Genomic DNA, 43,660 nt, shown 5'->3' with positions numbered 1-43,660 from the left:
GACAGGCTCACCGGTGTTCCGGCGGTCACAAACGTATTACCGGCAGCCAGGGTCAACGCTGGTTTTGGCAATACGGTAAACACGGCTGAGGACAAAGAAATTGTCTGACAGTTCGGATCCGACGGAATCGGCTTCAGGCAGGCATACATCACATACGTAGCGGATGTTGTTCCGGTGTTGGCCGGTACAGCTGTTGAGCTCATGGTAATACAGGCAGTCCCGTTTATGACCGGAGCTTCGGCTACGTGCAGCCCGCCACTCGCTGTATAAGGATTTGAAACCGCCTGCGGGAACAGCACCAGTTCAATCGTCTGATTCGCGTTGGCCGTCACACAAACCGGCGGAACAGCCTGCCCCTGGCAAACCGTCACCGGTGCAATGCTACCGATGCTGACACACGAGCATGATGCCGGTGCTGCATACGTACGGCTTATGGTCCCACAGGTAGTTCCTGACGAGATAACGGTAACGGTATGATTCCCGCTACCTGAGCTCAACCCCGTCAGCGAGAACGTTGCCGTTGACTGACCGGCGGTGATGCTGACTACTGTTGATTTCGCACCATCTGTAATGGTCAGGCTCGTAGCCGGGCTATTGCTCAGGCTAACAGTACCGCTTACCGTATATTGATTGGTAGCAACCGTACAGGCTCCGGGTGTTACAGATAATGCCAGCTGACAGGTTTTCTCTTCGGTCAGACACATGGCATCGACTTTCGCCCACTGGTTGGCATCTGTATTACCACCTGTTCCGGTACCGACCGCACACACGCGGATCAGATTTGTACCGGCAGGCGCTGCATCTGACACCAGCGTATAGGGACCGCCAAAGCTACCCGTGCTTAACAGGTTTGTTATGGTAAATGCCTTAGGCGAACCAACCAACGATGACCCGTTCAGGAATTGCAGGGTGACGGTCTGACCGTTGGCCTGATGAACGCCGGCATAGAATCGTAACGTATAAATTGACCCGACATTCGCCGATACACTCTGACACATGGATGTACTGGCGCCAGTGGTGTAAGCAAAGGCATATCCGTCCGGCGCGTTAAAATTAGTAGTCGGATTCATTTCGGCTAAACCACCCGTCCAGGACGGCGGCGGTGTAACGGTTGTAGTTGCCACCGGCGGAGACGGCAGGCCTTGCTCAAAGCTGGCGTTTACGAGCAGGTTATCCGGACAAACCAGGAGGCAACCGCCCGGCGATGTATACGTTTTACCCGTCGTTCCGCAAAGCGTAGCCGATGACGTTACCGTGATGGTATGGAAGCCGGTACCACTCTTAATGCCGGTCAGTGAGAACGGGACTGCCGTTGTACTGGCCGTTGCCGTTACTGTAATACTGACCGCATTGGTAGCCTGACTGTCGTCTGCAATAACCAGTGTCTGGGCCAGGCCGTTGGTAATCGTTAATGTCCCCGATACAGCATAGGTATTTGTTGCCGACTGGCACGTACCCGGCGTTACAGCGAGCGACAAGGAGCATGGCGGGACAGTAGCAAACGCCGCGTCGTAGGTAAAATTATTTTCACCGGCATCGCCCAGCACAAAGCTAATAATACCGGCATTGTCGGCGTCTGTATCAATGGCATCGCCGTTAGCAGAGGTTGCGGAGTTGGGTTTTGTACTTAATACCAGCGCACTGGCACTGGCCGGGAAACAGATGGAGTATGTCTCCCCTTTGGTCAAGGCCAGTCCATACCGGAAACCGGTGGCCGCCGTTCCCGCAGCGTTTGTAAAATAATACTCGCCGCTGCTGTTTGTAGTGACAGATACCCCGCCGGAAGCCAGTCCGGGTCCTTTCAGCGTCACGGTCACTCCTGCCAGTGCCGGTTCGCCCGGATCCTGAATACCATCGTTATCCTGGTCATGCCAAACGCGGTTACCGATCATGACCGGCGCCTCATTACATAATAACTCCAGATCCCCTAAACCGGCCGACTTGCCAAACGAGGCAGGGCGGTTATTAGGGTCACCGGCATCCTGCCCCAATACCTGATAGACCTGATCGGCATCACCCGCCTGGTTATCAAAATAACGGGCCCCTGCGGCGCGGAACGCCGAGTAAGGGTCAAATGCTGTAGCAGCCACCTGCCCGGACCCTGCCCAGACAGCTAACCCGCCCAGAACAATTTCCTGGTGTCCGGTAGCGCCCCCGTTAATATCCGTTGTTTTGTCATACATATCCTGCCAGTAAAACTCACCGTTTCCGGGGCCCTGGCCAGGACTCTGATTTTTACCTCCTGAGTTATAGGTGATGGCGGTTGCCCGGTCTGAGGCCGTATGGGTAATCGTAGCGTTACTCTCAATGGCATACTTCCCGTTGGCATTACGGCCCGCCCGCAGGATATCGCCCGCCGAAACGCCTTCGTAGACAGCCGTTGTTCCCGGCACCGGTGCATAGTTTGCGTTCCCTGACTGATGCCCGAAACGGTCCATCATACCGATGATCATTTCACCGTTTGTGTCAAACTCAATATCAGCCAGAATGGGCTGCGGATAAACCGTTTGTTCATACGAAATATTGATAAAACCACTGCCGATGTCGCTCCACGCATCAACCCATGGACGCCATGCCGCATAACCTACATCGCCGGCAGCCGTTCCTGATTTGGTAGCAAACCCACGCGGATAATTTAACGGGAATGTCAGCACCTCCGTAAAATTGCTTTGCGCCCCGGCCGGATCATGAACATATACGTACCCCTGCAAGACAGATGCGTTGGCAGGAGAGGTAATCGTTGAGGATGGTGTCGTATTCTCACCGGTACATACCCCTCCGACATATACTTTACCCCGATAGTATTTAACCGCCCATGGCCGGAAAACACCGCTGACGCAGGCCGGTGCCGTAAGGGTATGCATGGTATACGTCGTGGGAGGACTGCCATTGGGCCCGAGCGGCAGTTCGTATAGATTCCGATCAGATAAATTGACCAGCCAGATCGTTTTGTCGTCATCCGAAATATCCATATCCCCGATTGACATTTTTCCGACCAGATCAAACGCAGCGACATCATAGTTAGGCTCCGTTTTGTCGGGATACAGATAGTTGGCCGACGGTGTTGAGGACGCCGGAGCCGTTGTTGTCCGCGGATCCGTTCCTACATTGATGCCCAATGCGGTCAGGTTCACAAACGGGGTAACAGTTGTGGACGTGATACTTGCACTTGTCGGCGAACCAACCTGGATTTTATAAATCTGTCCGGGTCCTCCATCGCCAAAGCCGGAGTGGCGCTTCATAAACGCGGCTGCATATAACGACTGTGTACTGCGCTGATAGGCAAGTCCCCAGGTAGCACCAACCGAACCCTGCGCCAGATAGTTGTTCCGCAATTCAGGATTTCCGTTATACTTCCAGCCGACAAGCCAGTTATCGTTCCGGGCGAGGTTTGTTCCTGTCGTGATTTTCGGGTTACCGTTGGTGTAGCACGACGTAACCAGGAAGGGATTCCCCTGGCAATAATTGCCCGGATAATTCAGCGCAAGATTTGCATTTGTTGCGGGCGCGGTAACAAACTGAACACTGGTACCGGTACCGCTTCCCTTGAAGCCGTCAAAGTCGCCCGCCTGAAAACCGGTAAACTCCAGACGATACGAACCGGCAGCCAGTGTCAGCGTATACGTTCCCATAGTAGCGGTATTGCTGCTGGTTATGGCCGTTGCCGCTACGGCTCCTGATGTGTTATAGGCCGTAACAAGAACACCCGGTACGCCTGTCTCATTATACCCGGCCGTTGACGTAGTTGCCGTAGTTCCGGGCGCTTTTATACCGTCACCATTAAAATCACGATAAACCGTTCCTGTAATGGTTTGCGCCCGGGTTAATCCGGATACCCCGAGTATTACCAACAACGCTATAAAAATGCGTACAGGTAAACCACAGCACCACCTAAGTGAGCGTAAATAATTTTTTCTCATAATTGTCCGCAAAGGAATAAGCAAGTATGCCTCCCTGAAGGACAAGAATTGGGCCAATCCAGTAACATTATTGCATATGTTACCGCTTATCAAACATAAGTCTATATATTATTTCCACTATCACCCGATCCGTATGATGTTAAACATACTTTCAGGCCATTTGGCCTCATAACGAAGCTGGCCGGGCACGTTGTCAAATATTATGCCACAATATCTGAAAACATGCCTGGCTTAACTGAATGGTGGCCGGAAACACTTTAATTATGTATTAAGAGATGCGATTAGGATTTTCGCTCACAAACGCGCCCCACCCTCCCTTCCTGGTTTGTTTTGTGGAACGCGTCGGCAAGGCATTTGCGTGGAAATGGTGACACAGGGCAATGGCCAGCGCATCTGTGGCATCAAAAAACTCAGGCTCAAGCCTGGTTTGTAACAGCGTCGCGACCATCTGGGCGACCTGCTCTTTACTGGCATTGCCGTTGCCGGTGACCGACTGTTTAATCCGGCGCGGTGCGTATTCAACAATCGGGATATTGCGCGACAATGCCGCCGCCATCACCACCCCCTGGGCCCGGCCCAGCTTCAGCATGGCCTGCACATTCTTCCCGAAAAACGGGTCTTCAATCGCCATCTCATCCGGCGCATATTCGTCGATCAGGCGGATGATGGTTTCGTGTAATTTCTGAAGCTTCAGCTGATAGGTCGTATATTTGCTGAGTTTAATGACGCCGTATTGCAACATGGTCATCTCATTGCCCCGGATCAAAACCACGCCATAACCGGCTACCTGGGTTCCGGGGTCAACGCCAAGAATTATTTTTTCTGTAGATGACGCAGCTACGTTCGTCTTATTGGCCGATTCACTCATGTTGGCTGGTTTCTTTTATGCAAAGTAACGATTTCCGGGCCGATTCTGTACCGTTCCGGCCAAATATCGGCGGCTGTGCTCCGGCGTATTCTGCCTGCTGATACTGCTTACTGCCTATGAAAACTGCTTTATGACGTTCATATTCCTTTTTATCGCCTGCCTGTATGCTCTTTTTACCAGTGTACTATGGATCATCTGGTTACGTATACCTGCGGGTCTATACGTCGGGCTACCGGATCCGCCCCTCCCCCGCCTGTCGGTCATCATTCCGGTCCGGAATGAAGCCGGACAGATCGCTGAGCTGCTCGCCGACCTCGACCGGCAGACATACCGGCATTTTGAGGTCATTGTGGCCGATGATGCCTCCACGGATTCAACGGCTGCCATTGTGCAGGCATTTGTGCCTGACGCCTCTTTTCCGCTCACCCTGCTACCCTTACAGGAGATCGGGGCTGCTTCCCCTAAAAAACGGGCCATTACCCAAAGCATCCGGCTGGCAACAGGCGACCTCATCGTTACTACCGACGGCGACTGCCGGGTGGGCCCCGGCTGGCTGGGCAGTTTTGCCGCCTTCTACCGGCAAACCGGTGCTAAACTAATCAGTGGGCCGGTATCGTTTCTTCCGCCCGCCGGATCGTTTACAGGCCGGTTATTTACGGCCCTGCAAACCGTCGAATTTGCCAGCCTGATCGGTTCCGGAGCAACAACGCTCCATGCCGGTGCTCCTACCATGTGTAACGGCGCAAACCTTTGTTATGAAAAAGCCGTTTTTTACGAAGTAAACGGGTTTGCCGGTGTCGATCATCTGGCATCGGGCGACGATGAGTTCCTGATGCATAAAATTGCCGGCCGGTATCCTACGGGGGTTCGTTTTCTGAAAAGCCCGGATGCTATAGTTTTAACAGCCGCGCATCAGTCACTTACTGCTTTTTACAACCAGCGGCGACGCTGGGCCAGTAAATGGCAGGCTTATCAGAGCCGCTGGCCGTCGGTTCTGGCGGTATTTGTCTTTTTGTGTAACCTGGCTCCGCTTATGGCGCTGGCATGCTGGCTGACCGGATCAATCACCGGTTCCGGGTTCGTTTTGATCCTGTTGCTAAAGGTTTTTCCGGAGTTTTTGTTCTTACGGCAAATTCTTCTTTTTTTACAAAAAAAATCATTGGTGCCAGCCATCTTTTTAACGGCACTGGTCTATCCTTTTTACGTTGTTTTTTTCGGATTGGCCGCTCAGGGAAAAGGGTATCAATGGAAAGGAAGAAAACTTAACTGATACCTGACGGGAGAAACGGTACTCAAAAGAACCGTATCCTTATCACCGTCAGGCATCACAGACCACGAATTGCCTTGTCATTCTTTTTGCACAAATCCAATTGTCTGCTCCGGACAATCTATCCGGACTTCTGGTGGAAATCCGATGATTCAGAACCGGTTATTTACCTGACTTTTGATGATGGCCCCATTCCCGAGGTCACGGAATTTGTACTGGAGCAACTTGACAAATATGCCGCGCAGGCTACCTTTTTCTGCATTGGCGATAATGTACGTAAGCACCGCGAAATTTTCTATAAGGTAATTGAAGCAGGTCATTATATTGGGAACCACACGTTTAACCATCTTAACGGATGGAAGAATGAAGATGTGACCTATCTTGAAAATATACAACGCTGCCAACAGGAAATCGGCTTTGATACCCCGTTTTTCCGGCCACCTTATGGACGAATCAAAAAAAGCCAGGCCGCTCAGTTGCTTGATCACTATGCCGTCGTGATGTGGGATGTCCTGACCGGCGATTTTGATCAGTCGATGACCCCGGAAACCTGTTTACGGAAAACCATTCAATATACCGAACCGGGCTCCATTGTTGTCTTTCATGACAGCTGGAAAGCCTGGCCGAATATGCGGTACACGCTGCCGCGTATGTTGTCTCATTTTGCCGAGCGAGGGTATTTGTTCCAGGCCCTTCCCCAACCGGTGTATGCCTGATCACTGCCAGATAAGTTTTTAAACATCTGCCATAGCCTTGCTGGTTATAGAGGTAAGTATCAGCCTCCTGACCGGCAACGTTATGAAAAGTAAGTTATACCGAAGCGCATATAGCCAGTCGGCGCTATGCTTCACCGTTCATTATACCCAAACACAGTAAGCCATGATAGTCATACGGTCATTGCGCCGGTCGATTATCTCGGTGCAGTATTTTATCATTTATGCATGGGCCGTTCTGCGCCATTTGCTGACGCACCTGATTCTGCTCTTGCTGGCCTACGCACTGCTGTCGGGCGGGCCTCAGGTACAGGACGTTTTCCGATCCATTAATGCCAGTGAGCCCAATCTGCTGACCAATATTCCGTTTCTGACCATGACCTGCTTTACCGTTGCCTGGGGTGTCAGTCTGTGGTATTGCGGCCGGCTGCTGTTGTCGCTGGCCGATGTGCGTGGCCCCAAGTTACTGGATACATTTCACCGCTTTCCGCGGCATGAATCCCGCCGTGAACGCGAACGCCTGAGCGACTTCATTGCCCAGATTCCGCCGATTCTCGGTTTGTTACCCCCCTTACTGGTTAGTCTGGCCTTTGCCGACACTGATAACAGGCATATTTTCTACGTCGCCTGGTTTTATGGACTGACCATCGGACTAGGTCTCTGGTTTACCTACCACCGGCAACTCCTGCGCAAAGTACTGCCGGGTATCCGTTTCGATCCGTTTCTGTTTAAGCCCGATCGCCGCCACTGGCGCGATATCTGGCGGCTTTCTGACAGCTACTCAAGGGTATGCTATGCCCTGCTGATTATCAATTTTGCCATCTGGCTGCTACTCATCTTTTTTCCGGACCGGTGGCCCGTAATCTGGCAGGCCGGTCCGGTCGGCATTCTGCTGATTGCGTTTACCTGGCTCACACCACTTGTCAGCTACCTGACCTACCTCAACCGGCCGACGCGGCCCGTACTGCTTTTGTTAACGCTCTGGATTGTCATTTGCAGCTACTTCAACGACCATACCCTGCTCCGGTTTACGGAAGCAAATCCGATAAAGCAGTCGGTCAGGCAGTCGGCCATGGTGCTTCCGGTTTCGCACGTTAAAGGGCAGCCACTTGCGGGGATAACCGACGCACATTCCGGCGCAGAGGCCGGTCTGATGCGGCCAGGCATTCACAAGCACCTGCGCCAATGGGTGAGTCACCGCGCGGCATGGCCAACCGACACGATGCCGGTCTTTATTATCGCTACCGAAGGCGGTGGTATCCGGAGCCTGAACTGGACTACCGGCGTTATTCAACAGCTCGACTCGCTTATTCCCGGCTTTTACAAGCAGATTTTTGCGTTCAGCGGCGTCTCGGGCGGTGGCGTAGGCGCAACGTTCCTGACTACTTTCCGCCGGGATGTGCCGAGGGTAACCCCGGTACGGTACCGGCAGTTCCGGCAGGCAACCAACGACGATTTTCTGTCGCCGGTCATGGGCGCTTTACTTTTCCATGAAACCCTGCAAAAGGTCCTTCCTTTTCCGGTACGGCAGTTTAACCGGAGCAACTGGCTGGAAGACGCCTGGAGTGCCTCCTACTACCAGCATCTGCAGCTTCATTCGCTCGATAAACCGTTTCTCTCCCTCTGGTCTGCGGCTGACTCACTTGACCACCCCAGTCTTTTTCTAAACGCCGTCATTACCGAAAGTGGTCAGAAAGGCATTTTGAGCAACCTACAGCTCGACTCTCAGTATTTCCGTGATGTTGTTGATATTTATGGCATTACGCGGCGTGATATTCCGATAAAAACGGCCGCCTCACTGACCGCCCGTTTTCCCTGGCTCTCGTCCGGCGGCCTGATCACCTATCCGGATGGCCGGCCTTTCGGTCATGTGGTCGATGGAGGTTACTGGGATAACACGGGCCTTGAAACCGCTTTATCCATCCTGACCGCCATTACTCCCGATATTCAGCAGTTCAACCAAAACCCCGGGCGCCCGTTTACGATTCAGCCCGTGGTTTTATACCTCAAAAACACCCTCATCGACGAGGAGTGCGATGTTTCTGACTCGTATTTCGACTGGCTTATTCCCATTGTGGCGTCGATGAATGCCAACCAGCGTAAATCAGGCACCGTATCCAATCTGACCGAAAACCTGCTGCATAATTACCAGCCGGAAGTGCCTTATCACATTATTCAGCTCGACCGTAAAACCGGTGTTCCCTTACCACTGGGCTGGTACCTGTCCGACGACGCCCGGTATGACCTCTGGCGAAAAGTGAACGCATTTGCTCATACCCACACGACGTTTACAAAAACAGTCGGTCATTTTTTCAATAATTGATCTAAGATGAAATATTAAGAAAAGAATGTTTACATTAGAAGCGTTTTACCTGAACTTTTCTAACTGTGCGTTCTACCAACCTTCTTTTTCCGGTTTTCTGGGCCATTACCGGTATTGAAATCAGTGGAGATCTGCTTGATATTGCGTGGATGCATTTCGGCTTTAAGCCGCTTATCATGATTTCGCTCATGGTCTTCGTCTGGCAACATCGTCCGCTCCTGACCATGTTTGCCAGTCTGCGCTGGCTGCTTGCGGGTATGTTCTTTGCCCTCGGCGGCGATATTTTTCTGATGATTCCCAAACGAGACCTTTTCGTGCCGGGTTTGGCATCCTTTTTGGTGATGCAGTTATGTTATATCATCGCTTTTTTCCGGTCTGTCCGCGAAAACGGCCATACAATCACCGGGCTAAAGTGGCTGAGTCATGCGCTGCCATTTGTGATCTACAGCGGAGCCTTTGTTGTTTACCTGCGCTCCGTTTTTGACGCCAACAGCGCTTTACAGCCTTTGTGGATGCCGGTGGTTTTATACGTAATCTGTATCAGCAGCATGGGGGTTTCAGCATCAGCCCGGTTAGGGGCCGTGCTGACCGGCAGTTTCTGGCGTGTGAGTCTGGGGGCGGTATTGTTCATTCTATCAGACACGGTGATTGCCCTGAACAAATTTGTTTTCCGTGTTCCTCTGGCTCCCTTACTGGTCATGTTTACCTACGCGGCCGCCCAATACCTGATCATTATCGGAATGTTGCGGGAACATCAACTGACAGACGAACGGATTCAAAAGCGAAATGACAGTCTCTTGACCCATTGATTTTTACGCTTCTTTCAGATGAAAACGCTTCTTTCTCTGCTCCTCATTTGCCTTGGTACTGTGGCTTTCGGCCAGAAAATGATTAAAAAGGTTTCCGACCCGACGACGGTCACCATTAAAGCCGTTGACGAAAAAACGCAGAAAGAGCTGGAGGCTCAATACGCTGTTCAGGCCGTTTTAGGCAAGAAAACGTTTCAGGGTGTCAGCAAGCCCGGCAATTCGTTCTCGCTGATTCTGACCAAAACCGATACGCTGGTTGTAACCACGCGCGTCAAAGGATATTACGAAACAGAAGAAACCTTACTCATTGCCTGCGATACCTGCGGTCTGTACGAACACATTGCCCTGATGGAAAAGCAGGATTCGGTATTCAGCGATCTTCAGGTCAATAAAGCAATCCGGCTGGACAATGTCTATTTTGACCAAAGCAGCTATATTCTGCGTCCCGAATCCTATACACAGCTCAATAAACTGCTGAAAACGTTACAGGGCAACCCTAAACTGGTTATTGAAATTGCCGGCCATACCGATAACGTCGGCGACCGGCAACTGAACAAGCTTCTTTCACAAAACCGCGCGAAGGTGATTGCCAATTATCTGGCCAATAGCGGTATCCGGGACGAGCGCCTGCAATACAAGGGATATGGCGATACAAAGCCCGTTGCCCCTAACGACTCCGAAGAAAACAAGCGCCTGAACCGACGGGTTGAATTTGTGGTACTGAAACTGTAACAAACAGGTCGGCACCTACGCCCCCTCACGCCCGACGCTGATACCGGTCATGCCGGAACGGCAACATGGCAGCTACCTTTACGTCTGTCCGTCAGCCACGTAAACTGACGATCCAACTTCAACGAAAAAGGTAAAGGCCATGAAAAAGATCCTGTTTCTGACCGATTTCTCAGACACCTCTAAAAAAGCGATCTATTTTGCCCAAATGCTGTTCGATCAGACGGCTGCTGAGTTTCAGATTGTCAATACGTATCCTGCTCTGGCAGACCTGACGTATGGTACAGCGGCCATGCTCCAGGCCGAAGACGATGCGGCTAAAGCACAGCTGGACGAGTTGCTGGCCGAAATCACCAAACAACCCATTCCGGATTTTCACGCCTATCATACTACGGCCAGCCTTGGCGAACCTGTCAGTACCGCCGAACGCCTGCTGAGCCAGGAACCTGCCGATTTTCTGGTAGTCGGTGCCAGCGGTAAACACGCCAGCCAGCTACTGGGCAGCACCGCCACCGGCGTAATCCGTGATTGCCGGACGAATGTGCTCATTGTGCCCGCCTTTACACAACTCAGGCCAGTTAAAGAGATTGTTCTGGCAGTTACGGTTACCTCAATCAATGATATGGAAACGCTGCTGCCCCTGAAGGAAATCCTGAAAGCCAAAGGTGCCCGGCTTACCCTATTGACGGTTACGAATAAAGCCAACAAGCTGACCAGCGAAGAGATTGATCAACAGCGCAACCGGATCGCCAACTTCCTGCAGGCAGAATCGGTTGACCCCTATATCATTCACGACGACCACATCGAGCATGGTATTAACCAGTATCTGGACACACATCATGTGGACCTGCTGGTGACTATTCCGCACCAAAAATCGTTGCTTGATGTTATTCTGAATACAAGTGTAACCCGTAAACTTGCATTTAAACCGCACGTTCCCATCCTGACGCTGTACGAGCCCGATCCGCAACCAACCTACACCGATTATGAGGAGGTTTCGGTAATCGGATTATTACCGTACTAAAGCCGGCCGGCGGGCGTTAACGTAGCGGAACCATCTTGTGTCAACAACAAATAACATGGAACGCTATTTTGTACGCCCCGACTCGATTGTGAGGCAGATTTGGGGTGATGCTGATGTCGTATTACTGATTTTTGCCGGCTCCGCTGCTGAATTTGCCCTCAATCGGGCCGTCGACTGGTTGTTTTATACCGGCCGGCTGCCTGCCGACCCGATCGGCCGTTTGTTTTCTACGGTCCAGTATGCGCAGGCTATTGTTTTTGCGGATACGACTCACGCACACCACACCGTATCACGCATGAGCGCTATCCATGCAGGAGTAGAAAAAAACCGTGGTTATTCCATTCCTGACTGGGCCTACCGGGATGTCCTGTATATGCTGATTGACTATTCAGAACGGGCTTTCCGGCTACTGCACCGCCCGCTGACACCAGCAGAACAGCAGGATCTTTTTTATACGTTTTATCAGGTTGGCAAAGGGATGAACATTCCGGATTTACCAACCCGTTATGCCGACTGGACAATCGACCGCCAGAAGCACCTGCAACAGGACCTGGAGCACTCTGCGTATACTGATCAGTTATTTCTCCGGTATCGGGAGGAACTGGGCGACTGGCGCTATAACCTGCTCCGGCAGGCACAGGCCCTGCTGGTTCCGCAACGGGTTCACCATCTACTGCACTTACCCCAAAAGCCTTTGTTAAGTTATACCATTGGCCTATACGGTATCCTGAACGGATTGGGCCTCCGGAAGTGGGTACAAAGAGCGTTATTGCCAACGGAGTATCTGGCTCAAATTCAGGCACTCGATAAATTCAGCTGATGCCAACGGCCGTTTTTTCGCTACTTTTGTCGTGTACCTACCACGCTTCCGCTATGGCAAAAAATCTGATCCGCTTCGACTGGGCCATGAAACGGCTGCTGCGCCAGAAATCCAACTTCGGCATTTTAGAAGGCTTTCTTTCAGAGTTACTGCGCGAAGACATAAAAATTGAGCAGATTCTGGAGAGCGAAAGCAATCAGGATATGGCCCGCCTGAAATTTAACCGCGTCGATATGCTGGCCATCAATTCGAAAGGGCAGCTTATCATTATTGAGCTACAGGCAGACAGCGAAAAAGACTATTTTTTCAGGATGTTGTTTGCCACTTCCAAAGCGGTTGTTGAACACTTTAATCTGGGCGAAGAGTATCATCAGATAAAGAAAGTGTATTCAATCAACATTATCTACTTTAACCTCGGACAAGGGGAGGATTATGTATATCACGGGAAAACCGAATTCAAAGGGCTACATACCGGCGATACACTCGGCTTATCGTCACGACAGCAAAAAAGTTTTTCGATCCAGAACGTTTACGATATCTATCCTGAATATTACATTCTGAAAGTCAACCATTTCAACGACCTGGCTAAAGACACGCTGGATGAATGGATTTACTATCTGAAAAACAATAAAGTAAAGCCCGGTTCCCGCGCGAAAGGGTTGTCGCTGGTTCAGGCAAAGCTTGAATTTGATAACCTGAGCCATCAGGATCGGATTGACTATATTAAGGCAATCGAAAATCAGGTTATCGAGCGTGATGTCTGGAAAACAAACATCGAAGATGCTGAAGAAAAAGGACTGGCACGCGGCCTGGAAAAAGGCCTGCAACAGGGAATTGAACAAGGCCTGCAACAAGGAATTGAACAAGGAATTGAAAAGGGAATACAACAGGGGATTGAACAGGGAATTGAACAAGGACTACAACAGGGAATTGAAAAGGGAATTGAACAGGGACTACAACAGGGAATTGAAAAGGGCAAAGCACTGGCCATCCGCCAAAGCATTATCCGGGCGCTGCAGCGTGGCAAACTAACACCCGCCGAGATCGCCGAAGATTTTAACGTGACTGAAGACCTGGTTCTACAGATTCAACGGGAAGAAGGCCTTTAACGGAAAAAGCCCGGCACACAATGGCCGGGCTTTTTCACGAATTAACCTTTATAAAAAAGCCACTTCGACATTTCCTTGAAGGTTGGCTTCTTACCGTACATCAGGATACCGACGCGGTAGATACGGGATGCCAGCCAGATGGTTCCGATAAAGCCCAGCACCAGCAACACCATCGACAAGGCAAGTTCCCAGACCGGCACCCCCAGCGGCACCCGGACCATCATCACAATCGGTGAGGTAAAGGGAATCATCGACGCCCAGAAAGCCAGACCACCATCCGGATCGCGCAGTACAAACTGGGCAATACCAAATGAAAAAATGATTGGCAGCATAATCGGGAAGACAAACTGCTGTGTATCGGCTTCGTTATCTACTGCTGCTCCTATGGCTCCAAACAAGGCGCTATAAAGCAAATAGCCCCCCAGGTAATAGAAGAGAAAACAACCGATAATCAACGGCAGATTCAGCGTACCAACAGCCTTCATCACTTTTGTTACCGGATTATCGGCCTGCACAACCGTTGCCTTCTTTCCGCCCTTAGCAGACGTTCCATCCGGGGTTACCTGTGTGGAAACGCTGGCGGCTACTTCGGCCCGCTTCTCCATAATACCGGGCGCAATCGTGAATAAACCGACAGTTAATAAAATCCAGAGCAAAAACTGCGTTAAGCCAACCATGGCAACACCCAGAATTTTGCCAAGCATAAGCTGGAAAGGCTTAATCGATGAGATAATTACCTCAACAATACGGTTTGTCTTTTCTTCGGTAATGCTGCGCATGACCTGCGTACCGTAAATCATCATAGTGATGTACAATACAAAGGCACAAATCCCCCCGACAGCGGTCGCCGCTCCGGTACTGCTTTCCTTTTCACCCTCCTCATTCAGGCTGATGGTATCAGAGTCTACGCTCACTTTCGCTTCCTCCAGTACTTTGCGCGTAATGCCTGCCTGCGTCAGTTTGATGTTCTCAATTTCGCGCTCAACGGCCTTTTCAATTTCGCTCTTAATTTCGTAGCTCACCCCTTTTTCGGCATACAACTGAATGCCTTTAGGGTTTTTCATGATATCAGCCGGTATATAGGCCAACACGTCATATTTACTGTCGAGAAAGTTCTTTTTGGCATCCGCAAACGCAACCTCAGGATAGGAGAATTTATAGGTCTCAGTCGACGGAATTTTGCCCTTAAACATCCCGCTGGCATCAATCACTTCAATCTTTTTTTCGTCTACCGAACTGACCGCCAGGAAGATCATCATCGCGTAAAAACCAAAGGACAGTAATGGCCCGAGAATGGTCATGATGATGAATGACTTTTTCCGGACCCGGACCAGGTATTCACGTTTAAGTACTAAGAAAATTGTATTCATGTCGTAGCAGGATTAAGTGGTTGGAACTTCGCCGACGGCTTTGATGAAAATATCATTCATACTCGGGATATTTTCCCCGAACGACCGGACCATCACCCGGTCAAGCAAAAGGCGGATCAGGTCATTTACTTGCGCCTCTGCCGGAATCCGGATATTTGTCCGTGTAAACCCATCTTCGGTTGTTTTACTGTCCAGCAAGGTAAACTGCTCCGGCAACCCGTCAATGGTTCCCTGGTAGTCGACGTGATAGGTATGGGTTTTGAACTGCTCTTTGATCGTTAGTTTTGGTCCGTCAAGTATTTTTTTGGAGCGGTTAATGAGGGCAATGTGGTCACACAGCTCTTCAACCGATTCCATGCGGTGGGTCGAGAAAATAATGGTACTGCCTTTTTGTTTCAGCTCCAGGATTTCGTCCTTGATCAGGTTGGCATTGATCGGGTCGAAACCACTGAAGGGCTCATCCAGAATAATCAGATCGGGTTCGTGCAGCACGGTCGCAACAAACTGAATTTTTTGCTGCATGCCTTTTGAGAGGTCCTCCACATTTTTGTTCCACCACGTCTTGATGTCAAACTTAATAAACCAGACTTTCAGTTTTTCCATCGCCTGTTTCTCGCTCAGGCCTTTCAGCTGGGCCAGATAAAGCAGTTGCTCACCCACTTTCATCTTTTTGTAGAGCCCGCGCTCTTCCGGCAGATAACCGATCCGGCGGATATGGTCCGGCTTCAGGCGTTCGCCCAGGAATAAGACATCGCCTTCGTCAGGACCGGTAATCTGGTTGATAATCCGGATAAGCGATGTTTTGCCGGCGCCGTTCGGGCCGAGTAATCCAAAAATACATCCACGGGGTACGTTCAGGCTGACATCATCGAGTGCCCGGTGTTGGGCATACTGCTTGACAATGTGATGCGTCTCCAAAATGTTCATGCAGAACCGTAACGTTTAGGTTTGTAAAATATGCATTATACCAGCAAGCTACAGAATGCAGGCCACAAACCGCAACCTTTTAAGGATAAAGCGCCGCGGGCTTCCACAAATGGCAAAAAAAATAGCCACAACCGCCTTGGCTGTGGCTACCGGATAGCTCATTCCGGTTAATTATAGTAATCCCGAACCTGAAAAAGCAGCATCAGAAACAAAAGCCCCAGGATAATGCCTAACAGGCTGATGGAAAATACACTGCTCGCCAGACTCAGTAATTGACCATAGTAGCTGAATACCCAGCCCTGCCGCCTGCGGTTAAATAAACCGGGAAGCGCCATAGCGGCCAGTATGGCCCCTGCCAGACTGACAATCATCGCAACCGTATAAAGAAGCCCTACGCCTGCGGCGGCAGCTACCGGTAGAAACGCCGCGCCGATGCCGAAAAATACCAGTAAGCCGGGAATCGCCAGTAATAAAAGAATGAGCGAAACGACCGGCCAGTACTTCACGAATCCTTCGCGAAAATTAACCGGAAACTGAAAAGGGGCTTTCGTTGTGAAATAAGGAGCCAGTTCGGACTCCAGAATTGCTGGCTGTGCCATGGAGGTAAGGGGTAGGGTTCGTTAAATAACTGATTAAAAGACTTTAACATACAGATTACCCCTTACATTCGCAAGCCAACGAGCTTGTTTTTATACAGCGACGTCTTCCTGAACGGCTTCAGGATGCCATTCGCCCTCCCACTTAGAGATAACGGCAGTAGCTACGGCGTTACCGGCCACGCTCGTTGCCGAACGGCCCATATCAAGTACCTGGTCGATACCCAGCAGTAAGGCCAGTCCTTCGATCGGGAGGTTAAACAAAGCCATAGTACCGGCAATAATAACCAGCGAAGCCCGCGGTACACCGGCAATTCCCTTAGAGGTGATCATCAGCGTCAGCATCATCGTAATCTGTTGCTGCGCGTCGAGTGGCACGCCATAAGCCTGCGCAATAAAGGCTGTGGCAAAGGTCATGTACAGCATCGACCCATCCAGGTTGAAGGAATACCCCAGCGGCAACACAAACGAAATAATCCGTTCTGAACAACCGAATTTTTTAAGCGCCTCAATCGTCTGCGGAAACGAGGCTTCCGAACTGGCCGTACTGAACGACAGAATTACGGCATTCTTGACATACCCCAGTAATTTGAGATACGGTATCCCGTTGACGGCACAGATCGCCCAGAGGACGACAAACAGAAAGAAGAACAAGCCACCGAAAAAGCAAAGGATCAGGTAAGCATAGCCCAGCAAGATGCCAAGGCCTTGTTTGGCAACTACTGCTGCAATAGCCCCCAGTACCCCGAACGGCGCAAAGCCCATCACATAGCCCGTTACCTTGAACATAACGTGTGAGATGGCATCCAGCGCCTTCACCACAATCTTGCCCTGATCGCCGATAGCACCTACTGCAATGCCGAAGAAAATACTGAAGACAACAATCTGAAGAATTTCATTCGTTGCCAGTGATTCAATAAAGCTCGTCGGAAAAATGTGGGTAATGAAGTTTTCGAACGTCAGTTTTTTAGCTTCGATACCGGTATCAGTCCCTTTGGCAGGCAGCGGCAATTGCATCACCTCACCTGGCTTCATTACATTAACGACCAGCAAACCAACGATCAGCGACAGGATGGTGGCAAAATAAAAATAGCCCAGCGTTTTCAGACCAATCCGGCCAACTGCCTTGAAGTCACCCAGTTTGGCGATCCCGACTACCAGTGTCGAGAAAACCAGCGGGCCGATAATCATTTTAATCAGCCGCAGGAAAACCTTAGACAGAATATTCAGATCGGTACCGGAAAAACCGGAATCCGTTGCCGGGAAAAAGTATCCGATAAGAATACCCAACACCATTCCCAGAAAGATACGTGTAGTAATGTTTGGTCGTTTCATTTAGTTGTTTGAAAGAGCAGTATCCACAAAAATACAGGAAAAAGGGAATTTTGATAGCCGAACACTGTCTTTCTGAAAACAGGAAAGCCCTCACGGGTTCATCATGAGGGCTTTCCTGTTACGGCAAATAATTAGTTTCCTTTCAGAATACGGATACTTTTCTGTTTTGTATCCGTAACGGCCTTCAGAATATACATTCCGGATAACTGCCCGCTCATCGGCAGCCGGTAACGGAACGATGCAGGCGCATCTTCCTGCGTAAACGTATGAACCGCACGGCCCTGCATATCGGACAGGAACAGATTCAGCGTTTTGCCCTCAGCCCCGTCGACGATAATTTCAGCATCGTTCACCACGGGGTTGCCGATCACACGCACCGATAGCTCTGCTTCAGTCGCTTCAGGGGTTGCTGTCCGGCCGGCGCCGCTGCCCGCAATCGTAAAATTGATCACCCGCAGGCCCGTCGGTGTCATAATTGTAACAACATACCGTCCTGCGCCCAGTGCCGGCATACCGGTTGCTGAACCAGGGACCGTCAATGTTGTATTCTGTTGCCGGTAAATCACCGGAGCCGAAGAAGCACCGGCCCTGGCAATTGAATAACTGAACTCGCCTCCGTTTCCGCAGACCGATCCGACAAGGGCTACCGATGCGGGCAGACTTGGCGCAATGTATAAAAACGACTCCGGAACATCGGCAATCAGCGTGGAACCAGCGGCAGGATATGTACCGGTATTCACCAGCGAGAAGCTTGACAGAGAGCCGATTGACACCTGCCTTACAACCTGATTAGAACAGCCGGCGGCATTGCTGCAACTGATCGAAATGGTATTAATACCTGCCACCGACGTGTTTACCACAAAACGGCTTCCCGCAACGGCATTATTCCAGACAACCTCTCCTGTTGAGCAGCTTGCCGTCAGCGTCAGCGGTTCGCCCACACATACGGCTACATTTGGTGAGGCCGTAATCACCGGAGGAGCCGCCACCGTAACGCTGTATATTGACGTACTTGCACAGTTAACGGCATTCGTACAGATAGCCATGTAGATAAGGACCCCGGCCCGGGAAGCGGTTCCGACAAATACCCCGTCTTTAGACGCACCATTCCAAAGTGCTGTACCGGTCTCACAAACAGCTGACAATGAGATCACTCCGCCGAAGCAAGCTGTCTGACTACCCGTAATGGTTGGCGAAGCGGGCGGCGATACCACAGTCACGGTTGTAGAAGCTGTATTATTGACCGAACACAAGCTGCTCAGACAGGTCGCCGAAATAACGGTCGTCTGTGATGGCCGCACAACAAGTTCTGTGCCGGTGGCACCGGTGCTCCAGATCAGTTTTGTTTTCTCACAGCCGGTAGCCGCCAGGGTCACGTTTTGGTTGGCACAAACGGCAGTAGCCGACGATCTGATTGTCAGCCGGGGAAGCACCGTTATCGTGGTAGATACGCGTGCCGAGCAGCCACCTTCACTTTTAACTTCTACAGCATAGGTACCGGTTTTACCGGCAACAATTGTCTCAGACGTAGCCCCGGTACTCCACTTATAGGTGCTGATATTGGAGGGTCCTAAGGCTGTCAGAATAGCTGTCTGCCCTTCACAAAGTGTTAATGACTGTGGAGTTATTGTTACCGAAACCGGCTGCTCAACAACGATACTGGCCGTAGCGGATGTTGAACAGCCACGGCTATCCGTCACAGCTACCTGATAGCTGCCTGTCGCCGATACACTGATACTTGAAGTAGTAGCGCCGGTGTTCCAGCGATAGCTGGTACCCGTTTCTGACCTGGCGGTCAGGTTTATTTTTTCTCCGGTACAAACCGTCAGGTTACCCGGCGCCAGCGTTACACTTGGTTTCGGACCGATGGTCCGCCTAGCCGTTGCCACACAACCGGAGCCAACGGTGCAGGTGGCTGAATACGTCATGCTGCTATTAACTGCGCTCAGGTTCAGAACGGCACTTATTTCACCGGTTGACCATTTCACAGCCCCGTTCTCACAACCAATTGCAGAGAGAGAAACGGGTCCCTGGCCACATGGCTCCGATGCGGCAATGCTCAGCGACGGAGTAGGTAAGACTGTTATGTACGAAACAGCCGTTACTCTGGGCGAAGTTGTCGCATTGCTCCGACAGCTCGTTCTGAACTGATACGAACCCGGATTATTTGTCGACTTCCAGATCAGGGTACCTACACCGACAGCCGGGTTTATGTATTGAAATCCGTCAGTACTGGCCGGTGGAGCAGGTATTATAAAGCCTGAACTTCCGCGTAGCACCGTAATTGAGGATGGTTTATTGTAATCAACCGGGCAGTTAATCGTAATTGAAACCGGTTGTCCAATACAGATAGTGGCATTCGCCGGTGTGTTTACCGGCACACTTTGACCCGTTGCCCGTGTGGAAAGCAGGATCATCCAGACGCTTACTAAATACAGTAATAAAGTACACGGTCTTCGCATAAAGATCTACTAATTAGGTGTTTATAAAATAAATATAGAGCAGTTTCCGGAGTTTACAAATGATTTTCCGGCAACTGCTCACTTTTTTATTAGCACCCTCAACGCAGTTTTATCAATGATGTCGTACCTCCATCAATTGAAAACATGTTTATATACCGGCTTCCGATACAAAAACTGTAGCCACAGGATCGGTAACATTAAAAAATCGGTAAAGCGGCTCGGTGTTCGAAATGTAATGTCGTCAATGATAACCGTTCCGTTACCCGATCTTACCAGCCGGTGGCGGTGGCGCCAGTACCGAAGGAAGAAAGGTAACCGTGTTCCTTCGTCAATAAAGAAGATCTCATCCGGCGTTGATTGCTGGTCAACAATCAGGCTGTCCCAGCGTTGTTTGAAAAGCAAAAAATTCAGCTCCAGCTGAACCTGGTCGCCAGTCAGGCAACCATCAAAACGAATCACATCAACGGGCGGGAAAGGCGGGCTAAGCTTATCAAACAATGTCCGGTCAAAACCAGCCCATACCTCTGGCAACGGTCGGGCAACCTGTGTACGCAAAATGAGTTTCACAATAGTAAAATTGAGGTTTAAGGAGCCTGAACCGCTCCCTAAACCTCAACCCGGAAACCCTATCCGAGGTTTGTGGCTTTGCCACGATAAAAGACATAAAACAAGAGCGGGAAGATAAATAAGGTCAATACCGTAGCCGTTATCAACCCGCCGATAACGACAATGGCCAACGGTTTAGAGGTTTCGGAACCGATACCGGTCGAAATCGCGGCCGGTATCAGACCAATGGCTGCCATCATGGCCGTCATAACCACCGGCCGCACCCGCGAAATAACCCCTTGTTTGATGGACTCATCCAGCGTCATGCGGTTATGCAGGTTTTTCTTAAAGACCGAAATCAGAATAACCCCGTTCTGGATACAGATCCCAAACAACGCGATGAAACCGATACCCGCCGAAATACTGAAGTTTACATGGGTTACCAGCAAGGCAGCAATACCGCCGATGATGGCAAACGGAACGTTCAGTAAAACCAGGCCGGCATCTTTGACATTACCGAACAAAACGAACAGAATAAAGAAAATACCCAGCAGACTGATCGGGACGACCTGCTCCAGGCGGAGCGTTGCCCGCTGCTGGTTTTCAAAATCACCCGCCCACTTGATGTTGTATCCCTGTAGCAGTTTTACATGCTGCGCTACTTTCTGCTGCGCTTCAGCAACGGCGCTCCCCATATCACGGCCACGGACCGAAAACTTAACGGCTCCGTACCGCTGATTGCCTTCCCGGTAAATCAGGATCGGACCGGTCTGGGTATATACCCGGGCAATTTCCTTGATCGGAATCATGCCTTTGTCGGTAGGCACCATCAACCGGCCGATTTGCTCTTCATTCGACCGGAACCCCTTGTCATACCGGATACGCAGGTCAAATTTCCGTTCACCTTCATAAATCTGGGTAGCAGCCTTACCACCAATGGCCATTTCGATCACCGCTTCTGCATCGGACTTATCAACGCCATATACAGCCAGTTTCTGCTCATCCAGCTCAATCCGTAATTCGGGCTGACCAATATTCCGGATGACGCCCAGGTCTTCAATTCCCTGCACGGTGGCCAGTTGCTTGCTGATCTCGTTTGATTTTTCTTCGAGCGTATACAGATCAGGGCCGTAGACTTTTACCGCAATCGAGCCTTTTACGCCCGAAACGGCTTCTGCCACATTGTCCATGATCGGCTGCGAAAACCCGAAATCTACGCCGGGAAACACTTTCAGTTTTTCCTGCATCTGATCAATTAGCTGCTCCTTAGTCAGGTGGCTTTTCCATTCGTCTTTCGGATACACATCGACCAGAAACTCAATGTTATAAAAACCGGTCGGGTCAGTACCATCATTCGGGCGGCCGGTCTGCGACATCACACCTTTTACCTCAGGAAACTGTTCAAAAATCTTCCGCATCCGGGTGGTGAGCTTTACCGACTCAGGGAGCGAAATGCTCATCGGCATGCTGGCCCGCACATAGATGGATCCTTCATCCAGTTCGGGCAAAAACTCGGTACCCAGCAGTGAGAAACCCGACAACCCGACAACCACCAGGGCCAGCGAAAACAGAAGGCTGATTTTTTTATGGGTGTAGGTAAACCCAAAGATGCTGCCCGATTTTTTGACCAGGAACTCCGTAAACGGGTTGTGCTTTTCGCGCACGTTCTTTTTAAGCAGGATACTCGATAAGACCGGTACCAGCGTCAGGGTAAAGAACAAGGCCCCCAGCAGGGCAAACCCAAGTGTCCAGGCCAGCGGGCTGAACATCTTGCCTTCTACCTTCTGGAATGAGAAAATCGGCACTAAACAGGTGATAATGATCAGCTTCGAGAAGAAAATCGCCTTACCCATCTCCGTGCCCGTTTTGCGTAGCACGCCCAGTTTGGCCAGTTTGTTGAACCGCTCCATCCCATTGCGGTGGGCCATTTCATCGAGCGTAACAAAGATACCCTCGACCATAACGACGGCACCGTCAACGATAATCCCGAAGTCGATGGCCCCCATCGACAGCAGGTTGGCCGACATGCCACGCAGCCGCAGACAGATAAACGCAAAAAGCAACGCCAGCGGAATGACAATCGATACGGTAATGGTGGTTCGCCAGTCGGCCATGAACAGGAACACAATCACGGTTACGAAAATGATTCCTTCGATCAGGTTGTGCGTTACGGTATGGGTCGCAAAGTGGATCAGCGTTTCGCGGTTGTAGAACGTGTCAATTTTAACGTCCGATGGCAGAATGTGGTCGTTCAGATCGTTGATTTTGTCTTTTACCCGTTCAATTACTTCGCTGGGGTTCTCTCCTTTCCGCATCACCACAATACATTCGACTACATCATTCTGCTTATCCCGGCCGGCCTGACCCAGCCGGGGCAGCGCAGATTCAGCCACCTGGGCCACGTTACGGACCATAATCGGCGTACCGTTTACATTTTTGATAATGATGTTTTCAATGTCTTTGCTGTTTTTCAGCAAGCCGATGCCACGGACGACATACGCTTCGGAGTTTTTCTCAATAACATCGCCCCCGACGTTTACGTTTGAGTTGGCCACGGCCTGATACAGCTGCAGCGGGGTAATGTTATAGTCGAGCAAGCGGCGCGGGTCAACCGAGATTTCATAGGTTTTTACTTCACCACCAAAGCTAACCACATCGGCTACGCCCGGAACGCTTTTCAACTGCCGGTCGATCACCCAGTCCTGCAACGTTTTCAGTTCACGGGCATTGCGGGTCTGGCTTTTGAGGGTATAGCGGAAAATCTCGCCGGTTGGTCCGTAAGGTGGCTGCACATCCGGTTTGATCCCTTCCGGCAGGTCGACGCCACCCAGCAGGTTATTGACCTGTTGCCGGGCAAACGCGTCATCTACCCCATCCTCAAACATAACCTTTACTACCGACAGCCCGAACAACGTCGTTGACCGGATATCGGTCTTTTTCTGCACCGGATTCAGGCCGATTTCAATCGGAATGGTTACGAATTTTTCAATTTCTTCGGCACTCCGGCCCGGCCACTGCGTAATGATCGTGATCTGGGTGTTGGTCACGTCAGGGAAGGCCTCAATGGGGGTGTTCTGGTAGCTGATAAAGCCGGCGATCACGATCAGCACGGTCAGAAAGAACACGAAGAATTTGTTCTTCAGCGAGAACGTCAGGATATTTTTTATGAACTTGTTCATGGGAAGATTTTCAGTTAGTGATTGTGTGATTCAGCGATTTAGTGAGTGTTTGGCAGACGCATAGACGGCCCGGTAAACGAGTTTTTGCCACTTCGGGACGGCAATCACTCATTCACACAATTACTCAATCACTCAATGCCTAATTCCCCAATGCGTTGTAAATCAGCAGTTGGTTCTGCGTTACAATGCGGTCGTCGGGTTGCAGGCCGCTGGCCAGATAAGCCCGGTCGCCGATGGTTTTGAAGATATTCACCTCGCGCACAACCGGCGAACCATTCGGCGTAACCACCACCACGAAATTGCGGCTCTTGTCGAATACAATCGCTTTGGCTGGAATCGCTACCCGCTTCTCCTGACCGGCATACAAGACGTTCACGTTGGCGAACATTTCCGGTTTCAGGGCAAAATCAGACGGGCCCATGTAGCGGTTATCCAATGTAACACGCACCTTCATCGTCTTGCTGTCGGGATCTAACACATTGAAAATCTTATCGATCTTTCCTTTATACACTTTATCCGGATACGAGAGGGTAGTAATGTCGGCCTCGTAGCCAACCCGCACATTGGCGAGGTCTGATTCATACACGTTAGCCATGACCCACACCTGATCAAGGTTCGAGATGGTAAACAGGTTTTCGGGATCGTCTGAACGGAGTTCCATGCCCTGTGCGGCATTTTTCTCGACCACAAACCCGCTCACCGGTGCTTTTACGATATATACCGAGCCGCTCCCTCCCAGAATCTGACGGCGTTGCGCCACCCGGTTGACTTCTCCTTTTGCGGCCTGTAACTGCTCACGCGCAGCCACCAGATCACGTTGCGATGATAAACCGGCTTTTGACATATCTTCGGTTACCTGCATATTTTTCAGCGCAACGGCCAACTGGCTTTTCGCCGTAACTGCCTGTTGTTCAAGGTCGGCCATGTCTCCGGAGCGGATAATCGACAGCACCTGACCCGCTTTGACATAATCGCCCAGATCGGCCTTAACTTCTTCAATATGCCCGCCAACCAGCGGAAATACCTTCACCACTTTATCCTGATTGAACGTTACTTTACCGGTCAGGTTCAGTTCATTATTTACGGTCTCAAGCCGGGCCGTGTCGATTTTGGCAGTTGCCAGCAGGCTTGTTTCATTTTTCGTTTCAGCCACGTTTTTATCTTCTTCTTTAGCCGATGAAGAGCAGCCTGTCAGGCCTGGCAAAACAGCGACAGCAATGGCAAAAAGGGTGGCGAATGTGTGTTTATTCGTTCTCATGACGGATGATAGGATCAGGTCTATTTGTTGAACACGGTTGTACCTACGGCAAAATTGATATCCTCCAGACTCTGAAGCCGGTCGTTCTGGAGCTGGTTATACTGAAGCTGGCTGTTTTTGTAGGAGTCGAAAAAGTCCAGAAATTCGACCACATCGATATTCTGTTTCCGGTAATTGGTCGTAACCCCCTGAATCAGCTTATTAAAATCATCGACAAACCGCTGATCGAACGTCCGGTAGAGCTGTTCGGTTTGCTGCGCTTTTGTATACGCCCGCTGCACGTCGTTTTCAACCTGCATCTGATACGCATTGGCCACTTGCTGGCTGCTCTGAATCCGGACGGCCGCCGCCTTGATATTACCCTGATTCTTGTTGAAAAAAGGCAGATTAATACCAACGCCTACGCCGAAATAATTCTGGATGTAACCGGCGTTACGGTCATACGTGCCCTGAAGCGTCAGATCCGGTACGGCGAGGGCTTTCTGCAACGCCAGATTCTGCTGTTCCTGCCGGGCCAGATCACGATAGCCTTTCAGGTCATACCGGTTTTCTTCGGCCAGCCGCAGCAGCTCACTTACGTTTTGTTGACCCACGCCAGCCTGATTTGCTTCGTTATTTGTCAGCAATGGCTTAATCGGGATTGTAGGGCTGACATTCAGGAGTAAAGCCAAATCAGCCTGGTCGTCGGTCAGTTTCTTCAGTAATTGCTGGCGTTCGGTGATCAGATTAAACAGGTACGCCTTGAGTCGCGTAAGGTCTTTCAGCGGCACGTTGCCTTTGTCGTATTGCTGCTGGTAAAGATCAACCGTCTGCTGCAGCGTCGCAATTTCTTCGCGGTATACGCCGAGTGCCTGATTGGTATAGTAGAGATCGTAAAACGTGCTCCGCAACTGGTAGCTCAGGGTACGCAACAGGTCAAAAAAGCGGTCATTGGCCAGATCGGTATTTGTTTTGGCGATGGCCAGTTGCTTATTCCGTTTACCGGCCAGCAAGAGCAGCTGCTGGTACTGAATTACTTGTTCTGAGTTACTCTGCTTAACCGGCATAATCTCTTTAGACTGCTGGTTATACGGCATTTGCTCAATATATATAGATGGGTTGTTCCAGAGTTTTGCCTGATATTCATAGGCTTGATTTTCAGAAACCCCCAGCTTAGTAGCCATCAAGGTCAGGTTGTTTTGTCTGAAAAGCTGGGCGGCATCTGATAGCGACAACTGCAGGGTATCGCCCGCTATTGTCGTAGTTGCTGCCTGAAGGCCATGGACAGTTAATGCGCCCACAACCAAAAGAATGAGCCGTTTCATAAATCGATAAGATATAGCCCTGATGATCAGGCGCTTTTTGAGTGAATAGAAACTGATATACTGGAAAACAGGCCACACCGATCCTGGCTATGCAGGGCATAGCCGGTTAGCAAAGGGGCTAACGGATATTACATACGATGATTACCGGGAATTCGGAGCGAATGAAAAAGAAGGTAATACGGACGAGGTTGATAAACGTTATGTATGTTGAATGGTCTTCTGAAAGAACGCCCCAGGAAAAGGAGCCATGCAACAGCAAGCAAGGAAAACATCATAGCTACCGGCAGCAGGTCGAAGGGGGCGCCGGCCTGTAGCTCCTGATATTCCTGTTCATCTTCTGTCCGGCTGATCCAGTTGATGTGTTCACCGGCTTGTTTACCGCGTTCAGCCGTTATGTGTCTGCCACCTGCCTGATAGGATATTGCCCCAATGCCATATGCCGGGATGGTCCCCCGCATGGCTGTCATCGCGAGCAGAAAAGCGATTATTCCTATTTTTTTGATGGCTGACATGTTCTTGTTCTTGACTGCTACAAAGTAATAGCATCAACGGGCCGGCAACGTTAAGAACAGATAAATCTTTCATTAAAAGATAATTAAAAGCCTTTTTATAAGGCAATAATGGGTTCAGGAAGCTGTCTTTCCAGCCTTTTCCGGTCAAACTATTTCTTTGTTTTTTACTATTTCCTACTACACACTATCTTCATTATCAATCGCTTATCCGGCAGCAGTTCTCCTGTCTCCTGTCTCTCGCCCTGATGGTGTAATGCATAAACCGCCCCGAACATGTACTTTTGCGGTATGACACGTTACGCTCACTCCTACCGGCTATTAGTAGCGCTTGATTGTATTATTTTCGGTTTCGATGGTGAGGAGATTAAAGTGCTCCTGATCAAACGGAATTTTGCGCCGGAAGCCGGCAAGTGGTCGCTGGTAGGTGGCTTCCTCAACGAAGACGAGGACCTGGAAATAGCGGCCTCCCGCTTGCTTTTTGACCTCACCGGGCTACATGATATTTATGTTGAACAAGTCGAAGCGTTCGGGCGCGTCAATCGTGACCCTGTCGAACGTACCGTGTCCATCGTCTTTTTTGCCCTGATTAATATTGCCGATCATGATCCGGAAGCAGTTAAGGCCCATAACGCCCACTGGATTAGCCTGAAGCAGAAGCCATCCCTTATTTTCGACCACGACGACATGGTCCGGAAAGCGCTGGAGCAGCTACGCTATAAAGCGACCCTCCATCCGCTCGGCTTCGAACTCTTGCCGGAAAAATTTACGCTTCCGCAGCTCCAGAAACTCTATGAAGCGATTTACGACGCTCCGCTTGACCGCCGGAATTTCAGCCGTAAGCTCCTCTCTACGGGCCTCCTGATTGATACCGGTGAAAAAAACACCAACTCTACCACCAAAAAGGCAACGCTCTACCGGCTCAATAAAGAAAAATACCAGGAACAGTTTTACGCCTTCTGGAACCTTATGCCGGTGGCGATTTTGTAATGATTAAGGGAACGGGCCTGCGCTGCTTTTACATTAGCCATTGTCCATTATTCATTATAATCAAAACCAACCGCCTCACCCATTGCCCGACTTTTGTCAGCCGGTTCCAGCGGAGGATGTAATAAGGTACGGGGTGAGCGCCGAATTCCTGATAAAAACGAGCTACAGCCGGCACCTCCGGACTCTCAAAGTCAAAGACAGCAGGCGGATGGGTTTCCCGCAATATACGGTCCAGCAGCCAGGCCCGTGCCTGTCCGGCACGACCGGCGGGGGTAGCGGCATTGAACAGATAAATCATCCGCCCGAACGCCTGCACCACTAACGCTCCCGCCTGCGCTTTTTGTGATGCTACGTCTGACACATAATATAGTGTGGCCAACCGACGACGGAGCAGTGCCTGCGTCAGCCCATGCAATACGTCATACGCCCAATCCCCGACGCCACCGGCTATTTGCTGTGCATGGTAGTTTTTAAACCACTGAATCATCAGCGTTGGGTCAGTGGCCGGCCACCGTTGCCAGCCCTGCTGCTGCGCGCGGCGCAATTGCCTTCGCCGGTCGGCCGAATAATGGGTTTGGGAAAATTCATCACCTGCCGGTAAGGCAAGTACATCGGTATAGGCAGTACGTAGCTGAACGGTGCCCGATAAACCGGCAGGTATCCGGGCAAGATGCAGGACAGACCCATACCGGAAATGCTGTAACAGACAGGAGAAGAACGCATCAATGTCAACCGAAGGCTCGTCGCTGTAAACGTCCAGAAACTGACAAAATAGCGGCTGGTGCACCACCCACTGCCCGTATTTCCGCCGGAGCGGCACCGGCATCACGGCCACATAGTTGCCGTCTGATCCCGGTATAACCAGGCCAGCCCATCGCCAGCCCTTTGCCGGGGTTACCGCGTCGAGGTACCAGCTCAGACCATAGACCAGCCGGTTCGGCGACCGCGCCACGCAGGCATCCCAGGCCGATGTATCAATCGACGGGCGGTTAATCAGTTGAATCGGGGACGTATTCACCGTTGACAAAAGGTTTAGGTTCCTGACGGAAACCCGGCCTGTTTGTAACGAATGGAGTTATTTGAAGTATGCCTTTAGTTTTTCAACCGTTTCGCGGGCTTCCGGCTTTTCGGTCATCAGATCATTAACGGTCTGGATAGCATGAATAACCGTACTGTGGTCGCGGCCACCGAAATGATAGCCGATTGATTTGAGGGCCAGTTCGGTTTTTTCCTTAGCCAGATACATGGCAATCTGACGCGGATAAACCAGTTCGCGTTTCCGGCTCTTCGACTTCAGGTCAGCAACGGTGATACCAAAATGATCGGCGACAATTTCCTGAACAGCGTCAATTGTTACCTCTTTATCGGAGTCGATGACGATATTCCGCAGTGTTTGTTTGGCCAGTTCGAGGTCGATCTCGCGGCGGTTCAGCGAAGCCTGCGCCATCAGTGACACAATTACCCCTTCCAGCTCCCGCACGTTGGTGTTGATGCTGTGCGCCAGATACTCAATGACGTTGTTATCGATGTAGACGCCCTCTGCCATCAGTTTTTTCTGGATAATGGCAATCCGCGTCTCCAGATCCGGCGTCTGCAAATCGGCCGTTAACCCCCATTTGAAACGCGATAGCAGACGATCTTCCAGCCCGGCGAGATCACGCGGCGGCCGGTCGGAGGTCATGATAATCTGCTTACCTGACTGGTGCAGGTGGTTGAAAATATGGAAGAAAATTTCCTGCGTTTTTTCCTTTTTCTGAAGAAACTGTACGTCATCAATCACCAGCACATCCACCTGCATATAGAACTGGTTAAAATCGCGCAGGGTATCGGTTTTGATCGCGTTCAGGAACTGGTTGGTAAACTTCTCAGAGGTCACATACAGGACAAACTTATCCTGACTCGTGTTTTTGATGGTATTGCCGATGGCCTGCACGAGGTGTGTTTTCCCCAACCCTACCCCGCCGTAAATCATCAGCGGGTTAAACGCCGTAACACCCGGGCGGGTGGCTACCGCATAGCCAGCGTTACGGGCCAGGCGGTTACAGTCACCTTCTACGTAATTATCAAATGTATAGCTGGGGTTCAGATACGAGTCCAGCGACAGAGAATCGAGGTCTTTGAGCTGAAAAGGGCTCTTCAGAATATCCGGATTAACGTTGTCAGGCTTAGCCGTTTGCGGCGACCGCGTGGTGGGTACATTCACCGTAAGCGGACGATTTTTTTCGTTTCCGTTATCAACGATGATTGAGTACTCCAGCTGTCCGTCCCGGCCGATCCCGAAATCGAGTGCTTTGCGAAGAATGTGTACGAAGTTCTCCTCCAGCCATTCGTAGAAAAATTGGCTGGGGACCTGAATTGTTAATACAGTGCCGGACAGTCTGAGTGGAACTATCGGCTCAAACCACGTCTTAAAGCTTTGCTCGGGTACGTTCTCCCGGATGACTTGCAGACATCGGCTCCATACCGTCGTTACTTCTCGCTGCATACCAGGTTGAACAGCTACATTCACAGTTAATCAGATATTGTTAGAATAGTAGTTTTACTGAGCAAATCGTTTCCATGCCTAAGTTACGAAAACATCCCTGTTCAACCATCAAAAATTACTATTCCGGGTTATTACTTGCCGGTGGCTCTTTAAAAATGGGAGACAAAAGTAGAAAAAAAAGTCACTTATTAGTCTCCCTGCAGCGCTCTCCGACAATAAAAATAAGCGGAATCCGGCGGGTTAACAAATTAATCAGATAAGAGCCTGGAATTGTACAACGACAATAGCTATATATATTTAGCAAAATCTATTTTCAGCAAGCTGGCAGAAAATTTACCTTTACCGGAAATTTAGCGTACTGACACTTCTATGACGTCCTTATTCGCCGACATCTTTGCGCCGGCCTCCAGACAAGACTGGCTCCGGCAGGTGCAGAAAGATTTAAAAGATCCAAATGGGTACGAGGGTTTGCGGTGGCAGACACCGGAAGGATTTGTGCTCGAACCGTATTACACGGCAGAAGATGTCAGCCCGCAAACCGTTTCGGCAATTCAGGCTGCGCAAAAGCAGTTGCCCGGCTGGCTGAACACGCCGGAAATTACTCCTTCCGCCGATATACCGGCCGCCAGCCAGCAGGCAAGGGAGGCGCTGGACAAGGGAGCCGACGCAATTTTGTTTACTCTGCCGGCATTTACTCCGTTATCGGCCGCCAGCGTAAGCCGCTTACTCCAGGGCATCAAACTAAGTGACACACCGGTCTATTTCCGTGCCCTTACCCCGGCTTTCCTGCCGGCTCTGCGCCAGATTGCCCCCTATCAGCTCAAAGGCGGTCTGCTGATTGATCCGGTAGCGGTTTACCTGCAAACCGGCGAAATTCCGGCAGCCGCAACCGCCCGTGCCCTGACTGAGGCCAGCTTACTAACCAGCGATTCGCCTCAGTTCCGGACAATCTGCGCCAGTAGTCATGTCTTTCATAATGCCGGTGCCAATGCCACGCAGGAACTGGCGTTTCTCCTCTCGTCGCTCGCCGACACATGCGACTTGCTGACAGAGGCCGGTCTGTCAATCGGGCAGGTATTTGAAAAAACAGTACTGTCGGTTTCGGTCGGTACCAGTTATTTTTCCGGGATCGCCAGGCTGAGGGCCCTGCGGGTGTTGTGGCAGCGATTCGTCAGCGCGTACGGCATGGCCGCCCCGCCAGCCTTCATTCACGTACAGACATCCACGTTTTATGATGCCGCCGTGACGCCGTATACTAACCTGCTGCGAGCCACCACCGAAGCCATGTCGGCCGTCATGGGCGGCGCCGACCTGCTGACCGTACATCCGTATGACACTGTTTATCAGGCCCCTGACGCTTTTTCGGAGCGGATTGCCCGTAATGTATCCGTTTTGCTGAAAGAAGAGGCCCACCTCGATAAGGTCGCCGACCCATCGGCCGGGGCCTACTATATCGAGCAGGCTACCGACGCTCTGGTGCAGTCGGCATGGGCACTTTTTATGGCAACGGAGCAGCAGGGCGGTCTGCTGGCCGGTGTCGCCAATGGCTATATACAAGAGCAACTTCAGGCATCATACGACGCCCGGGTGGCCGAGCTGAACGAAGGGAAAATCATGGTCGGCGTAAATAAATTCCGGTATGACGAAGGCGCATTGCCCGCTCCGCCACCGCCCGCCTTCCCGAATGCCCTTATCCCCGATCGCCGGCTGGCGGCTGCTTTCGAAAAATAATGTTACCCGCAAACGATAAAACCCATGAAACCTGATTTTTCAACTGTATCGGCGGCGTATACACAACCCGAAACCGCCCCGCAACCGGCACCGAAGCCCTTTACAACCGCCGAAGGCATTAAACTGAAACCCCGGTTTACGGCTGCCGATATTGCCGGTGCCGAACACCTGCACTATGCGGCCGGTATTCCCCCGTTTCTGCGCGGGCCTTACAGCTCGATGTATGTCCGGCAACCGTGGACAGTGCGCCAGTATGCGGGTTTTTCGACCGCCGAGGCCTCCAACGCGTTTTATCGCCGGAACCTCGCCGCAGGACAGAAGGGCCTTTCGGTAGCCTTTGACCTGGCAACCCACCGTGGCTACGATTCTGACCACCCGCGCGTGGTCGGGGATGTCGGCAAAGCCGGGGTGGCCATCGATTCGGTTGAGGACATGAAAACCCTGTTCGATCAGATCCCGCTCGACCAGATGTCGGTATCGATGACCATGAATGGAGCGGTTATTCCGGTTATGGCCTTTTACATCGTTGCGGCCGAAGAGCAGGGGGTAGCACCGGAAAAGCTGTCGGGAACCATCCAGAACGATATTCTCAAAGAGTTCATGGTGCGGAATACCTACATCTATCCGCCCGCACCGTCGATGCGGATTATCGGTGATATTTTTGCCTTTACCAGCCGCCATATGCCGAAGTTTAATTCGATCAGTATCAGCGGCTACCACATGCACGAAGCGGGGGCTCCCGCCCATATCGAGCTGGCTTACACGCTTGCCGACGGTCTCGAATACATCCGCACGGGCATTCGGGCAGGCATGGCCATCGACGATTTTGCCCCACGGCTTTCCTTTTTCTGGGGAATCGGGATGAACCACTTCATGGAGATTGCCAAAATGCGGGCGGGCCGGCTCTTGTGGGCCAAAATCGTGAAGCAGTTTGATCCGAAAAATGCGAAGTCGCTGGCGTTGCGGACTCATAGCCAGACCTCGGGTTACAGCCTGACCGAGCAGGATCCGTTCAACAACGTAACCCGGACGGCCATTGAAGCCATGGCCGCTGCGTTGGGACACACGCAGTCGCTGCACACCAACTCGCTCGACGAAGCCATTGCGCTGCCAACCGATTTTTCGGCCCGGATCGCCCGTAATACCCAGTTATACATCCAGCACGAGACCGACATTACCCGCGCCGTTGATCCCTGGGGCGGATCGTATTACGTCGAAGCGCTGACGCAGGAGCTGGTGGAAAAGGCCTGGGCGCTGATTGAGGAAGTAGAAGCGCTTGGCGGCATGACGAAGGCCATTGAAACCGGTCTGCCGAAGCTCCGCATCGAAGAAGCCGCGGCCCGTAAGCAGGCCCGCATTGATTCGGGCAAAGACATCATTGTCGGCGTAAACCGCTACAAACCGGAATCCGAAAAGGAAATTGACCTGCTTGAAGTGGATAACCAGGCGGTTCGGGAGTCCCAGATTCAGCGGCTTACGGCCATTAAGGCAAGCCGCGATCCGGAAAAAGTAGCCCGGGCCCTGAACGCCATCACCGAAGCGGCCTTCGCTGGTCCGGACAATGCGGGTTCGGATTTGCAATCCGAACCCAACCTAACCGCGGATTGGCAATTCGCATCCGCTACCGCCCGCGAAACCAACTTACTTGCCCTGGCCATCGAAGCCGCACGGCAACGGGCCACGCTGGGCGAAATTTCTGACGCTATGGAAAAAGCTTTTGGCCGCCACAAGGCCACCATCCGCGCCGTTTCGGGCATTTATTCGGCCGAGGTATCCGACGACGAAAACTTCCGCATTGCCCGCCAGCTGACGGATCAGTTTGCCGAACAGGAAGGTCGACGCCCACGGATTCTGATCGCCAAAATGGGTCAGGACGGTCACGACCGTGGTGCCAAAGTGATTGCGACCAGCTTTGCCGATCTGGGTTTCGACGTCGATATGGGGCCGCTGTTCCAGACGCCGGACGAGGTAGCGCGGCAGGCCGCCGAAAACGACGTACACATCGTCGGTGTTTCGAGTCTGGCAGCCGGGCACAAAACACTCGTGCCGCAGTTGATCGGCGAACTCCGGAAAATCGGCCGCGACGATATCATGGTCATTGCCGGCGGGGTAATTCCGGCCCAGGATTATGCCTTTCTGTATGACGCCGGTGTGAAAGGCGTATTCGGCCCCGGCACGGTTATTTCCGTGGCCGCCCAGAAAATTTTACAGGAGCTCCTGTAGAACAGACTGATTTTTCAGCTTTGATACTTTATGCTTCGTGTACCGTCATCCATCAATCCGGAAACATTTCAGTCGCTGCAAATTCAGGACATGACTTTTGTGGCGTACAGAAGCGACGTGTATCCGGAACGGAATGAAGTTTTTTTTGAAGAGCATGCGGTAATTTTTGTGCTGGAAGGCGAAAAAAAATTCGTCTCGCCAACGCAGGATCTGCACGTCACTAAAGGGAATATTCTGTTTTTCCAGCGGGGGTGTTATTCGATGAACGAGTCGCTGGATGCCAATTATAAGAGCCTGGTGTTTTTCTTTCCGGAAAAGCTGCTGAAGGAATTTGTGAGCCAGCACCTCGACATTTTCCGCGCTGTCCGGCCGACGGCCGATCCAGGCGCTGCCTCTGCCGACCCCATCCTGGAGCTCTTTGCATCGCCCGGGTTTTCAACGTTTATTCAGTCGCTGCTGCCTTATTTCGGCGCGGAATCCATCTATCTGAATGACTTACTCCGGCTGAAATTTCAGGAGCTGTTGCTGCATTTGCTTCAGCTTGATACCTCGGGCAAGCTCAGTTCGCTGCTGATGAGCATCTACCAGGGCCAGAAAACCGATCTGGACTATCTGATGAATACCTACCTGCTGAAACCCCTCTCCATGAACGAACTCGCGCGGTTATCGGGGCGCAGCCTGTCGGCCTTTAAGCGCGATTTTGAGGCACATTTTCATACCTCACCCGGCCACTGGATCCGGAGCAAGCGGCTGGAACATGCCCATTTTCTGCTTCGGAACACCGAAAAAAACGTATCGGAAGTTAGTATGGAAATTGGCTATGAAAGCGTTTCACACTTTATTAAAGCCTATAAACTCCAATATGGTACTACCCCCGGCGGAAAAGCATAAAAAAATAGGTGGCCCGAAACAGGCCACCTATTACTGCCAGTAGCTATCTCATTAAACTAAATCGAAACGATCGAGGTTCATGACCTTGTTCCAGGCCGCCACGAAGTCGTTTACGAATTTCTCTTTCGAACCGGCAAACCCGTATACTTCGGCAATGGCGCGCAGTTCCGAGTTTGACCCAAAGATCAGGTCGGCACGGGTCGCGGTCCATTTTACCTCACCCGTTTTCCGGTCACGGCCTTCAAATACTTGCTGAGCGTGTGATGTTGCCCGCCATGTAGTGCTGAAATCCAGCAGGTTCACGAAGAAATCGTTGGTTAATACACCCGGTGTCTGAGTCAGCACACCATGCTTCGAACCATCGAAGTTGGTATTCAGCGCCCGCATACCGCCTACCAGCACCGTCAGTTCCGGAGCGGTCAGAGTCATCAGCTGGGCTTTGTCGACCAGCATTTCTTCGGCAGTTGCCGTTGCGCGGCTGCTCATGTAGTTACGGAATCCGTCGGCGGCCGGTTCCAGGGCTTCGAATGATTCTACATCCGTGTCAGCCTGTGAAGCGTCGGCGCGGCCAGGTGTAAATGGCACGCTTACGTCTACGCCTGCGTCTTTCGCCGCTTTTTCAACGGCCGCACAGCCTGCCAGCACAATCAGATCGGCCAGCGAAACCTGCTTACCACCCGCCTGAATGCTGTTAAATTCCTGCTGAATGCTCTCCAGTGTGCTCAACACTTTTGATAGCTGCACCGGATTGTTCACTGCCCAGAATTTCTGTGGTGACAGGCGAACACGGGCACCGTTGGCACCACCCCGCTTGTCGGAGCCACGGAATGTTGATGCTGAGGCCCAGGCAGCCGAGACAAGCTCAGAAACCGTCAGACCTGAGGCTAAAATATTGGCTTTCAGGGATGCCACATCCTGCTCATCAATCAGTTCATGCGTAACGGCCGGAATCGGGTCCTGCCACAGCAACACTTCTTCAGGTACTTCAGGACCCAGATAACGAACCCGTGGGCCCATATCGCGGTGCGTCAGCTTGAACCAGGCGCGTGCAAACGCATCGGCAAACTGATCAGGGTTTTCGTGGAAACGACGCGAGATTTTTTCGTACGCCGGATCAAAACGCAGCGACAGGTCAGTGGTCAGCATAAACGGTGCATGGCGCTTCTCCGGATCATGCGCATCCGGAATAAGTCCTTCACCCGCATTGCCTTTTGGCTTCCACTGGTGCGCACCGGCCGGGCTTTGCGTCAGTTCCCATTCGTAGCCGAACAGGTGATCGAAATAGTCATTGCTCCACTGGGTCGGCGTCTTGGTCCAGGCACCTTCCAGACCACTGGTAATGGTATGTACCCCCCGACCGCTTTCGTATGAGTTTGCCCAGCCCATGCCTTGTTCTTCGATACCGGCAGCAGCAGGCTCTTTACCCATGTATTTACCCGGATCGGCAGCTCCGTGCGTTTTACCGAACGTATGACCACCGGCAATCAGCGCAACCGTTTCTTCGTCGTTCATCGCCATCCGGCCAAACGTTTCGCGGATTGCTTTTGCCGCCAGCAGTGGGTCCGGATTACGCTCCGGTCCTTCCGGGTTGACGTAGATGAGCCCCATTTCAGTAGCTCCCAGCGGACTTTCCAGCGATTCCGGATGGCGGTGTGCCAGCCATTCGCCTTCGCTACCCCAGTAAATATCTTCTTCCGGCTCCCATACGTCAGCACGGCCACCGCCGAAACCAAACGTCTTGAAACCCATTGATTCAAGGGCGCAGTTACCGGCCAGAACCATCAAATCTGCCCATGACAGGCTATTGCCATATTTCTGCTTAACCGGCCACAACAACAGGCGGGCTTTGTCGAGGTTGGTGTTATCCGGCCAGCTGTTGAGCGGTGCAAAACGCTGCGTACCCGAACCGGCACCACCACGACCATCCTGAATCCGGTAGGTACCGGCACTGTGCCAGGCCATCCGGATAAACAGCGGACCATAATGACCATAATCGGCAGGCCACCAGTCCTGCGACGTAGTCATGATGTCGTTGATGTCTTTTTTAACGGCATCCAGATCCAGTGCCTTGAATGCTTCCGCATAGTTAAACTGCTCACCCAGCGGGTTCGACAGGGATGAATGCTGACGAAGAATATTCAGACGCAGTTGGTTTGGCCACCAGTCACGGTTGCGGGTTCCCCCACCAGCGGTTTGCTTTAACTCGCCATGTAAAAATGGGCATTTAGCCTCGGAGCTCATGGTCTCCGCCAGTGGACTTTCGTGTGCAGCTTCGTTCATGGTTTAGATGTATTGAGTGTTTTTGTATGAAAACAAAAATGAACAATTCTAACATTTAACAGGATTCAAAATAACAGAATGCCTTTCAATAAATCAAATTGATAATATTTAGGAGACATAGCTTTTATCTATAACACATACTTGTCAGGATGTTTCTCTGGTAAATCTCCTGTTTACGGGAGAATTCACCACACAGGTTTGTAAAGAAAATCTGTTTCTAACAAAAACTTTATGCCCGTAGATAGCAGCACGAGTGATAAGGGTTATGCCCGCGCGTTGGTACCCTCAATGTCAAGACAGAATGGTATCACATACAGAGTTAAATGATAACTTTCCGGCAAAAATCAACCTGCCATGATTACAGACAAAATTCTGTCGGCCTATGAGCAGATGGCTGAACGGTACAACCAGCTCATTGACCACAAACCCCACAACGCGTACTATGACCGGCCCAACACGCTGGCCTTGCTGCCGGATGTAGCCGGTAAAGTAATACTGGATGCCGCCTGCGGACCGGGCAAATACGCCGAAATTCTGCTGGATCGCGGGGCCGCCGTCACCGGCTTCGACCTCAGCCCGACGATGATTAAACTGGCGCAGGAGCGGAATCCGGCCAGAGGCTCATTCTTTGTTCATAACCTGGCTACACCGTTTACGATGTTTGCCGATGCGTCGTTCGATATTGTATTGTGTGCACTGGCCCTCCACTACCTTCCGGACTGGACACTGACCATACAGGAGTTCCGGCGGGTGTTGAGGCCCGGCGGTATACTGGTAATTTCGATTGAACATCCGTTTTTTGAATACAACTATTTCAACTCCAGCGCCTATTTTGATGTCGAACATGTGAGGTGTGTCTGGAAAGGGTTCGGGCAACCGGTTGAGGTGAACAGTTACCGGCGGCCGCTGGGCGAGTGCATTACCCCGCTGACCAATAACGGCTTTTACATCGATCAGCTGGTCGAACCCAGGCCCGTGCCCGAATTTGAAAAACTGGACCCAAAACATTTTCATGAACTCAACCATTTTCCGGCCTTTCTGTGCATCCGCGCGGTGAAACGGGAATAATGTAGCCTCAGCTATGCACCGTCACCTTACTTTTCTTTTCATATTTACCTTACTGATTATCAACACACAGCGACTGTTTGCACAACATCAGCCAACCAGCTGGCCAGACTCCGTTTACTCCGGCAAACAAGGAACGTTGCATGTGCAGGGCATTGCCGTAGATCATAAGCAAGGAGTCATTTACTTCTCGTTTACCAATCAATTGATTAAAATGACACTCGACGGCCGGTTGCTGGGCAGCGTAACCGGCCTCGTCGGCCACCTCGGCGATCTGGCCATCAATCCGGAAGACGGGAAAATTTACGGGTCGCTGGAATACAAGAACGATGCTATTGGCAGAGGCATCCGGAAGACCATGGGGGTTGGCGAGGGCCGTTCAGGATCAGGCTTCTACATAGCGATCATCGATGGCAACCGGATCACAAAACCCGGTATGAACGCCGACAAAGACGATATTGTCCGGACGGTGTACCTCCGCGAGGTCGTCAGTGATTATGAGGCCAGCGTAGACCTCGGCCCAAAAACAGCAGCGCATCGCTTTGGCTGTTCGGGCATCGACGGCGTGGCCTTCGCGCCAAAGCCCGGTAACCGGCGAACCGGCCGGCAGTATCTGTATGTGGCATACGGCATTTACGGCGACACCAGCCGCACCGACAACGACCATCAGGTACTGCTTCTATACGATACAAGCAACTGGAACCGCTTTGCCCGGACCCTCACCCAGGATAGTCTGCACCGGTCGGGTCCGGCAGCACCAGCCGGGAAATATTTTGTCCGGACGGGAAATACCAGCTATGGTATCCAGAATCTGGCTTACGATTCAGTGTCGGGCAATCTGCTCGCCGCCGTTTATCCGGGTAGCAAAAAGGGGTTTCCAAACTATAGTCTGTTTGTGATCGACGGCCACAAAAAGCCGGCAAAACAATCTATCTTTGTTGATAACCAGCCTACTACGGCAGAAACCCTGTCACTAACCGACCAAGGGTTAACAGATCCCGCAAGCGGGGTGCGGGGCTGGCATTTCAAGTGGGGCGCCACCGGGCTATGTCCTCTCGGCAACGGGTTGTTTTATATTTCGCACAACCGCAAAACAGCCGACGGCAAACAGGAAAGTACCGCCTGGCTTTACCGGTGGACCGGCAATCCGGAAAGTCCGTTTGTGCGGGTCAGGCCATAGCGGTTATCCATAGGGTATGGTCCCGGCTCCGCCTTTGGAGCGCACATGCTCTTATTCTTAACAAGTTCGCTATCTTTAACTAAACCAGCCCTAATACCGCATGAAAGCCCTCTTTTATACCGGCCTGCTCTGTTGTTTTTTGGTCGTGGCTAACGTCACGCTCTGGATAAAGACCGCCACTCAGGACCTCCCTTTCGAGCAGGTAAAGGCACGTTACCTCGGCTATTTCCCCGCTTTTCTGCAAAACGCCCTGATCCTTACGCTGCTGAACATTGGCCTGTGCGGTATTTCGGTTTGGCTGTTAAGCCGGTCACGGCGTCTGCCCGGATTCGGGTATCGCGGGACAAGTATAACCATCATCGGACTGGATATCCTGCTGATTAGCTGGCTGGTGTTTACGCTGATGTGAGGGGTTTTCCAAATCCTAAACTTTACCTCCGCTCGCAATAAAATATACTGTATCTAAACGAAACCGGAAAACCTTAACAACTCATTACCGGTTAAATGATCCTGGTTTTATCAGGTAAAGCGAGACAGCCATAACCTGGCAGGGAATGGCCTTTAAAACAAAGTAAATACGACCTTTAAAACAAAGTCGTCCGATAAGTGGCGCGCTACTTTTGTCCCAACAAAAAAACAAAATGATGGGACAGACTAATCATAATTATCAGGGCGCGTTGCAACAGCCAATTGGTTCGGGATTCGGTGCTACCTCAACTACGAGTGATGTCATCAAGGGCATCGACCTGACTGGAAAAACGGCTATAGTAACCGGAGGCAACACGGGAATCGGCCTCGAAACGACCAGGACACTAGCTGCTGCCGGGGCCACGGTCATTGTAGCGGCCCGTGATATGGAAAAAGCAAAGCGCAACCTTGCCGGGATACCCCGTGTAGAACTGGCCGCTATGGATTTAATGAGTCGTGACTCTATTGATGCTTTCGCCGGGACGTTTTTACAATCAGGTCGCCCACTTCACCTGCTAATCCATAATGCCGGTATCATGTGGGTGCCGTTACGACGCAGCAGTCAGGGCACTGAGTCTCAGTTAGCGACCAATTACCTTGCTCAGTTTCAGCTTACCGCCCGCTTGTGGCCGGCCCTGGCAATAGCCAATGGTGCGCGGGTGATCAGTGTTTCTTCAGACGGGCATCGGTTTGCGCCCTTTAATTTTGAAGATCCCAATTTCACGCATCGCACGTATGAAACGCTACAAGGATACGGACAGTCAAAGACAGCGTGTATCCTGTTTACCCTTGAACTCGACTATCGCGGCAAAGACTTCGGCGTACGGGCTTATTCGCTACACCCGGGATCAATCAACGGCACTGAACTGGGCCGCGAGGCCCCACTGGCCTTATTTCAGGAGATGGGCTTCTGCGATGCTGACGGCAATTTACTACCCGAAGTAGCAGCATCACTAAAAACGATTCCGCAGGGTGCTGCTACCACAATTTGGTGCGCCACCAGCCCCATGCTCAACCAGATTGGCGGGGTCTACTGCGAAGATGCCGACGTTGCCAGACTTTCGTATGATCCGTCTGTACCGGGAGGCGTAAAAGCGTATTCTTTAGACGAGATATCGGCAAACCGTTTATGGACAATCAGCGAAGCCTTAACAGGCATTTCCTTTCCGGTAGGTTAACAGACTATGCTGGTCTTATCCGATATAGCTATCTTTAAGCCGGGCAATGCCAGACCGAACCGATACAGCATTTAATGATGCCCCCTGACATATGGAACATGTATCCAACTATCTGACACCCGAGATAAAACTCTCCTGCTACCAGGACAAGTTTTTCAAATCAGAGATTGTCTTTGATCAGCACATGCTTGTCTGGTTCATCTCCGGCGAAACCAGAATTGTACAGGCAGAAGCAACCCATCTTTTCGGCAGTGGCGATATCTTTCTGATTCCCAGAAACAAACCTGCAACAATCATCAACTTTCCGAAAGATGGGTTGCCCCATAAAACAGTCGTGATGCTTCTAACAACCGATGTTTTAAGAAAATACTACCAACAGTTTTCAGTAACGACCAATATTACGGCCGTGCCTAAAATCCGTAGTTTCAGAAACCACCCTTTGCTGGAAAGCTGTCTGGTATCACTGATTCCCTACTTTGAGATGAAAGACCGCTTTCCGCCGCAACTAGCCTCACTGAAACTGACCGAAGCCATCAGCATTCTGCGAACTATTGATCCTGAGGTGGACAGCGTACTGGCTAACTTCGACGACCCGCATAAAGTTGATTTGATCGGCTTTATGGAGAAGAACTACATGTTCAACATGCCTATGGAAAAGTTCGGATATTTGACTGGTCGTAGCCTGAGTACATTCAAACGCGATTTCAAAAAAGCATTTAATACCACCCCACAAAAATGGCTTACTCAAAAACGCCTCGAACTAGCTCATTACCAGATTGCAGAGCAAAAGCTGAAACCACTTGACGCCTGTTATGAAACAGGCTTTGAAAACCTCTCTCATTTTTCGTTCGCCTTTAAAAAACACTTCGGTTACGCCCCAACATCCATTGCGTCGCAGAAGCATCACTGGCATACCGATTTACGGCTTACCAGGGGCTAACCCAACTCCCCCCTCCCGCTCCAAAAATAAATTTGCGTAGCCAAATAACTACACGTATATTTGTAGCCAAATGACTACACAATGAATCTACGACGCGACGTTTTCCAGGCTATTGCCGACCCGACCCGACGGACCATTCTGACACTGGTGGCCACCCAGGCTATGACGGCGGGGGCTATTGCCGCAAACTTTGACACAGCCAGGCCAACCGTTTCCAAACATTTACAGATTCTGACCGAATGCGAACTGTTACAGCAGCAACAGAACGGCCGCGAAATGTACTACCACCTCAACGCCGCCAAAATGAAGGAAATCGCTGACTTTATCGAGCCGTTCCGTCAGATGTGGGACGACCGCTTCAACAAACTCGAAAGCATCATGAAAGCGTATCAGGCTAACCAATAATCACTTATGGACCGAAAAACACAGGTCAGTGCCGGCGACGGGCACCAGGATATACGCATCACGCGGGAGTTTGACTTGCCCCGGCCACTCCTCTTTAAGGCCTATACCGAACCGGACCTCGTGGCCCAATGGATGGGTACACGGGTACTGAAACTGGAGAGCAAACCGCACGGCAGCTGGCAATTCCAGACCGTTGATGCACAGGGCAACGTTGTCTTTCAGGCCAGCGGCGTGATCCATACGTTTATCCCCGACCGGCAGATTATACGAACCTTCGAAATAGAAAACGCACCATTCGGCGTGCAGCTCGAATTTCTGAACTTCGAAGCCCTAACTGACACGACCAGCAAACTGACCATGCAGATTGTCTATAAGTCGGCCGAACTGCGTAACAAAATGCTGCAAATGCCCTTTTCTCACGGCCTCAATATGGCCCATAACCGCCTGCAACAGCTTGTGGGCAAAGGATGCTGATCATGATCAAGCGAAACAAAATCATCTATTGGGTTGCCACGCTCTGGCTTTCATTAGGTATGGTATCAACTGGTATCGTACAAATCATGCAGATTGACGAAGAAGTAGCCATGATGCATCGTTTAGGCTACCCGGGCTATTTTCTGACCTTATTAGGGGTCTGGAAGCTTCTTGGCGTCATCGCTGTACTTATGCCTAAATGGCCCTTACTAAAGGAATGGGCGTATGCGGGCTTTTTCTTTTCTATGTCAGGAGCCCTTATCTCCCATGCTGCCGTCGGTG

At 51.3% G+C, this 43,660-nt stretch carries 35 protein-coding genes (1 of these 35 running past the window's edge); 20 read left to right on the top strand and 15 right to left on the bottom strand.

Annotated features, from left to right (window positions below; all coding sequences use genetic code 11):
* Together BLX24_RS24400 and ruvC are read right to left on the bottom strand one after the other, a co-directional pair.
* Nucleotides 1-3,854, bottom strand: a 3,854-nt coding sequence (locus BLX24_RS24400; RefSeq protein WP_177225915.1) for an SdrD B-like domain-containing protein, incomplete at its 3' end; no start/stop codon positions are given.
* A gap of 334 nt (nucleotides 3,855-4,188) precedes the next feature.
* Nucleotides 4,189-4,788 (bottom strand): crossover junction endodeoxyribonuclease RuvC, encoded by a 600-nt coding sequence (ruvC, locus tag BLX24_RS24395; RefSeq protein WP_071505834.1) that lies wholly within the window; start codon nucleotides 4,786-4,788, stop codon nucleotides 4,189-4,191.
* 130 nt (nucleotides 4,789-4,918) lie between these two features.
* Between ruvC and BLX24_RS24390 the strand changes: the two genes are divergently transcribed.
* The 8 genes from BLX24_RS24390 to BLX24_RS33430 all read left to right on the top strand — a co-directional run bounded on the left by BLX24_RS24390 (nucleotide 4,919) and on the right by BLX24_RS33430 (nucleotide 13,582).
* Nucleotides 4,919-6,058, top strand: coding sequence for a glycosyltransferase (locus BLX24_RS24390; protein ID WP_071505833.1), 1,140 nt, complete (start codon nucleotides 4,919-4,921; stop codon nucleotides 6,056-6,058).
* Between the two features lie 86 nt (nucleotides 6,059-6,144).
* Entirely contained in the window at nucleotides 6,145-6,771 is a 627-nt protein-coding gene (locus BLX24_RS24385; RefSeq protein WP_374755016.1) for a polysaccharide deacetylase family protein, read from the top strand.
* Nucleotides 6,772-6,934: 163 nt separating this feature from the next.
* Entirely contained in the window at nucleotides 6,935-9,091 is a 2,157-nt protein-coding gene (locus tag BLX24_RS24380; RefSeq protein ID WP_143092789.1) for a hypothetical protein, read from the top strand.
* 65 nt (nucleotides 9,092-9,156) lie between these two features.
* Nucleotides 9,157-9,900: a lysoplasmalogenase gene (locus tag BLX24_RS24375; protein ID WP_071505830.1), complete on the top strand. Its 744-nt coding sequence runs from the start codon at nucleotides 9,157-9,159 to the stop codon at nucleotides 9,898-9,900.
* 18 nt (nucleotides 9,901-9,918) lie between these two features.
* Entirely contained in the window at nucleotides 9,919-10,632 is a 714-nt protein-coding gene (locus tag BLX24_RS24370) for an OmpA family protein (protein WP_071505829.1), read from the top strand.
* Between the two features lie 139 nt (nucleotides 10,633-10,771).
* Nucleotides 10,772-11,653, top strand: a complete 882-nt coding sequence (locus tag BLX24_RS24365; protein ID WP_071505828.1) for a universal stress protein — start codon at nucleotides 10,772-10,774, stop codon at nucleotides 11,651-11,653.
* A gap of 55 nt (nucleotides 11,654-11,708) precedes the next feature.
* Entirely contained in the window at nucleotides 11,709-12,473 is a 765-nt protein-coding gene (locus BLX24_RS24360) for an oxygenase MpaB family protein (RefSeq protein ID WP_177225914.1), read from the top strand.
* Between the two features lie 53 nt (nucleotides 12,474-12,526).
* Nucleotides 12,527-13,582 (top strand): PD-(D/E)XK nuclease family transposase, encoded by a 1,056-nt coding sequence (locus tag BLX24_RS33430; RefSeq protein WP_071505844.1) that lies wholly within the window; start codon nucleotides 12,527-12,529, stop codon nucleotides 13,580-13,582.
* A 41-nt stretch (nucleotides 13,583-13,623) separates the two neighbouring features.
* On the opposite strand, the gene BLX24_RS24350 is transcribed toward BLX24_RS33430, so the two are convergent.
* From BLX24_RS24350 to BLX24_RS24300, 10 genes are all read right to left on the bottom strand, one after another.
* The gene (locus tag BLX24_RS24350) at nucleotides 13,624-14,952 is read right to left on the bottom strand and encodes an ABC transporter permease (protein ID WP_071505826.1); all 1,329 of its coding nucleotides are present in this window, start codon (nucleotides 14,950-14,952) and stop codon (nucleotides 13,624-13,626) included.
* 12 nt (nucleotides 14,953-14,964) lie between these two features.
* Nucleotides 14,965-15,879, bottom strand: coding sequence for an ABC transporter ATP-binding protein (locus BLX24_RS24345; RefSeq protein ID WP_071505825.1), 915 nt, complete (start codon nucleotides 15,877-15,879; stop codon nucleotides 14,965-14,967).
* Between the two features lie 167 nt (nucleotides 15,880-16,046).
* The gene (locus BLX24_RS24340) at nucleotides 16,047-16,478 is read right to left on the bottom strand and encodes a chromate transporter (protein ID WP_071505824.1); all 432 of its coding nucleotides are present in this window, start codon (nucleotides 16,476-16,478) and stop codon (nucleotides 16,047-16,049) included.
* Between the two features lie 90 nt (nucleotides 16,479-16,568).
* Nucleotides 16,569-17,810: a dicarboxylate/amino acid:cation symporter gene (locus BLX24_RS24335; RefSeq protein WP_071505823.1), complete on the bottom strand. Its 1,242-nt coding sequence runs from the start codon at nucleotides 17,808-17,810 to the stop codon at nucleotides 16,569-16,571.
* Between the two features lie 131 nt (nucleotides 17,811-17,941).
* Entirely contained in the window at nucleotides 17,942-20,272 is a 2,331-nt protein-coding gene (locus BLX24_RS24330) for a T9SS type A sorting domain-containing protein (RefSeq protein ID WP_083422152.1), read from the bottom strand.
* Nucleotides 20,273-20,404: 132 nt separating this feature from the next.
* Nucleotides 20,405-20,839: an SRPBCC family protein gene (locus BLX24_RS24320; RefSeq protein ID WP_071505820.1), complete on the bottom strand. Its 435-nt coding sequence runs from the start codon at nucleotides 20,837-20,839 to the stop codon at nucleotides 20,405-20,407.
* Between the two features lie 59 nt (nucleotides 20,840-20,898).
* Complete coding sequence (locus BLX24_RS24315) at nucleotides 20,899-23,997, bottom strand: efflux RND transporter permease subunit (protein ID WP_071505819.1); 3,099 nt, start codon at nucleotides 23,995-23,997, stop codon at nucleotides 20,899-20,901.
* A 139-nt stretch (nucleotides 23,998-24,136) separates the two neighbouring features.
* Nucleotides 24,137-25,255, bottom strand: a complete 1,119-nt coding sequence (locus BLX24_RS24310) for an efflux RND transporter periplasmic adaptor subunit (RefSeq protein ID WP_071505818.1) — start codon at nucleotides 25,253-25,255, stop codon at nucleotides 24,137-24,139.
* 20 nt (nucleotides 25,256-25,275) lie between these two features.
* Nucleotides 25,276-26,559, bottom strand: a complete 1,284-nt coding sequence (locus BLX24_RS24305; RefSeq protein ID WP_071505817.1) for a TolC family protein — start codon at nucleotides 26,557-26,559, stop codon at nucleotides 25,276-25,278.
* Nucleotides 26,560-26,687: 128 nt separating this feature from the next.
* Complete coding sequence (locus tag BLX24_RS24300; RefSeq protein ID WP_071505816.1) at nucleotides 26,688-27,071, bottom strand: hypothetical protein; 384 nt, start codon at nucleotides 27,069-27,071, stop codon at nucleotides 26,688-26,690.
* 288 nt (nucleotides 27,072-27,359) lie between these two features.
* On the opposite strand from BLX24_RS24300, the gene BLX24_RS24295 reads away from it, so the two are divergent.
* Nucleotides 27,360-28,058 (top strand): NUDIX hydrolase, encoded by a 699-nt coding sequence (locus tag BLX24_RS24295; protein WP_071505815.1) that lies wholly within the window; start codon nucleotides 27,360-27,362, stop codon nucleotides 28,056-28,058.
* Between the two features lie 28 nt (nucleotides 28,059-28,086).
* Here BLX24_RS24295 and BLX24_RS24290 read toward each other — a convergent pair whose 3' ends face one another.
* Both BLX24_RS24290 and dnaA read right to left on the bottom strand, forming a co-directional pair.
* Nucleotides 28,087-29,076, bottom strand: a complete 990-nt coding sequence (locus tag BLX24_RS24290; RefSeq protein ID WP_143092788.1) for a GNAT family N-acetyltransferase — start codon at nucleotides 29,074-29,076, stop codon at nucleotides 28,087-28,089.
* 57 nt (nucleotides 29,077-29,133) lie between these two features.
* Nucleotides 29,134-30,543: a chromosomal replication initiator protein DnaA gene (gene dnaA / locus BLX24_RS24285; RefSeq protein ID WP_071505814.1), complete on the bottom strand. Its 1,410-nt coding sequence runs from the start codon at nucleotides 30,541-30,543 to the stop codon at nucleotides 29,134-29,136.
* A 369-nt stretch (nucleotides 30,544-30,912) separates the two neighbouring features.
* Here dnaA and BLX24_RS24280 point away from each other — a divergent pair, with 369 nt between their 5' ends.
* From BLX24_RS24280 to BLX24_RS24270, 3 genes are read left to right on the top strand one after another with little or no spacing between them, the layout of a single operon-like run.
* Nucleotides 30,913-32,274, top strand: coding sequence for a methylmalonyl-CoA mutase family protein (locus BLX24_RS24280; RefSeq protein WP_071505813.1), 1,362 nt, complete (start codon nucleotides 30,913-30,915; stop codon nucleotides 32,272-32,274).
* 24 nt (nucleotides 32,275-32,298) lie between these two features.
* Nucleotides 32,299-34,497, top strand: a complete 2,199-nt coding sequence (gene scpA / locus BLX24_RS24275) for a methylmalonyl-CoA mutase (RefSeq protein ID WP_071505812.1) — start codon at nucleotides 32,299-32,301, stop codon at nucleotides 34,495-34,497.
* Nucleotides 34,498-34,527: 30 nt separating this feature from the next.
* Entirely contained in the window at nucleotides 34,528-35,388 is an 861-nt protein-coding gene (locus BLX24_RS24270; RefSeq protein WP_071505811.1) for a helix-turn-helix transcriptional regulator, read from the top strand.
* A gap of 51 nt (nucleotides 35,389-35,439) precedes the next feature.
* Here the strand turns inward: BLX24_RS24270 and katG are convergent, their stop codons facing one another.
* On the bottom strand, nucleotides 35,440-37,668 hold the full coding sequence (gene katG, locus BLX24_RS24265) for a catalase/peroxidase HPI (protein WP_071505810.1): 2,229 nt from the start codon (nucleotides 37,666-37,668) through the stop codon (nucleotides 35,440-35,442).
* 354 nt (nucleotides 37,669-38,022) lie between these two features.
* Between katG and BLX24_RS24260 the strand changes: the two genes are divergently transcribed.
* The 8 genes from BLX24_RS24260 to BLX24_RS24225 form a co-directional block, all read left to right on the top strand.
* A complete protein-coding gene (locus BLX24_RS24260; RefSeq protein ID WP_071505809.1) occupies nucleotides 38,023-38,736 on the top strand; it encodes a class I SAM-dependent methyltransferase in 714 nt (237 codons plus the stop codon).
* Nucleotides 38,737-38,749: 13 nt separating this feature from the next.
* On the top strand, nucleotides 38,750-39,913 hold the full coding sequence (locus tag BLX24_RS24255) for a hypothetical protein (RefSeq protein ID WP_071505808.1): 1,164 nt from the start codon (nucleotides 38,750-38,752) through the stop codon (nucleotides 39,911-39,913).
* 100 nt (nucleotides 39,914-40,013) lie between these two features.
* Nucleotides 40,014-40,322 carry a hypothetical protein gene (locus BLX24_RS24250; protein WP_071505807.1) on the top strand — a complete coding sequence of 103 codons (309 nt, stop codon included), beginning with the start codon at nucleotides 40,014-40,016 and terminating at the stop codon, nucleotides 40,320-40,322.
* 232 nt (nucleotides 40,323-40,554) lie between these two features.
* Entirely contained in the window at nucleotides 40,555-41,559 is a 1,005-nt protein-coding gene (locus tag BLX24_RS24245) for an SDR family NAD(P)-dependent oxidoreductase (protein ID WP_229201888.1), read from the top strand.
* 91 nt (nucleotides 41,560-41,650) lie between these two features.
* Nucleotides 41,651-42,499, top strand: a complete 849-nt coding sequence (locus BLX24_RS24240) for a helix-turn-helix domain-containing protein (RefSeq protein WP_071505806.1) — start codon at nucleotides 41,651-41,653, stop codon at nucleotides 42,497-42,499.
* 81 nt (nucleotides 42,500-42,580) lie between these two features.
* Nucleotides 42,581-42,904 (top strand): ArsR/SmtB family transcription factor, encoded by a 324-nt coding sequence (locus BLX24_RS24235; RefSeq protein WP_071505805.1) that lies wholly within the window; start codon nucleotides 42,581-42,583, stop codon nucleotides 42,902-42,904.
* A gap of 6 nt (nucleotides 42,905-42,910) precedes the next feature.
* Nucleotides 42,911-43,378: an SRPBCC domain-containing protein gene (locus BLX24_RS24230; RefSeq protein WP_071505804.1), complete on the top strand. Its 468-nt coding sequence runs from the start codon at nucleotides 42,911-42,913 to the stop codon at nucleotides 43,376-43,378.
* A 2-nt stretch (nucleotides 43,379-43,380) separates the two neighbouring features.
* Nucleotides 43,381-43,660: the 5' portion of a DoxX family protein gene (locus BLX24_RS24225; RefSeq protein ID WP_071505841.1), read on the top strand. Its footprint extends 113 nt past the window's final position; 280 of the gene's 393 nt are visible here — the first part of the coding sequence; its start codon is at nucleotides 43,381-43,383; the stop codon falls past the right edge of the window.

Origin of the sequence: Arsenicibacter rosenii (assembly GCF_001870735.1) — a bacterium.
Classification (GTDB): domain Bacteria; phylum Bacteroidota; class Bacteroidia; order Cytophagales; family Spirosomataceae; genus Arsenicibacter; species Arsenicibacter rosenii.
This window is presented reverse-complemented; position numbering and strand designations above follow the sequence as displayed.

Bases quoted from the DNA above. Each gene is read 5' to 3' on its own strand.
- BLX24_RS24340 (WP_071505824.1), bottom strand. From the start codon at position 16,478: ATGGCACAGCCAGCAATTCTGGAGTCCGAACTGGCTCCTTATTTCACA.
- ruvC (WP_071505834.1), bottom strand. From the start codon at position 4,788: ATGAGTGAATCGGCCAATAAGACGAACGTAGCTGCGTCATCTACAGAA.
- dnaA (WP_071505814.1), bottom strand. From the start codon at position 30,543: ATGCAGCGAGAAGTAACGACGGTATGGAGCCGATGTCTGCAAGTCATC.
- BLX24_RS24330 (WP_083422152.1), bottom strand. From the start codon at position 20,272: ATGCGAAGACCGTGTACTTTATTACTGTATTTAGTAAGCGTCTGGATG.
- BLX24_RS24295 (WP_071505815.1), top strand. From the start codon at position 27,360: ATGACACGTTACGCTCACTCCTACCGGCTATTAGTAGCGCTTGATTGT.
- BLX24_RS24235 (WP_071505805.1), top strand. From the start codon at position 42,581: ATGAATCTACGACGCGACGTTTTCCAGGCTATTGCCGACCCGACCCGA.
- BLX24_RS24310 (WP_071505818.1), bottom strand. From the start codon at position 25,255: ATGAGAACGAATAAACACACATTCGCCACCCTTTTTGCCATTGCTGTC.
- BLX24_RS24360 (WP_177225914.1), top strand. From the start codon at position 11,709: ATGGAACGCTATTTTGTACGCCCCGACTCGATTGTGAGGCAGATTTGG.
- BLX24_RS24270 (WP_071505811.1), top strand. From the start codon at position 34,528: ATGCTTCGTGTACCGTCATCCATCAATCCGGAAACATTTCAGTCGCTG.
- BLX24_RS24260 (WP_071505809.1), top strand. From the start codon at position 38,023: ATGATTACAGACAAAATTCTGTCGGCCTATGAGCAGATGGCTGAACGG.
- BLX24_RS24315 (WP_071505819.1), bottom strand. From the start codon at position 23,997: ATGAACAAGTTCATAAAAAATATCCTGACGTTCTCGCTGAAGAACAAA.
- BLX24_RS24250 (WP_071505807.1), top strand. From the start codon at position 40,014: ATGAAAGCCCTCTTTTATACCGGCCTGCTCTGTTGTTTTTTGGTCGTG.
- BLX24_RS24390 (WP_071505833.1), top strand. From the start codon at position 4,919: ATGACGTTCATATTCCTTTTTATCGCCTGCCTGTATGCTCTTTTTACC.
- BLX24_RS24280 (WP_071505813.1), top strand. From the start codon at position 30,913: ATGACGTCCTTATTCGCCGACATCTTTGCGCCGGCCTCCAGACAAGAC.
- BLX24_RS24335 (WP_071505823.1), bottom strand. From the start codon at position 17,810: ATGAAACGACCAAACATTACTACACGTATCTTTCTGGGAATGGTGTTG.
- katG (WP_071505810.1), bottom strand. From the start codon at position 37,668: ATGAACGAAGCTGCACACGAAAGTCCACTGGCGGAGACCATGAGCTCC.
- BLX24_RS24305 (WP_071505817.1), bottom strand. From the start codon at position 26,559: ATGAAACGGCTCATTCTTTTGGTTGTGGGCGCATTAACTGTCCATGGC.
- BLX24_RS24350 (WP_071505826.1), bottom strand. From the start codon at position 14,952: ATGAATACAATTTTCTTAGTACTTAAACGTGAATACCTGGTCCGGGTC.
- BLX24_RS24230 (WP_071505804.1), top strand. From the start codon at position 42,911: ATGGACCGAAAAACACAGGTCAGTGCCGGCGACGGGCACCAGGATATA.
- BLX24_RS24300 (WP_071505816.1), bottom strand. From the start codon at position 27,071: ATGTCAGCCATCAAAAAAATAGGAATAATCGCTTTTCTGCTCGCGATG.
- scpA (WP_071505812.1), top strand. From the start codon at position 32,299: ATGAAACCTGATTTTTCAACTGTATCGGCGGCGTATACACAACCCGAA.
- BLX24_RS24245 (WP_229201888.1), top strand. From the start codon at position 40,555: ATGATGGGACAGACTAATCATAATTATCAGGGCGCGTTGCAACAGCCA.
- BLX24_RS24240 (WP_071505806.1), top strand. From the start codon at position 41,651: ATGGAACATGTATCCAACTATCTGACACCCGAGATAAAACTCTCCTGC.
- BLX24_RS24380 (WP_143092789.1), top strand. From the start codon at position 6,935: ATGATAGTCATACGGTCATTGCGCCGGTCGATTATCTCGGTGCAGTAT.
- BLX24_RS24370 (WP_071505829.1), top strand. From the start codon at position 9,919: ATGAAAACGCTTCTTTCTCTGCTCCTCATTTGCCTTGGTACTGTGGCT.
- BLX24_RS24365 (WP_071505828.1), top strand. From the start codon at position 10,772: ATGAAAAAGATCCTGTTTCTGACCGATTTCTCAGACACCTCTAAAAAA.
- BLX24_RS24345 (WP_071505825.1), bottom strand. From the start codon at position 15,879: ATGAACATTTTGGAGACGCATCACATTGTCAAGCAGTATGCCCAACAC.
- BLX24_RS24255 (WP_071505808.1), top strand. From the start codon at position 38,750: ATGCACCGTCACCTTACTTTTCTTTTCATATTTACCTTACTGATTATC.
- BLX24_RS33430 (WP_071505844.1), top strand. From the start codon at position 12,527: ATGGCAAAAAATCTGATCCGCTTCGACTGGGCCATGAAACGGCTGCTG.